A 57671-nucleotide genomic window follows, 5' to 3' on the forward strand; every position below is an offset into this window, starting at 1 on the left:
TCGTCCGCGGTCGCGAGTTCGACGAGATCTACGACCTGGTCGGCATCCGCGTCCTCGTGAATTCGGTGCGCGACTGCTACGCCGTGCTCGGCTCGATCCACGCCCGCTGGACGCCGATGCCGGGCCGGTTCAAGGACTACATCGCCACTCCGAAGTTCAACCTCTACCAGTCGCTGCACACGACGGTCGTCGGGCCGAAGGGGCGTGCGGTCGAGATCCAGATCCGCACCAACGAGATGCACCAGCACGCGGAGTTCGGCATCGCGGCGCACTGGAAGTACAAGGAGCAGATGGCCACCGGCAAGGTGCCCACCTCCGGATCGAACGACACCGACCTCGCCTGGCTCGCGCACCTCTCGGACTGGCAGTCGGAGACCACCGACCCGAACGAGTTCCTCGACTCCCTCCGCTTCGAGATCGGCGCCAAGGAGGTCTACGTCTTCACCCCGAAGGGACGCGTGATCGGCCTGCCGACTGGTGCGACCCCGGTCGACTTCGCCTACGCGGTGCACACCGAGGTCGGGCATCGGACGATGGGCGCCAAGGTCAACGGGCGCCTCGTGCCGCTCGAGTCGGCTCTGACGACGGGCGACGTGGTCGAGGTCTTCACCTCGAAGAACCCCGACTCGGGACCGAGCCAGGACTGGCTCCACTTCGTGCAGAGCCCCCGGGCACGCAACAAGATCCGGCAGTGGTTCACCAAGGAGCGGCGCGACGAGGCGATCGAGCAGGGCAAGGACTCCATCGCCCGGGCGATGCGGAAGCAGAACCTGCCGCTGCAGAAGCTGATGAGCCAGGACACCTTCACCGAGGTGGCCAGCCAGCTGCGCTACAACGACGTCGAGGCGCTCTACGCGGCCGTCGGCGAGGGCCACGTCTCGACCCAGTCGGTGCTCGAGAAGGTCGTCTCCTCCATCCAGGGCGATCCGGAGTCGGACGAGAACGAGGTCACCCTCCCGCGCTCGCCTCGGCCGCGGAGCCGGAGCAGCGAGTCGGGCGTCCTCGTGAAGGGTGCGCCGGACATCCTCGTGAAGCTCGCGAAGTGCTGCACCCCGGTTCCGGGCGACCAGATCGTCGGATTCGTGACGCGGGGAGCCGGCGTCTCCGTGCACCAGGCGAACTGCCACAACGTGCAGGAGCTGCTGAAGGAGCCGGAGCGGATCGTCGACGTCGAGTGGGCGCCGTCCTCCAAGAGCATCTTCCTCGTGCAGATCCAGGTCGAGGCGCTGGACCGCTCGGGCCTGCTGAGCGACGTGACGCGCGTCCTCTCGGAGCACCACGTCAACATCCTCTCGGCGACGGTCTCGACCTCGAGCGACCGGCTGGCGATCAGCCGGTTCGTCTTCGAGATGGGCGACACCACCCACCTGGACCGCGTGCTGAACGCCGTGCGCCGGATCGACGCCGTCTACGACGTCTACCGGGTGAACGCGGGCTGATCCCCGGGCGGCGCCTCGCCGAGCGCCGCCCGCAGCCGTCGTCCGACGATCCTCCGTCCGGCGACGGCGCTGCCCTCCTCCAGCCTCGCGAGGACGGCGTCGAGGCCGGTCCGGGTGCTCCGAGAGAGCGCCCGGAGGATCGCGCCCGCGTCCTCCGTCCGGGCGAGGTCGATCAGGGTGCGGGCAGGCGACGTGACCGGCGCGCCGCCGAGAAGGACGACGTCGTCCTCGTCGAGCAGGACCTCGTGGCAGCGCAGGCGGGGGTTCGACGGCGCCTGCCGGCGCTTCCGCCGGTCGATCGAGGCGCTGTGCACCGGCGGTGGGCCGTGCGTCGCTCCGTGCACCCACGCGGCGGAGAGACGATCGGCGACGGCGCCGCGGGGGAGCAGCGAGCGCAGGGAGGCGGCCCGCTCTGGCGCCCCCAGGGGCAGGTCCGCGACGAGGAAGCCCTCGCCGAGCGCGACCAGCTCGCCATCGAGGCGGGCGGCGCACAGCTCCGCGAGAGGGAGGTGCCCGGGGAGGAGCACGGAGGGGAGGCGCATCCGGCCATGCTGGCCGATGCACCTCCCCTCTGGAGCGTCGCGAGCGGATCTGTGGAGGGATCCGCCGGAGCGGGTCTAGCCGATCGCGTCGAGCCAGACCTTGCGGGCGTCGAGCGCCTCCTGCGCCTGGGCGATCGCGTCGCGGTCGCCGCGCGCCTTCGCCTCGTCGAGCTCGTCCTGGAGCTTCTGGATCGCGGCGGTCAGCTGCGAGGCGAGACCCTCGGAGCGGGCCTTGCGCTCCGGGTTGCTGCGGTTCCAGTGCTCCTCGTCGAGCTTGCGGACGTGCGCCTCGACCTTGCGGAGGCGGTCCTCGACGGTGCGCACCTGCTCGCGCGGCACGCGGCCGACGGCGTCCCAGCGCTCCTGGATCGAGAGCAGCACCCGCTTGGCCTTCTCGCGGTCCTGCTCCTGCAGGAGCGACTCCGCCTCCTCGAGGAGGGCGAGCTTGAGGTCGAGGTTCTCGGTGTACTCGACGCTCTCCTGAGCGACGATCTCGGCCTTGGCGCCGTAGATCGCGTCGCCGGCGGCCTTGAAGCGCGCCCAGAGCGCGTCGTCGAACCGCTTGCCGGCACGGCCTGCGACCCGCCAGCGCTCGAGGAGCGCGCGGTAGTCCGGGATGGCGTCGGCGCCCTGGGGCACCAGCGCCTCGGCCTGGTCGATGAGCGCCTGCTTGGCCTGCTTGGCCTCGCGGTGCGCGGAGTCGAGGTCGGCGAAGAACGCCTTGCGGTTCTGCTCGATCGTGGTGCGCGCACCGCGGAACCGGCGCCACAGCTCGTTCGCGTCGTTCTTGGGCAGGCGCGGACCCTGCTGCTGGTGGTTCTGCCAGCGGGCGAAGAGGTCGTCGATCGCGGCGCTGGCCTGCTTCCACTGCGTCTTCGCCGGGTCGACCGCCGCCAGGGCCTCGGCCTCGGCGACGATGGCCTCGCGGTAGGCGAGGGCCTCGGAGAGCGCGGCCTTCGACTCGGCCGCCTGCTGCTCGGTCAGATCCTCGACGGAGCCGCTCAGCGCGTCGACCCGGGTCTGCAGCGACTCGAGGTCGCCGACCGCGTTCGCCTGCGCGATGGCCGCGGACAGCGACTGCACCGTGCGGGCGACGTCTCCGGCGGGTGCGCCCCGCTTGGCGCGCTGCTCGAGCAGGGAGACCTGCCCGGCGAGCTCCGTGTACTTGCGCTCGTAGTAGGCAAGCGCCTCCTCGGGAGTCGCATCGGGGTACTGGCCGACCTCTCGCTCCCCGTCGCCGACGCGGACGTAGACCGTCCCGTCGTCGCCGACCCGTCCCCACGGCTGCTGGTCACTCATCGCTCGGAGCCTCACCTTGCTGTTCGATGTCGTGCTTCTCGGTGCCCGTCGCGTCGTCGGCCGGTGGGGCTCGACGGCCGGAGGGCCGAAGACCGCGCTCGGCCGCGAACGGGCAGTGACGACAAGCCTATTGCACTCCCCGCGCGGGCGGACCGTGACGACGCCGCGGGTGCGGCTACTGGACGGAGACGGAGGTGATGGACACGGGCTCGGCGGGGGCGCCGTCACCCGATCCGTCGGCCGTGCCCTTCGACACGACGTCGCTGACGAGGGCGTCGAGTCCCGAGGTGACCTGCCCGAGCACGGTGTACCCGCCGGCCGCGTCGGCGGGCAGGGTCGTGTCCTGGTAGACGACGAAGAACTGGCTGCCCTGGCTGTAGCCGTTGCCGCCCTGGCGGGCCATCGCGATGGTCCCGGCCGGGTAGACGCCGTCCTCGGGCGCGTTCTCGACGGGACCGTAGCTGTAGCCCGGTCCGCCGGTGCCGTCGCCGTCCGGGTCGCCGCACTGGAGGACGTAGAGGCCCTCCGTGGTGAGGCGGTGGCAGGAGACGCCGTCGTAGAAGCCGGACTGCGTCAGCGAGATGAAGGAGGACACCGCCTGCGGGGCGGCCGCGCCGGCGAGCGTGATGCCCAGCGGGTCCTCGCCGATCGTGAGCGTGCCCGTCCAGTCGCGGCCCTCGGCGATGTCGGAGGAGGGGACGTCGCCGGTGTTCGACCCCGTCGCCTCGGGCGTCGGGGTCGCGGAGGAGGAGGAGGTCGGCTCGGCGACCGGGGTGCCGGGGCCGCCGGAGAAGTAGAGGATCTGGGCGACGACGGCGAGCCCGATCACGACGACGGCGGCGATCGCCGCGATCACGTTGTCGCGCACGCGCCGCTTCTGCCTCGAGCGGTGGAGGCTCTGACGGGCCTGATAGGCCCGGAGCCGGGTGCGCGCCTCGCGGTCGTTCGACTTGCCCTGGGCCACGTGTTCCTCCGACGTCCTCGTCCGCGCGGCTTCGGCGCGGCGGCCCGCGCACGCAGGCCGCGTCGAGCCTACGAGAACCGCCGGAGGCGCGACAAACGCCGCTCCGTCGCGCCGGGCAGTCGGGCCGGGGCTCTGTCGGAGGCCGTCGTTACGCTGGGGGCATGACCATGCAGCAGGCCGGACTCCGCTCCGGGGCGACTCCGCTCGCCGTGCGGATGCGGCCGCGCAGCCTCGAGGAGGTCGCCGGCCAGCGCCACCTCCTGACGCCCGGCTCGCCCCTGGTCGCCCTCGCCGCCGACACCACGGGGGAGCGGGGAGCGGTGTCCGTGATCCTCTGGGGCCCTCCCGGCACGGGCAAGACCACGCTCGCGCAGGCGGTGGCCCACTCCAGCGGCCGCCGCTTCGTCGAGCTCTCCGCCGTCACGGCGGGCGTGAAGGACGTGCGGCAGGTGATGGAGGAGGCGCTCTCCACCCGCGACCTCTACGGCACGTCCACCGTGCTCTTCCTCGACGAGATCCACCGCTTCACCAAGGCCCAGCAGGACGCGCTGCTGCCCGGGGTCGAGAACGGGTGGGTCATCCTCATCGCGGCCACGACCGAGAACCCCTCGTTCTCGGTGATCGCGCCGCTGCTCTCGCGCTCGCTCCTGCTGACCCTCGAGCCGCTCAGCGACGACGACCTGGGCGTCCTGGTCGACCGCGCCCTGCACGACGAGCGGGGTCTGCGCGACTCCGTGACGCTGGAGGAGGAGGCCCGGGCGAGCATCGTGCGGCTCGCCTCCGGAGACGCCCGGCGGGCGCTGACCGCGCTCGAGGCCGCCGCCACCTCCGCCCGCTCGGAGGCCCGCGAGGCCGACCGGGTCGCCCGCGCCGCCGCCGCGGAGGACCCGGACGAGGAGGACGAGGACGATGAGGGCGCTCCCGTCGAGGCCGCCGCCGCGGAGCCCGCGCTCCCCGTGATCACGACCGAGGTCGTCGCGCGCGCCGTCGACCGCGCCCTGCTGCGCTACGACCGCAACGGCGACGAGCACTACGACGTCATCAGCGCCTTCATCAAGTCCATCCGGGGCTCGGACGTCGACGCGGCGCTGCACTACCTGGCCCGGATGATCGAGGCGGGGGAGGATCCGCGGTTCATCGCCCGCCGCATCATCGTCTCCGCGTCCGAGGACATCGGCATGGCCGACCCGCAGGCGCTCGTCGTCGCGATCGCCGCGGCGGACGCCGTGCAGTTCATCGGCATGCCGGAGGGGCGCATCCCGCTCGCCCAGGCGGTCGTGCACCTGGCGACCGCCCCGAAGTCGAACGCGTCCTACTCCGCCATCGACGCGGCCATCGCGGACGTGCGCGCGGGCCGCGCGGGCCGCGTGCCGGCGCACCTGCGCGACGCGCACTACCCCGGCGCCAAGAAGCTCGGCCACGGGAAGGGCTACCGGTACCCGCACGACGCCGACCTCGGCGTCCTCGAGCAGCAGTACCTCCCGGATCCGCTCCAGGGCGCGCGGTATTACCGGCCCACCGAGCACGGCAACGAGCGCGACGTCTCCGCACGCCTGGCGAAGCTCCTGCGCATCATCCGCGGCGACCGGGGCTGACCGCGCCGACCGCGAGCTCGCGCGACCCGCACGGGAGGCCGTGGCCTGATAGTCTTGCGAGGTTGCCCACCGCTCTGTAGCCGAGCGGAGCAGCGCATCCCTCTGAATCGCGCAGCCCGCCACTGCGGTCACCCTTCCCCCGCACCCGCGGAGGACACGACCGCGGCGACCGCCCTCCTCCCGGAGCCGGCGGTCGAGAGCTGCGACCGAACCTCTCAGACCTTGGAAGGACCACTGTGTCGACCACGTCCCGTACCCGCTCGAAGACGCGCCTCTCGCGCGCCCTCGGCATCCCCCTGACCCCGAAGGCCGCCCGCTACCTCGAGAAGCGTCCCTACGCTCCCGGTGAGCACGGCCGCTCGAAGCGCAAGGCCGACTCCGACTACGCGGTCCGCCTGCGTGAGAAGCAGCGTCTGCGCGCCCAGTACGGCATCCGCGAGAAGCAGCTCCGCATCGCCTTCCAGGAGGCGCGCCGCACCCAGGGCCTGACCGGTGAGAACCTGGTCGAGCTCCTCGAGATGCGCCTCGACGCCCTCGTCCTGCGCTCGGGCTTCGCCCGCACCACCGCGCAGGCCCGCCAGTTCGTCACCCACCGCCACATCATGGTGGACGGCAAGACGGTCGACCGCCCCTCCTTCCGCGTGAAGCCGGGCCAGGTCATCCACGTCAAGACCCGCTCCGAGGGCACCGAGCCCTTCCAGGTCGCCGCCGCCGGTGGACACGTCGACGTCCTCCCCAAGACCCCGGGCTACCTCGAGGTCGAGATCGACAAGCTGCAGGCGACGCTCCTGCGCCGCCCGAAGCGCGCCGAGGTCCCCGTGACCTGCGAAGTGCAGCTCGTCGTCGAGTACTACGCGGCCCGCTGAGTCCAGCCCCGCAGAGAAAGGCCCCGGTGTCCGCACCGGGGCCTTTCCCGTTCCCGGGGTCCCGATCCGGAGTGCCCGCCGCGCTCCGAGAGTGCCGCGCTGCGCCCGATCCGGCCGTCGCACCCGAGCCGAGCGCCGGTCCCCGGGTCCGCCCGCGTCGCGGCCCGTCGGTAGGCTGGAGTGCCGCGCTGGGCGGCATCGAACGGAGGTCACCGTGACCGGTGGAGACATCGCAGGGCTCATCGCCGCGGGGGTGTTCGCGATCCTGGTGGCGATCACCGCCGTCCCGCTCTGGAAGCTCGGGCGCGTCTTCGACAGCACGAGCGAGGCCATCAAGCAGGCCGGCGACGGCCTGACGCCGATCCTCGACGAGTCGGCTTCCACCCTCCGCGAGGCCAACCACCAGCTCGCGCGGGTGGACACGATCACCAAGGACGTCGCCGAGGTCACCGGCAACGTCAACGCGCTCGTCGCCCTCACGGCCGCGACCGTCGGCGGTCCGCTCATCAAGCTCGCCGGCTTCACCGCCGGAGTCCGCGCCGTGCTCGTCGCCGGACGCACGGCCGACAAGGCCGGAGCCGCGGTCGGCCGCTCCGCTGCGAAGCGCACGAAGCGGCCGCGCTCGAAGTAGCGCCGCGCCCGCGCCCTAGAATCGAACGGGCCGTCGCGCCCGCTCCGCCGCTGTGGAAGGACACCCCGTGAAGAACATCCTCCTGATCGTCATCGGGATCGGCCTCGGATTCGCGGTCGCCCACCAGGTCTCGCGCACCGAGGCGGGCGCTCGGCTCTTCGCCGACATCAACCGCACCGCGAAGGAGCTCGGCGAGGCCGTCTCCGAGGGCTACCACCAGCGCGAGGCCGAACTGAAGGCCGCCATCGGCGAGGGCTGACGCCCCGCCGCCCGACATCCGCGTCGTCACCGACCGAACCGTAACGGAACCCATGCAGACCGCAGACATCCGCAACCGCTGGCTCGACTTCTTCGGGAGCCGCGGCCACACCGTGGTCCCCTCCGCCTCCCTCGTGAGCGAGGACCCGAGCCTCCTCTTCACCGTCGCCGGCATGGTGCCGTTCGTGCCCTACCTCACCGGAGTGGTCCCCGCGCCGTACCCGCGTGCCACCAGCGTGCAGAAGTGCATCCGCACCAACGACATCGAGGAGGTCGGCAAGACGCCTCGTCACGGCACCTTCTTCCAGATGAACGGCAACTTCTCCTTCGGCGACTACTTCAAGGAGGGGGCGATCGGCTACGCCTGGGAGCTGCTCACCGGCGCCGAGAGCGACGGGGGACTGGGCTTCGACGAGAAGGACCTCTGGGTCACCGTCTACAAGGACGACGACGAGGCGATCGCGCTCTGGAAGACGATCGCGGGACTGCCGGACGAGCGCATCCAGCGCCTGGACAAGGACACCAACTACTGGTCGACCGGCCAGCCCGGCCCTGCCGGCCCCTGCTCCGAGATCTTCTTCGACCGCGGCCCCGCCTACGGGATCGACGGCGGCCCGGCGACGGACGACGACCGCTACGTGGAGATCTGGAACCTCGTCTTCATGCAGTACCTCCGCGGCGAGGGCACGAGCAAGGTCGACTTCGACATCCTCGGCGAGCTGCCGCGCAAGAACATCGACACCGGCATGGGCCTCGAGCGCGTCGCCTTCCTCAAGCAGGGCGTCGAGAACATGTACGAGATCGACCAGGTCCGTCCGGTCCTCGACCGCGCCGCCGAGCTCTCGGGCCGCCGCTACGGAGCCGTCCACGAGGACGACGTCCGCATGCGCGTCATCGCCGACCACGTGCGCTCCTCGCTGATGCTGCTGTCGGACGGCGTGACGCCGTCCAACGAGGGGCGCGGCTACATCCTCCGCCGCCTGATGCGCCGCACGGTGCGCGCCATGCGCCTGCTCGGAGTGGACACCGCGACGTTCCCCGAGCTCTTCGCCGCCTCGCGCGACGCGATGGCGTCGGCCTACCCCGAGGTGTCCACGGAGTTCGAGCGCCTCTCGACCAGCGCCTACGGCGAGGAGGAGGCGTTCCTCCGCACCCTCGCGGCCGGCACCGAGATCCTCGACCTCGCGGTCCTGAAGACGAAGAAGGCCGAGTCGCCGACGCTGCCGGGCGACACCGCGTTCCTCCTGCACGACACCTTCGGGTTCCCGATCGACCTCACCCTCGAGATCGCCGAGGAGTCGGGTCTGACGGTCGACCGCGAGGCGTTCGATTCCCTCATGACCGCGCAGCGCACGCGTGCGAAGGCCGACGCGAAGTCGAAGAAGTCGGCGCTGGCCGATCTCTCGGTCTACGCCGACTTCCGCGCCCACGGCGAGACGCTGTTCACCGGCTACGACGTGCTCGACACCGAGACGCGCATCCTCGGCCTCATCGTCGGCGGGCACTCCGTCACGAAGGCGGTCGCGGGCGACATCGCCGAGGTGATCCTCGAGGCGACCAGCCTCTACGCGGAGTCGGGCGGCCAGGAGGCCGACGCCGGCCGCATCGTCGGCTCCGGCTTCGATCTCGAGGTCCTCGACGTGCAGAAGCCCGTCAAGGGTCTCATCAGCCACAAGGTCCAGGTCGCCAGCGGCGAGGTCGGAGTGGGCGACGCCGCCACCTCCGTCGTCGACCGCGACTGGCGCCGGGGCGCCACGCAGGCGCACTCGGGCACCCATCTCATCCACGCCGCGCTGCGCCAGGTGCTCGGCCCGCAGGCGCACCAGTCCGGCTCCTACAACAAGGCGGGCTACCTGCGCCTGGACTTCTCGTGGAACCAGGCCCTCTCGCTCGAGACCCGCAGCGAGATCGAGGAGATCGCCAACACGGCGATCCGGGACAACCTCGAGGTCGTCACGCGCGAGCTCCCGATCGACGAGGCGAAGGCGCTCGGCGCGATGGCCCTCTTCGGCGAGAAGTACGGCGACGTCGTCCGCGTGGTCGACATCGGCGGGCCCTGGTCGCGCGAGCTCTGCGCGGGCACCCACGTCGGGCGCTCGTCCGAGGTCGGCGTGATCAGCCTGGTCAGCGAGTCCTCGGTCGGATCGACCAACCGCCGCGTCGAGTCGCTCGTGGGCCGCGAGGCCTTCCAGGAGCTCGCCGCCGAGCGCGCCCTCGTCAGCACGATCTCGTCCTCGCTGAAGACCCCGCGCGAGCAGCTCCCCGAGCGGATCGGCGAGCTCGTCGCGAGCCTCAAGGCCGCTGAGAAGCGGATCGCCGCGTTCGAGGCCAAGGCCCTCGCCGACCGGGTGCCCGCCCTCGCCGCGACCCGCCGCACCGTGGGCGGCACGACCGTCGTCGCCGAGAGCATCGGCTCCGCCGGATCGACCGACGAGCTGCGCTCCCTCGTGACCTCCGTCCGCGAGCGGCTCGGCCAGGAGCCGGCCGTCGTCGCGCTCGCCGCCGACGTCTCGGGCAAGCCCGCGGTGATCGTCGCCACCAACCAGGCCGCCCGCGACCAGGGCCGCCGCGCGGGTGCGCTCGCCAAGCGCGCCGCCGGGATCCTCGGTGGCGGCGGAGGCGGCAAGGACGACCTCGCCCAGGGCGGCGGCTCCGACGTCTCCGCCATCGGCGCGGCGCTCGAGGCCGTGGTGCAGGAAGCGACCAGCTGAATGGGCCGGTTCGGCGTTCGGCTCGGCATCGATGTGGGCCGTGCCCGCATCGGGGTCGCCCGCTGCGACGCCGACGGTCTGCTCGCGGTGCCCGTCGAGACGGTCGCGCGGGCGGGCACTGACGGCGGATCCTCGGACGTCTCCCGGATCGCGCACCTCGCCGCCGAGTACGATGCCCAGGCGATCATCGTCGGACTGCCGTTGTCGCTGTCGGGGGCCGAGACGGCCTCGACGGAGGACGCGCGCGGATTCGCTCGACTGCTCGCCGAGGCGGTGCCCACCGCTCCGGTGCGGCTCGTCGACGAGCGGCTGTCGACCGTCACCGCTCAGAGCGCCCTGCACCGCTCCGGACGCACCACCCGCGGCTCCCGAGCCGTGATCGACCAGGTCGCCGCCGTGGTGATCCTGCAGCACGCCATCGATTCCGAGCGCTCGGCCGGCACCCCGGCCGGGGTCCTGCTCGAACCGAACGAAGGACCTCCTCGTGACCGACGTCCCCCCGAGCCGCCGCGACGCCCGCGCCGCCGAGCAGGCGCAGCCGACTCCGCCCGACCCGACTCCGGAGCAGCAGCCCGCGCCGACTGAGGCGCACGATCCGCTGGGCCGCCTCTTCACCGGGCCCGACGTGCCCGAGCCCCGTGGCCGCGACGACGCGGCCGCGTTCGACCCGGACGCGCGCCCGAAGCGTCGCCGCGCGGCTCGCGCGACGGGCGGCGCGAAGAAGCGCCGCAGCCGCCGCGGGCTCATCGGCGGGCTTCTGGCCTTCGGCGTCTTCGCCGCGCTCGTCGCCATCGCCGTCACGATCTTCCTCGAGCCCGTGCGCGGCCTGTTCGCCGAGCCTGAGCCGACCGACTTCACCGGCACCGGCTCGAGCGAGGTGCTGTTCACGATCCACCAGGGCGACGGCGGCAGCGACATCGCCAACAACCTCGTCTCGGACGGGGTCATCAAGTCGTACGACCCCTTCTACGACCTGCTCCTCGCCCAGAGCCCGGAGCCCGTCTTCCAGCCCGGCGCGTACTCGCTCAAGGCCGAGATGAGCGCCAAGGCCGCACTGTCGGCGCTGCTCGACTCCGAGTCGACGCGCCTCGCGAACACCTTCGTCATCCCCGAGGGGACGGCGCTCAAGGAGGCGCTGCCGCTCATCGCGGACGGTACCGGGGTCGCGCTGACGGACCTCGAGGCGGCCGCCGCCGACTGGGGCTCGTTCGGGCTCCCGGCCGGGGCGACGAGCCTCGAGGGGTTCCTGTTCCCCGCGACCTACGACATCGACCCGTCGACGCCGGCGCACGACATCCTGAAGACGCTGGTCGACCGGATGTACCAGTCGCTCGACCAGGCCGGTGTGCCGGTGGACGACCGCTACCGCGTCGTGGTGTTCGCGTCCCTCGTGCAGCGCGAGGCCCGCGTCGCCGAGGACTTCCCGAAGGTCGCGCGCGTGTTCCAGAACCGCCTCGACCAGGGGTGGCGCCTGCAGTCGGACGCGACCGTGGCGTACGGCACCGGCGCGACCGACCGCGTCTCGACCACGGACGCCGAGCGGAACGACGCCGGCAACGTCTACAACACCTACCAGCGCGACGGTCTGCCGCCCGCGCCGATCTCGAACCCGGGGGACGTGGCGATCGACGCGGTCATGCACCCCGCGGACGGCACCTGGATGTACTTCGTCACGGTGAACCTCGAGACGGGCGAGACGGTCTACTCCACCACCGACGCCGAGCACAACGCGGCCGTCGACCAGTGGCAGGCCTGGATGCGGGACCACCCGGAGTACCAGTGACGGCCGCCGGGTCCCGCCTCGCGGTCCTCGGCGCGCCGATCGCGCACTCGAAGTCGCCCGCGCTGCACGCGGCCGCCTACCGGGTGCTCGGACTCGACTGGAGCTACCGCGCCGTCGAGACGACGGAGGCGACCCTCTCCGAGGTCGTGTCCGGTGAGCCCTGGCACGGCCTGTCGCTGACCATGCCGCTCAAGCACGCGGTGCGCCCGCTGCTGGCGGAGGAGGACGCGGTCGCCCGGGTCACCGGCGCGGTCAACACCGTGCTGGTCGACCGCTCCGGTCCGGCACCCCGCCTCCGCGGGTTCAACACCGACGTCGCGGGCATCGTGCGCGCCCTCGCCGAGGCGGGCGTCGTCTCGGCGGAGCGCGTCCAGGTGCTCGGCGGGGGAGCGACCGCCGCCTCCGCCCTGGCCGCCGCCGCCGAGCTGGGCGCGGCGCGGGTCGACCTCGTCCTGCGGACGGCGTCGAGGGCCGTCGAGCTCGCTCCGCTCGCGGAGTCGCTCGGCGTCCCGCTCTCGGTCCGCTCCTTCGCCGACTGGTCCACCGGAGCGCCGCTGGTGATCTCGACGCTCCCCGGCGGGGCGGCTGACGGCCTCGACGTGCCCGACGCGGCGGTCGCGGGCTCGACCCTGTTCGACGTGGCGTACTCCCCGTGGCCGAGCGCGCTCGCCCGGCGCTGGGAGCAGGGCGGCTCCCCGGTCGTCTCCGGGCTCGGGATGCTGCTCCACCAGGCACTCGTGCAGGTGCGGATCTTCGTCGGCGGCGACCCGGCCCTGCCTCTCGATCGTGAGGACGAGGTGCTCGCGGCGATGCGCCGAGCCGTCTCGGCGGGTCCGGCGCACTGACCTCGTGTGCCAGAATCGGAGGATGCTCCGTTGGCTCACGGCCGGGGAATCCCACGGTCCCGAACTCGTCGCCGTCCTCGAAGGACTGCCGGCGGGCGTCCCCGTCTCCCTCGACGACATCCGCGCCGATCTGGCGCGCCGGAAGCTCGGCTACGGCCGCGGAGCCCGGATGAACTTCGAGCAGGACGAGCTGACGATCTCCTCCGGCGTCCGGCACGGAGCGACGATGGGCAGCCCCATCGCCCTGCGCATCGGCAACACGGAGTGGCCGCGCTGGGTCGACGTCATGTCGGCGGAGCCCCGCGACCCCGAGAGCCTGCCCAAGGGCCGCGGCGCCGCGCTCACCCGGCCCCGCCCGGGCCACGCCGACCTCGTCGGGATGCAGAAGTACGGCTTCCCCGAGTCCCGCAACGTGCTCGAGCGCGCCTCCGCCCGCGAGACCGCGGCCCGCGTCGCCCTCGGTGCCGTCGCCCGCCGCTTCCTCGGCGAGCTCGGCGTCTCGCTCGTCAGCCACACCCTCGCCATCGGGCCGGTCCGCGTGCCCGAGGGCTCGCCGCTGCCCGGCCCGGCCGACGTGGCCGCCCTGGACGCGGATCCGCTGCGCTGCCACGACGCCGCGACCAGCGCCCTCATGGTCGCCGAGGTGGACCGCGCCCACGACGATGGCGACACCCTCGGCGGCGTGGTCGAGGTCCTCGCGTACGATCTCCCGCCCGGACTCGGCTCCTACGTGCACTGGGACCGCCGTCTCGACTCCCAGCTCGCGGCGGCCCTGATGGGGATCCAGGCGATCAAGGGCGTCGAGGTCGGCGACGGCTTCCTCACCACCACCCGCCGCGGCTCGGAGGCGCACGACGAGCTGTTCCAGTCAGCCGCCGGGATCTCCCGGTCCAGCGACCGGGCCGGCGGCACCGAGGGCGGGATGAGCACGGGGACCGTGCTGCGGGTCCGCGCCGGCATGAAGCCGATCGCGACCGTGCCGCACGCGCTGCGCACCGTCGACGTCGCCACCGGCGAGGCGGCCGGCGCCCACCACCAGCGCTCCGACGTCTGCGCGGTGCCGGCGTCCGGTGTCGTCGCGGAGGCGATGGTCGCCCTGGTGCTCGCGAACGCCGTGCTCGAGAAGTTCGGCGGCGACAGCGTCATCGAGACCCGCCGCAACCTGCAGGGCTACCTCGCTGCCATCCCCGACGAGCTCCGCACGGCCGCCGCGAGCGACCCGGCGCTCGGGCTCGCCTGATGGCCGCGTCCTCGGCGGCCCGCTGATGGCGGGTCACGATACCGGCGCGGCCCGCGCCCGCCTCGTCCTGATCGGCCCGATGGGCGCCGGCAAGACGACGATCGGCAAGCGGGTCGCGAAGGCGCTGAGCGCCGGGTTCGTCGACTCCGACGCGGAGTTCGTGCGCACCCACGGCCCGATCGCCCCCTACTTCGACGCCCACGGCGAGCCGGCATTCCGCCGCGAGGAGCGCCGCGTCGTCGAACGCGCCGTCCGCCGCGACGTGGTGCTGAGCCTCGGCGGGGGAGCGGTGCTCGATCCCGCGACGCGCGCCGACCTCGCGGACGTCCCCGTCGTGCTCCTCACCACCACGGCCGAGGCCGTCCGCGACCGGCTCGGCTCCGGCTCCCGCCCGCTGGTGCGCGGCGGGGTCGGCGACTGGGTCCGCATCTTCGACGAGCGGCGCCCGGTCTACGAGTCCCTCGCGGACACCGTGGTCGACACCTCCCGGCGGCCGATCACCCTGATCGCCGCCGAGATCGCGGAGTGGGTGCGCGCGCAGCGCCCCTCCGCCACCCCTGCACCATCGGACCCGGCGGCCACGAGCCGCCCGAGCGGAAGACAGTCATGAACGACGGCACCACCGCCATCCCCGTCGCCGGAGAGAACGGCTACGACATCCACGTCGGGCGCGGACTCCTCGACGGCCTCGCCGACGCGATCGGCCCCCGGGCCGCGAAGGTGCTCATCGTGCACCCGCCGACCCTCGCGGTCCTCGCCGCCGAGATCCGCGAGAGCCTGCTCGAGCGCTACGAGGTGCTGCTCGCCGAGGTCCCGGACGCCGAGGCCGCGAAGCGCGTGGAGGTGGCGGCCTTCTGCTGGCAGGTGATGGGGCAGTCGGACTTCACCCGCACGGACGTGGTCGTCGGCTTCGGCGGCGGCGCGATCACCGACCTGGCAGGCTTCGTCGCCGCCACCTGGCTCCGCGGGGTCGACCTGGTGCAGGTGCCGACCACCGTTCTCGGGATGGTCGACGCGGCCGTCGGCGGGAAGACCGGCATCAACACGGCCGAGGGCAAGAACCTCGTCGGCGCCTTCCACGCGCCGCGGGCGGTCGTCGCCGACCTCGACGTGCTGACCAGCCTCCCGCGCAACGAGATCCTCGCCGGCTTCGGCGAGATCGTGAAGTACGGGATGATCGCCGAGCCGCGCATCCTCGACATCATCGAGTCCGACATCGACCTGGCCACGGACCCGACGTCGGAGGAGTTCCGCAGACTGGTCGAGCTGTCGATCGGGATCAAGGCGCGGGTCGTCGGCGAGGACTTCACCGAGAAGGGCCTGCGCGAGATCCTGAACTACGGGCACACCCTCGGGCACGCGGTCGAGCACGCAGAGCGCTACCAGTGGCGCCACGGCGCGGCCGTCTCCGTCGGGATGATGTTCGCGGCCGAGCTCTCGCGCCTGACCGGATCGCTCAGCGACGCGGTCGTGGACCGCCAGCGCCGGGTCCTCGAGTCGCTGACCCTGCCGACGAGCTACCCGCTCGGACGGTGGGAGACGCTCCTCGCCGCGATGCAGCGCGACAAGAAGACCCGCGCGGGGATGCTCCGCTTCGTGGTCCTCGACGACATCGCCCGCCCGAGCATCCTGCAGGGGCCGGAGACGTCGCTGCTGTTCGCGGCGTACCAGGAGATCGGATCGTAGGTCCGACTCGGCTGAGCCCGGGCGGCGCCGTCAGCCTCCACCCAGGGCGGCCCTCCGCGCCTGTGCGTACTCGGCCTCGGTGATCAAGCCCGCCGCTCGCAGCGCCTCCAGCTCGGCGAGCCGGTCCGCCAGCGGGCGGGCTGAGCCGGGACCCTCGCGCGCGAAGCGGGCCGCGACGTCGGTCCGCAGGGTCAGCGGATCCACTCCGAGCGAGCGCGCCCGGCGCGCGTTCACGATGATCAGCACCACGACGAGCACGATCACGACGGCGATGATGATCGGCACCGCGGTGAACGCGATCGAGTACCAGGGCGGCACGACGGTGTCGGCGGGAACGGCGTCCCTGTGCTCCTCCTCGGGGTCGGTCCGCCACCGTCTCGCGCTCCGGCGGACCGGTGGGGCGATTCGCACGCGGCGTCCAGACTCCTCTGCCGACGGGGCCGCGTCGACTACACTCGACGGGTCAGCCGGACCGGCCGATATCGCCGCGCCCGCGTACCGGGCTCGCCGGCGCAGACTTCCACCGAAACGGATCCCCCTTCGCATGGCCTCTACCACCGACATCAAGAACGGCACCGTCCTCAGCATCGACGGCCAGCTCTGGAACGTCATCGACTTCCAGCACGTCAAGCCGGGCAAGGGCGGCGCCTTCGTCCGCACCAAGATGAAGAACGTCCTCACGGGCAAGGTCGTCGACAAGACCTTCAACGCGGGCGCCAAGATCGACACGGCCAACGTCGACCGCCGCGACTTCCAGTACCTCTACCGCGACGGCGCGGACTTCGTGTTCATGGACACCAGCGACTACGACCAGATCACCGTCCCCGAGGCGGTCGTCGGCGACGCGGCGAACTTCATGCTCGAGAACCAGAACGTGACCCTCGCCCTGCACGACGGCGACCCGCTCTACATCGACCTCCCCGCCTCGGTCGTCCTCGAGATCACCTACACGGAGCCGGGCCTCCAGGGCGACCGCTCGACCGGCGGCACCAAGCCCGCGACGGTCGAGACCGGCTACCAGATCCAGGTCCCGCTCTTCCTCGAGCAGGGCACGAAGGTCAAGGTCGACACCCGCACGGGCGACTACCTCGGCCGCGTCAGCTGAGCCGGGCCTCCCGTGAGTGCTCGCACGAAGGCGCGCAAGCGCGCCCTCGACATCCTCTACAACGCCGACGTCCGGCAGATCAGCTTCGCCCAGTCGCTGCGCGCCGAGGCCGAGCGGGCGGCGAACGAGCCGGCCCGTGAGGCCTCGTGGCTCTACGCCCGCGAGATCGTCGACGGGGTCATCGACCACGCCGACGAGATCGACGAGCTGATCGCCCGGCTCGCCCAGGGCTGGACACTCTCGCGCATGCCGCTGGTCGACCGCGCGATCCTCCGGATCGGGGTGTGGGAGATCCTGCACAACGACGCGGTGCCCGACGGCGTCGCCATCTCGGAGGCCGTCGAGGCCGCCACGTCGCTGTCGACCGACGACTCGGCGGGCTTCATCAACGGGCTCCTCGCCTCCGTCGCGGAGTCCCGCACGACGGCCTGACCCGCCCCGGAGACCTGCTCGGCCCGCCGGATCCCCGTGATCGGGCGGGCCGAGGTCGTTCCCGGGCTGCCCGTCCGGCGGGCCGCGCGACGGCCCCTATACTCGACACGGCTTTTCCTTTAACAGCCGTCCTGTGAGGCGGGGAAGGAGGTCGGTGTGACGGCACGAATCGTGCTCAACGGCGCTGACATCACGCGAGCGCTCACGCGCATCGCCCACGAGATCCTCGAGTCGAACCGCGGCCCCGAGTCGCTGGTCGTCCTCGGCATCCCGACGCGCGGCGTCGCCCTCGCGAGGCGCATCGCCGAGACGATCGCGCGGATCGAGCCGGACGGTCCCCCCGTCTTCGCCGGCTCCCTCGACGTGACCATGTACCGCGACGACCTCTCCCGGCACCCGGTCCGCACCCCCGCGCGCACCGCCGTCCCCGCGAGCATCGACGGCCGGACAGTGGTCCTCGTCGACGACGTCCTCTTCTCGGGCCGCACCATCCGCGCCGCCCTGGACGCCCTCAGCGACATCGGCCGTCCGCGGGCCGTGCGGCTGGCCGCGCTGGTCGATCGCGGGCACCGCGAGCTCCCGATCCGGGCGGACTTCGTCGGCAAGAACCTGCCGAGCAGCCTGAGCGAGCGGATCAACGTCCGGCTCGTCGAGACGGACGGCGAGGACCTGGTCGCGATCGAGTCGCAGGCCGCCGGCGAGGAGACGGCTCCGTGAAGCACCTGCTCTCGACCCGCGACCTCGACCGCGCGAGCGCGATCGCCCTCCTCGACATCGCCGAGGACATGGCGGACGTGCAGAACCGCGAGGTCAAGAAGCTGCCGACCCTCCGCGGGAAGACCGTGGTCAATCTCTTCTTCGAGGACTCCACCCGCACGCGGATCTCGTTCGAGGCGGCGGCGAAGCGGCTCTCGGCCGACGTCATCAACTTCAGCGCGAAGGGCTCCAGCGTCTCCAAGGGCGAGAGCCTGAAGGACACCGCGCAGACGCTCGCCGCGATGGGCGCCGACGGCGTGGTCATCCGCCACAGCGCCTCCGGAGCCCCTGCGGTTCTGGCGGCGAGCGGCTGGATCGACGCGTCGATCCTCAACGCCGGCGACGGGACCCACGAGCACCCGACCCAGGCGCTCCTGGACGCGTTCACCATCCGCCGGCGCCTGCACGGGGCCTCCGCGTCCCGCGGCAAGAGCCTCGACGGCGTCGCGGTCACCATCGTCGGCGACGTCCTGCACTCGCGGGTGGCGCGCTCGAACGTCTGGCTGCTGACGGCGCTGGGCGCCGAGGTGACCCTGGTCGCACCGCCGACCCTCGTGCCGGTCGACACGCGCGACTGGCCCGCGACCATCCGCTTCGATCTGGACGAGGCGATCGACACCGGGCTCCCCGACGTCGTGATGCTCCTGCGCATCCAGCTCGAGCGGATGTCGAGCGGGTTCTTCCCCAACGGCCGGGAGTACGCGCGGATCTGGGGCCTCGACGACGAGCGGCTCGCCCGGCTGGGTCCCGATACCATCGTCATGCACCCCGGACCCATGAACAGGGGCGTCGAGATCTCCTCGGCGGCCGCCGATTCGAGCCGCTCCACGGTGCTCGAACAGGTCACGAACGGAGTGTCCGTCCGGATGGCCGCGCTCTACCTGCTGCTGTCCGGCGAACGGGAGGTCCACTGATGAGCACTGCCCAGCCGCTTCAGAGCACGGCGCCGGAGCGGATCCTGATCTCGGGGGCGACGCTCGCCGACGAGTCGACCGCCGACCTGCTGATCGACGGGTGCGTGATCGTCGAGATCGGCGCCGACCTCGACTCGCGCGGGGCCCGCGTGATCGACGCCGACGGCCTCCTGGCGCTGCCCGGCCTGGTCGACCTGCACACCCACCTGCGCGAGCCGGGGTTCGAGCAGAGCGAGACGATCCTCACCGGCACGCGAGCTGCGGCCGCCGGAGGCTTCACCGCCGTCTTCGCGATGGCCAACACCTCGCCGGTGCAGGACACCGCGGGCGTGGTCGAGCAGGTGCAGAGCCTGGGCGAGGACGCCGGCTACGCGACGGTCCGCCCGATCGGCGCGGTGACCGTGGGTCTGGCGGGGGAGTCGCTCGCCGAGCTCGGCGCGATGGCCCGCAGCCGCGCGGCCGTGCGGGTCTTCTCGGACGACGGGAAGTGCGTCTCGGACGCGCTGCTGATGCGCCGCGCTCTCGAGTACGTCAAGGCGTTCGACGGAGTCGTCGCCCAGCACGCGCAGGAGCCGCGGCTCACCGTCGGCGCGCAGATGAACGAGGGCGCCGTCTCCAGCGCCCTCGGCCTGCAGGGCTGGCCCGCCGTGGCCGAGGAGGCGATCATCGCCCGCGACGTGCTCCTCGCCGAGCACGTGGGCTCCCGCCTGCACGTCTGCCACGTCTCGACCGCGGGCTCGGTCGACGTCATCCGCTGGGCGAAGGCCCGGGGGATCGACGTGACCGCCGAGGTCACCCCCCACCACCTGCTCCTCACCGAGCAGGCCGTCGCCGGCCAGGACGGGCCGAGCTACGACGCCCGCTTCAAGGTGAACCCGCCGCTGCGCCGCGACGAGGACGTGCTCGCCCTCCGCGAGGCCCTCGCCGACGGCACCATCGACATCGTCGCCACCGACCACGCGCCGCACCCGGTCGAGGCGAAGGACTGCGAGTGGGACGCCGCGGCGTTCGGCATGGTCGGCCTCGAGAGCGCGCTGAGCGTGGTGCACGCCGCCGTCGTCGAGGACGGGCGGATGAGCTGGTCCGACGTCGCGCGCGTGCTCTCCTCCGCCCCCGCCCGCATCGGCCGGCTCGACGGCTACGACCGCGGCCTCGCCGTCGGGGCCGCCGCGAACGTCGTGCTCTACGACCCGGAGGCGCGCCGCCGCTTCTCCGTCGAGGACCTGCGCGGCCGCAGCGGCAACTCCCCGTACCTCGGTCGCGAGCTGCCGGGCCGCGTCGTCGCCACCCTCCACCGGGGCTTCCCGACCGTGCTGGACGGCGAGCTCGTCGACGCGGCGGTCGTCGCCGCCTCCGCGAAGGCCTCCCGTGGATAGGGCCGCGATCACGATCGTCATCGCCGCGGTCGTCGTCCTCGTCTTCGTCGGCATGCTGCTCTCCTGGCGCGCGCGGCGCCGCCGCTCGGCCGCCCTCGCGCCGGAGCCCGTGCCCGCGTCCTCGCTGGGCGCCGAGGTCGAGCGCGTCGACCTCCCGTACGTGGCCACGACCCGCTTCGAGCAGCCGCTCGAGCGCGTCGTGCTGCCGGGGCTCGGCTTCCGCGGCAACGCGGTGCTGCGCCTCCACGAGCGCGGCGTCGTGATCGCCCCCGTCGGCGAGCGCGAGACGGTGATCCCGGCCTCCCTCCTGCGCGGAGCGGGCCAGGGCAGCTACGTGATCGACCGCGTCGTCGAGGAGGGCGGCCTGCTCGTGATCTCCTGGTCGCCCCGCGGCGACGAGACCGTCGACAGCTACCTCCGCGTGGCCGAGCCCGCCCTCCGGGCGCACCTGGTCGCCGAGCTGCAGCGCCTCGCCGGCCCCCGTTCCTCCCCCTCCCACCCCGGAGCCGCCGACGGCGGTCCCGACACGACCCAGAAGGGCTCCTAGTCCGTGCCAACGACACGCCTCAGCACCGAACCCACCGCCGTCCTCGTCCTCGAGGACGGACGACGATTCCGGGGACAGGCCTACGGCGCCCGAGGCCGCACCCTGGGCGAGATCGTCTTCGCCACCGGCATGACCGGCTACCAGGAGACGCTGACCGACCCGAGCTACGCCGGCCAGATCGTCGTGCAGACCGCGCCCCACATCGGCAACACCGGGACCAACGACGAGGACATGGAGTCGCGCCGCATCTGGGTCGCCGGCTACGTCGTCCGCGACCCCTCCCGCGTCGTCTCCAACTTCCGCGCGCAGCGCTCCCTCGGCGACGACCTGGAGACCGACGGCATCGTCGGGATCTCCGGCGTCGACACCCGGGCGATCACCCGCCACATCCGCTCGGCCGGCTCGATGCGCGCCGGCGTGTTCTCCGGCGAGGACCTCGCCCTCCCCGAGGAGGAGCAGCTCGCGCTGGTCCTCGGCGGCCGGCAGATGCAGGGGCTCAACCTCTCCTCCTCGGTCTCGACCGACGAGCAGTACACGGTGCCCGCCCGCGGCGAGCGCGTCGGCTCGGTCGCGGTCATCGACCTCGGGGTGAAGACCTCGACGGTCGACTACCTCGCGGAGCGCGGCTTCGACGTCCACGTGCTGCCCGAGTCGGTGACCGCCGAGCAGGTGCTCGCGCTCGACCCGTCCGCGCTCTTCTTCTCCAACGGCCCCGGCGACCCCGAGGCCTCGGACCGCCACGTCGAGCTGCTGCGCACCACCCTGCGCGCCGACCTGCCGTTCTTCGGCATCTGCTTCGGCAACCAGCTGCTGGGGCGCGCTCTCGGCTTCGGCACCTACAAGCTCCCGTTCGGCCACCGCGGGATCAACCAGCCCGTGCTCGACAAGCTCACCGGCCGCGTGGAGATCACCTCGCAGAACCACGGATTCGCCGTGGACGCGCCGATCGAGGGCGAGCTGGACTCGCCCGAGGGCTTCGGCCGCGTCGAGGTCAGCCACTACTCCCTCAACGACTCGGTCGTGGAGGGCCTGCGCTGCCTCGACATCCCCGCCTTCTCGGTGCAGTACCACCCGGAGGCGGCGGCCGGCCCGCACGACTCCAACCACCTCTTCGACCGCTTCCGCGAGATGGTCGTGCAGCGCACGGCCGGGCGCGGGGCCTCGGAGCCCACCGACATCCCCACGACCAGCAGCATCGGAGAGCAGAAGTAATGCCGCGCAGGGAAGACATCCAGAGCGTCCTGGTCATCGGCTCCGGCCCGATCGTCATCGGACAGGCCGTCGAGTTCGACTACTCCGGCACCCAGGCCTGCCGCGTGCTGCGCGCCGAGGGGGTGCGCGTGATCCTCGTCAACTCCAACCCGGCGACGATCATGACCGACCCCGACTTCGCCGACGCCACCTACGTGGAGCCGATCACGCCCAAGGCGATCGAGGCGATCATCGCCAAGGAGAAGCCGGACGCGATCCTGCCGACCCTCGGCGGGCAGACGGCCCTGAACGCGGCCATCCAGCTGCACGACCTCGGGATCCTCGAGAAGTACGGCGTCGAGCTCATCGGCGCGAGCTTCGAGGCGATCAACCGCGGCGAGGACCGCCAGATCTTCAAGCAGCTGGTGCTGGACGCGGGCGCCGACGTCGCGAAGTCCTACATCGCGCACACCGTCGACGAGGCGATCGAGTACGCCGAGGACCTGGGCTACCCCCTCGTCATCCGCCCGTCGTTCACCATGGGCGGCCTGGGCTCCGGCTTCGCCTACACCCGCGAGGAGCTGGTGCGGATGGTCGGCGACGGCCTGCACCAGAGCCCCACCACCGAGGTTCTCCTGGAGGAGTCGATCCTCGGCTGGAAGGAGTACGAGCTCGAGCTCATGCGCGACACGGCCGACAACACGGTCGTCGTCTGCTCGATCGAGAACGTCGACCCCGTCGGCGTGCACACGGGCGACTCGATCACCGTCGCACCGGCGCTGACCCTCACCGACCGCGAGTACCAGAAGCTGCGCGACATCGGCATCCGGATCATCCGCGACGTGGGCGTGGACACCGGCGGCTGCAACATCCAGTTCGCGATCGACCCGGCGGACGGCCGGATCATCGTGATCGAGATGAACCCGCGCGTCTCCCGCTCCTCCGCCCTCGCCTCCAAGGCGACCGGCTTCCCGATCGCCAAGATCGCCGCGAAGCTCGCCATCGGCTACCGCCTGGACGAGATCCCGAACGACATCACCAAGGTGACGCCGGCGAGCTTCGAGCCGACGCTGGACTACGTGGTCGTGAAGGTCCCGCGGTTCGCGTTCGAGAAGTTCCCGGCCGCCGACAAGACGCTGACCACGACCATGAAGTCGGTGGGCGAGGCGATGGCGATCGGCCGCAACTACGCGCAGGCGCTGCAGAAGGCGCTCCGCTCGCTCGAGAAGCGCGGCTCGTCGTTCCACTGGGGCGCGCAGGAGCGCTCGGTCGAGGAGCTCCTCGAGATCGCGAGGACCCCGACCGACGGCCGCATCGTCACCGTGCAGCAGGCGCTGCGCCTGGGAGCCACGGTCGAGCAGGCGTTCGAGTCCACGAAGATCGACCCCTGGTTCCTCGACCAGATCGTGCTGATCAACGAGATCGCCGACCTGGTGCGCGAGCACGACGGCCTCGACGCCGGACTCCTCCGCCTGGCGAAGGACCACGGCTTCTCGGACGCGCAGATCGCCGAGCTCCGCGGGCTCGACGAGGCGGAGGTCCGCCGCACCCGCTACGCGCTGGACGTGCGCCCGGTCTACAAGACCGTCGACACCTGCGCGGGCGAGTTCCCGGCGCTCACGCCGTACCACTACTCCTCGTACGACGAGGAGACGGAGGTCGTCGCCGCCGACCGCCGCAAGGTCGTCATCCTGGGCTCCGGCCCCAACCGCATCGGCCAGGGGGTCGAGTTCGACTACTCCTGCGTGCACGCCTCGTTCGCGCTCTCGGACGCGGGCTTCGAGACGATCATGATCAACTGCAACCCTGAGACGGTCTCGACCGACTACGACACCTCGGACCGCCTCTACTTCGAGCCGCTGACGCTCGAGGACGTGCTCGAGGTCATCCACGCGGAGTCGCAGTCCGGCGAGCTCGTCGGCGTCGTCGTGCAGCTGGGCGGCCAGACGGCGCTCGGCCTCGCCGCGGGTCTCGAGGCGGCCGGCGTGCCCATCCTCGGCACCACCCCCGCGAACATCGACCTCGCGGAGGAGCGCGGCGCGTTCTCGCGGATCCTCGACGAGGCGGGACTTCTCGCTCCGCGCAACGGCACCGCGACCGACCTCGACGGCGCCCGCGAGGTCGCGGTGGAGATCGGCTACCCGGTCCTCGTCCGTCCGTCGTTCGTCCTCGGCGGGCGCGGCATGGAGATCGTCTACGGCACGCCCCAGCTCGAGGACTACTTCGAGCGGATGGCCGGCGAGGGGATCATCGACGAGGCGCACCCGCTGCTGGTGGACCGCTTCCTCGACGACGCGATCGAGATCGACGTCGACGCGCTCTTCGACGGCGAGCAGCTCTACATCGGCGGCGTGATGGAGCACATCGAGGAGGCCGGCATCCACTCCGGCGACTCGGCGTGCACGCTCCCGCCGGTGACGCTCGGCCGCCGCCAGATCGACCAGGTGCGGGAGGCGACCCTTGCGATCGCGCAGGGCGTCGGCGTCCGGGGACTGCTGAACGTCCAGTTCGCGATCGGCCAGGGCGTGCTCTACGTGCTCGAGGCGAACCCCCGGGCCTCGCGCACCGTGCCGTTCGTGTCGAAGGCGCTGGGCATCCCGCTCGCGAAGGCCGCGTCGCGCCTGATGGTGGGCGAGACCATCGCCGCGCTGAAGGCCGAGGGCCTGCTGCCCGAGCGCGACGGCTCCGACGTCCCGATGGACTCTCCCATCGCGGTGAAGGAGGCGGTCCTGCCGTTCAAGCGCTTCCGCACCAAGGAGGGCCAGATCGTCGACTCGCTGCTCGGGCCCGAGATGCGCTCCACCGGCGAGGTCATGGGGATCGACCGCGACTTCCCGCGCGCCTTCGCGAAGAGCCAGGACGCCGCCTACGGCGGCATGCCGGCGAGCGGGACCGTCTTCATCTCGGTCGCCGACCGCGACAAGCGCTCGATCGTCCTGCCCGCGCTGCGCCTGCGCCAGCTCGGCTTCGACATCCTCGCGACCGAGGGCACGGCCGAGGTGCTGAACCGCAACGGGATCCAGGCCCGCGTGGTCCGCAAGTACAGCGAGACCGCCGAGGGCGACGCGCCCTCCATCGTCGAGCTGATCGCCCGCGACGAGGTCGACGTGGTGATCAACACGCCCAGCGGAGGAGCGACCCGCGCCGACGGCTACGAGATCCGCGCGGCCGCGGTCGCCGCGGACAAGCCGCTGTTCACCACGATCGCCCAGCTCGCGGCGGCGGTCGCCTCGCTCGACGCGGCGAACGAGCCCTTCGAGGTGACGAGCCTGCAGGACTACGCCCTGCGCCGCGCGGAGCGCACCGCGTGAGCGGCGGCGCGGCGGGCACCGCCTCCTTCGGCTCGCGCCTCGAGGCGGCGTTCGCCGCGCACGGCCGGCTCTGCGTCGGGATCGACCCGCACGCGTACCTGCTCGACGCGTGGGGCCTCGCCGACGACGCGGCCGGGCTCGAGAGCTTCGGACGCACGGTCGTCGAGGCGGCGGCCGGCCGTGTGGGCGTGGTGAAGCCGCAGATCGCGTTCTTCGAGCGGCACGGCTCGGCGGGCTACGCCGCGCTCGAGCGCGTGCTCGCCGACGCGCGCGAGGCCGGACTGCTGGTGATCGCCGACGTCAAGCGCGGCGACATCGGCACGAGCGTCACCGCCTACGCCGAGGCGTGGCTCCGGCCGGGCTCACCGCTCGAGGCGGACGCCATGACCGCGGCGGCCTACCAGGGGCTCGGCTCCCTCGAGGGGATGCTGACCCTCGCCGAGGAGGCCGGCAAGGGCGTGTTCGTCCTCGCAGCCACCTCCAACCCCGAGGCCCGCCCCGTGCAGCGCGCCCTCGTGCAGGACGGCGGCCGGGCAGGATCCACCGTGGCACGCGCGGTCGTGGCGGACGTGGCATCCTGGAACCACGCTCACGCTCGCGCGTCGATCGGCTCGGTCGGCGTGGTGCTCGGCGCCACTGTCGCCCTGGGCGACTTCGGCATCGGCATCGACGAGCCGCTGCACCCCGCTCTCCCGGTGCTCGCGCCCGGCTTCGGCCACCAGGGCGCAGCCGTCGCGGACGCGCAGCGGCTGTTCGGCGCGCTGAGCGCCGCCACCATCGTCAGCGAGTCGCGCAGCGTGCTCGGCGCCGGCCCCTCGGGGATCGCGGCCGAGATCACCCGCCGCGCGACCGACATCCAGGAGACCCTTGTCCGCTGAAACCGTCAGCCCCGATCCCGGCGCCTCCTCGCGCCCGGAGGCCGTGCGCCGTCCCTCGCCGCCCGAGGTCGACCGGCGCGCCGCCTCCGAGGCCGCGATCGCGGCGCGCCGTGCCCGCGCCGCCGTCAAGAAGGCCGTCGCCGCCGGACGCCGCCCCGCGACCGCCGTGCTCGCGGCGGCCCAGGCCGAGCCTCTCGGAGTCGAGGGGCGGATGCGCGTCAGCGAGCTGCTCCGCGCCGTGCCCGCGCTCGGCGTGGTCAAGACGCCCCGGGTGATGGACCAGCTGCGGATCGCCGAGTCGAAGCGCCTCGGCGGCCTCGGCCGGCGCCAGGTCGAGGGCCTGGCGTCGTTCCTCGAGGAGCGGGAGTCGCGGCAGCGCCGCCCCGGCCGCAACCGCCTGCTCGTCCTCGCCGGTCCGACCGCGGTCGGCAAGGGCACCGTGTCGACCTACATCCGCGAGAACTACCCGGACGTCCTGCTCTCGGTCTCGGCCACCACCCGGGCCCCGCGTCCGGGCGAGGTGGACGGCGTCAGCTACTACTTCGTCGACGACGCCGAGTTCGACCGGATGGTCGCGGCGGGGGAGTTCCTCGAGTACGCCGTCGTCCACAACGCTCACCGCTACGGCACGCCCCGCGGCCCCATCGACGCCGCGCTGGAGCAGGGCCGGCAGGTGATGCTCGAGATCGACATCCAGGGTGCCCGCCAGGTGCGCGAGCGGATGCCGGATGCGCGGCTGGTCTTCCTCCTGCCGCCGAGCTGGGACGAGCTGGTCCGCCGCCTGGTCGGCCGCGGCACCGAGAGCGCGGAGGAGCAGGAGCGCCGTCTGGCCACCGCGAAGGTGGAGTTGGCCGCGCAGGACGAGTTCGATTTCGCCGTCGTCAACAGCACCGTGCCCGAAGCGGCCCGCGAGGTCGTAGAATTGATGTCGCCTCGTGCCGACGGTGCGCCCGCTGACCCGGGCCGCTGACACCGGGCCACCGACCACCTCCGGGCCGACGCCCCGGGTCCCACCGGGCACACGCCCCTCGGAGCCCGCGCGCCGTGTTGCTCCGGAGCCGCAGATCGGCGCTGATGCGCCTGCAAGGAGACACCCATGGCCAACAACCTCGGCATCATCGACCCGCCCATCGACGAGCTCCTCTCGAAGGTCGACTCCAAGTACGCGCTGGTGATCTTCGCCTCCAAGCGCGCCCGCCAGATCAACGACTACTACGCCGACCTCCACGAGGGCAGCCTGTTCGACAACGTCGGCCCGCTGGTCGACTCCACGATCGACGACAAGCCCCTCTCGGTCGCACTGCACGAGATCAACGAGGACAAGCTCGTCGCCAAGCCCCTCGCCGAGTAGTCCCCTCCGGGTGGGCTCCTCTCTCGAGGCCGGTCGACGGCTCAACGTCGTCGTCGGCATCACCGGCGGCATCGCCGCGTACAAGGCCGTCGGAGTCGTCCGCGCGCTGGTCCTCGCGGAGCACGACGTGCACGTCGTCGCGACCGAGGCCGCGCTGCGCTTCGTCGGGAAGCCCACCCTCGAGGCCATCTCGCGGAACCCGGTGCACACCGAGCTCTACGAGGGCGTCGCCGAGGTCCGGCACGTGGCCATCGGCCAGGCCGCCGACCTCATCGTGATCGCGCCCGCGACGGCGCACACGCTCGCCAAGCTCGCTGCCGGCCTCGCCGACGACCTGCTCGGCAACACGGTGCTCGCGAGCACCGCCCCGCTCGTGGTCGCCCCCGCGATGCACACCGAGATGTGGGCGAACGCCGCCACCGTCGCGAACACGGCGGTGCTCCGCTCCCGCGGCGTGCACGTCGTCGGCCCCGCGGTCGGCCGCCTCACCGGCGCCGACTCGGGCCCCGGCCGCATGGAGGAGCCCGAGACGATCGTCGCGGAGGCCCTCGCCGTCCACGCCCGCTCCGCCTCCGCCCGCCGCGACCTCGCGGGCGTGCGCGTCCTCGTGACCGCCGGCGGCACCCGCGAGCCCCTCGACCCGGTGCGCTTCGTCGGCAACCGCTCCAGCGGCAGGCAGGGCGTCGCGCTCGCGCTGGCCGCTGCGGCCCGGGGCGCGGAGGTCACCCTCCTCGCCGCGAACCTCGACGTGCCGGCGCCGGAGGGCGTCACGGTCCTCCCGGTGGGCACCGCCCTCGAGCTGCGCGAGGCCGCCCTCGCCGCGGCCCCCGGCGCGGACGTCGTGATCATGGCCGCGGCCGTCGCCGACTACCGGCCCGCCGCGGTCGCCGACGCGAAGATCAAGAAGGAGCAGCAGGGCGACCGTCTCGTCCTCGAGCTCGTCAAGAACCCGGACGTCCTCGCCGAGATCTCCGCCTCCCGGCGGGAGGGGCAGATCGTCGTCGGCTTCGCCGCGGAGACCGAGCCGGACCGGGACGCGATGCTCGCGCTCGGCCGCGCCAAGATCGCCCGCAAGGGCTGCGACCTGCTCGTCCTCAACAGGGTGGGCTGGGCCGAGGGCTTCCAGAGCGACAGCAACGCCGTCGTGGTCCTCGATCGGGCCGGCGATATAGTTGGCGAGGCCTCGGGCAGCAAGGCGGAGGTGGCCGATCGCGTCCTCGACGCGGTCGTGCGCTAGCCCCGCCGGTCCGCCCGCCCAGGCGCCGATCGCCTGCCGCCCGGCATCGCGCCCGCCAGGCCACTCCCGGTACGAACGACCCCGGTCCGCACGAGCCGGGACGAGAAGAGAAGCATGACCTCCGGTCCCCTCCGCCTGTTCACCTCCGAGTCCGTCACCGAGGGCCACCCGGACAAGATCTGCGACCAGATCTCGGACCGCATCCTCGACGCCCTGCTCCGCGAGGACCCGCACAGCCGGGTCGCCGTCGAGACGCTGGTCACGACGGGACTCGTGCACGTCGCGGGCGAGGTCTCCACGAGCGGCTACGTCGAGATCCCCAAGATCGTGCGCGACACGATCGTCGAGATCGGCTACGACTCCTCGGAGAAGGGCTTCGACGGCCGCTCCTGCGGCGTCTCGGTCTCGATCGGCCAGCAGTCGCCCGAGATCGCAGCGGGCGTCGACACGGCGCTCGAGGTCCGCTCCTCCGAGGCGGGCGAGGACGCCTTCGACCGCCAGGGCGCGGGCGACCAGGGCCTGATGTTCGGTTTCGCGACCGACGAGACCCCCGAGTACATGCCGCTGCCGAGCTGGCTCTCGCACCGCCTCGCCGAGCGCCTGGCCGCCGTCCGCAAGTCGGGCGAGCTCGACTACCTCCGGCCCGACGGCAAGACCCAGGTCACCATCGGCTACGACGGCACCACGCCGTCCACCATCGACACCGTCGTCCTGTCCACCCAGCACGCCGAGCACGTCAGCACCGAGAGGATCCACGCGGACATCGCGGCGCACGTCATCCGCCCCGTGCTCGAGACGGTCGACCTCGACTCCTCCGCCGTGCGCCTGCTGATCAACCCGACCGGCCGCTTCGAGATCGGCGGCCCTCAGGGCGACGCCGGGCTCACCGGCCGCAAGATCATCGTCGACACCTACGGCGGAGCGTCCCGCCACGGCGGCGGCGCGTTCTCGGGCAAGGACCCGTCGAAGGTGGACCGCTCGGCCGCCTACGCCATGCGGTGGGTCGCCAAGAACGCGGTCGCCGCGGGGCTCGCCTCGCGGCTGGAGGTGCAGGTCGCCTACGCCATCGGCAAGGCGGCCCCGGTCGGCCTCTACGTCGAGACCTTCGGCACCGGCACCGTCTCCGACGAGACGATCACCGAGGCGATCCGCTCGGTCTTCGACCTGCGCCCGGCCGCGATCATCCACGCACTCGACCTGCTCCGCCCGATCTACGCGCAGACCGCGGCCTACGGCCACTTCGGCCGGGAGCTCCCCGACTTCACCTGGGAGCGCCTCGACCGGGTCGACGACCTGCGCTCCGCCGCGGGCCTCTCGTAGCGGGCGCGGCGGCGATGGCGACGAGCGGAGCCGTCGCGCGCGTGCTCCTGGACTCGCCCCTCCCGCAGCTCGACCGGCTCCTGGACTACGCGGTGCCGGAGGCGCTGCGCGGCGAGGTGGTCCCCGGCGTGCGCGTGCGGGTGCCGTTGCGGACCGGAGGCCGGATCGCCGACGCGTTCGTCGTCGAGACGGGGGAGGGGACCGAGCACGCCGGAGCGCTCAGCGGCATCGAGGAGCTGGTCTCGCCGCTCGTCGTGCTGACCCCGGAGGTCTGGGCCCTCGCCCGCCGAGTGGCCGACCGCGCCTCCGGAGGCGCGAGTGACGTGCTGCGCCTGGCCGTGCCGCGCCGCCACGTCCGCGTCGAGAAGGCGCGACTCGCCGCGGGTCCCGCTCCTGCGGCGCCCGCGGTCGAGGCGCGCGGCGTGACGGGCTACTCCGGTGCCTCCTTCGCGGGACTCTTCGAGGGGGCCCGGCTGGCGGTCGGCGCCGTGCCGGCTCCGGTGAGGCTCGACTCGGGCGCGTGGGTCGGCGGCTGGGCCGTCACGCTCGCCGAGCTCGCCCGGGACACGCTCGCCGCGGGCCGCGACGCGATCCTGGCCGTCCCCGACTACCGCGACCAGGAGCAGTTGGAGCTCGCTCTCGCCGACCTCGTCCCCGCGGAGGCGGTGGTGCGCCTCGATGCGCGGCAGAAGGGGGCCGAGCGCTACTCCGCCTTCGTCCGCTGCCTCGATCCCGGGCCGCGGGTCGTCGTCGGCAACCGCTCCGTCCTCTACGCGCCCTCCTCCGCCCTCGGCCTGATCGCGCTCTGGGACGACGGCGATCCGCTCTTCGCCGAGCCGCTCGCGCCCTACGCGCACGCCCGCGACGTCGCCCTGGTGCGGCAGGAGCAGAGCGGCGCCGGCCTCGTCCTGCTCGGCAACACGCGCACGGTCGAGGTCGAGCGGCTCGTCGAGATCGGCTTCGCGACCGAGGTGGAGCCGCGGCCGAGCCGCCGCCCGCACGTCGTGCCGACCGCCCAGCAGTGGGCGGCCGACGAGCACGACGCGGCAGCGCGCATCCCCTCCTCCGCCTGGCGGGAGGCGCGGAAGGCCCTCGACTCCGGTCCCGTGCTGGTCCAGGTCGCGCGCCCCGGCTACGCGCCGGTGGTCGCCTGCGCCCGCTGCCGGACCGTCGCACGCTGCAACCGCTGCCAGGGTCCGCTCGGCGTGCACTCCGAGGGCGGGCGGCCGAGCTGCGGCTGGTGCGGCCTGATCGCGGCCGACTGGACCTGCTCCGTCTGCGAGGCGACGGCTCTGCGCCTCGTCTCCCTCGGCGCGGGCCGCACCGCGGAGGAGCTCGGACGCGCCTTCCCGGGTGCCAAGGTGATCGTCGCCGACGGGCAGCGCCCCGTGCTCACCCTCCCCGACGAGCCCGCGCTCGTCGTGGCCACGCGCGGGGCGGAGCCGCGGGCCGACGGCGGCTACCACGCCGTCCTGCTGCTGGACGGCGAGCGGATGCTGGCCCGCGAGAGCCTGCGGGTCGCCGACGACGCGCTCCGCACCTGGTCGAACGCCGCGGCGCTGGCCCGCCCGGGCGCGCCGGTCCTCCTGGTCGGGGTCGGCGGCCGGCTCGCGACCGCCCTGGCGACCTGGCGGCAGGCCGAGTACCTCCGGGCCGAGCTCCAGGAGCGGCGCGCTCTGCGCTTCCCGCCCGCGGTGCGCCTGGCCACGGTGAGCGGCGACGCGCACGCGGTGGAGGAGGCGCTCGACGCGCTCGACGAGGACGACCGGCACGAGGTCCTCGGTCCTGTCGGGCTCGAGGACGGCTCCGTCCGGGCGATCGTCCGGTTCGACTACGCTCGCGGTGCGGATGTGGCCGCGCGCCTCCGCTCCGCCGTGATCCGCAACGCCACGCGCCGTCGTCGCCCGCCGACCACGCCCGGCCGCTTCCGGCCGGCCCCCCGGCTCCGGGTCCGTCTCGACGACCCCGACATCCTCTGACTCCCCAGGAGACCCCCGTGCGCCTCGTCTTCGCCGGCACGCCCGCCGCCGCCGTTCCGACCCTCCGCGACCTCGCCGCCTCCGCGCACGAGGTCGTCGCCGTGGTCACCCGGGAGGACGCCCCGGTGGGCCGCAAGCGCGTGCTCACCCCCTCGCCGGTCGCCGTCGTGGCCGAGGAGCTGGGGATCCCGGTGATCCGGGCGAATCGCCTCGACGAGGACGTGACCGACCGGATCGCGGGCCTCGCCCCCGACCTCGGCGTGATCGTGGCCTACGGCGGCCTCGTCCGGCAGCGCCTGCTGGCGGTGCCGCGCCTGGGCTGGATCAACCTGCACTTCTCCCTGCTGCCGCGCTGGCGCGGGGCGGCTCCCGTCCAGCGGGCGCTGATGGCGGGCGACACGCGGATCGGCGCGAGCGTCTTCCAGCTGGTCGCCGAGCTCGACGCCGGTGACGTGTACGCCGAGCTCGCCGTCGACGCGGGGGAGCGCACCGCGGGCGAGCTGCTGACGGAGCTGGCCGGGAGTGGCGCCGGCCTCACCCTCGGCGTGGTCGACGCGCTGGAGGAGGGCACGGCCGTCGCGACTCCGCAGGCCGGAGAGGCGACCCCCGCTCCCAAGCTCGACGCCGCCGACGGCCGGATCGACTGGAGCCTCCCGACCGCGCGGGTCCTCGCGCTCGTGCGCGGAACGACTCCCGAGCCCGGAGCCTCGACCGCGGTGGGGGACGCGCGCCTCAAGGTGCTCGCGGTCCGCGCGGCCGAGGGGGACCTCGCTCCCGGCGTCGTCCGCCTCGACGCGGGGCGCGCCCTCGTCGGCACCGCGGACGGAGCGGTGGAGCTGGTCACCGTCCAGCCCGCCGGCAGGACCCCGATGGCCGGCGCCGACTGGGCCCGCGGCCTGCGCGAGAGCACGGTGCTCGCGTGAGCGCCCGTCGCGAGGCCGCTCCCGCCCGCCGGGTCGCCTACGACGTCCTGCTCGCGGTGAGCGGGTCGGACGCCTACGCCAACCTGGTCCTGCCCGCGCGGATCAGCGCCGCCGGCCTCTCGCCCGCCGACGCGGGACTGGCCACCGAGCTCTGCTACGGCACCCTGCGGATGTCCGGCTACTACGACCGCGTGATCGCCCTCGCGGCCGGCCGGTCCGTCGAGAGCATCGATGCGCCGGTGCTCGACGCGTTGCGCCTGGGCGTGCACCAGCTGCTCGCGACCCGCGTGGCCCCGCACGCCGCGGTGAACGAGAGCGTCGCGCTCGTCGCGGCCGGCTCCTCGCGGGGAGCGGTGGCCTTCGCCAACGCCGTGCTGCGCGCGGTCTCGCGCTCGAGCGCCGGCGAGTGGCGCGAGCGGGTCTCCGCGGCCGCGGTCTCCGGCGACGACCGGATCGCCGCGCTGAGCTCCCACCCCGTGTGGATCGTGCGCGCCCTGCGACGGGCGCTGGCGGCGGAGGGGGCGGCCGACGAGCTCGACGCGCTGCTCGCCGCCGACAACGCGGCTCCGCGGGTGAACCTGGTGGCTCTGCCGGGCCTGGCGTCTCCCGGCGAGATCGCCGACGCCGAATCCGACCGGTTCTCGCCGGTCGGCATGACCAGCACCGGCGGCGACCCGGAGGCGTTCCCCGCGGTGCACGAGGGCCGCGTGCGCGTGCAGGACGAGGGCTCCCAGCTCGCCGCTCTGGCGCTCTCCCGGGCACGGCCGGTGCACCCGGGCGAGCGCTGGCTCGACCTGTGCGCGGGACCCGGCGGCAAGGCGGCGCTGCTCGCGGCGGAGGCGCGCGCAGGCGGGGCGGCGCTGCTCGCCAACGAGGTGGTCGCGGGCCGCGCGGGCCTGGTGCGGCAGGCGCTGGCCGCCGTCGATCCGTCGGTCGAGGTGCGCACCGGCGACGGGCGCGAACTGGGCGACGAGCAGCCGGGATCGTTCGACCGCATCCTCCTCGACGCGCCGTGCACCGGTCTCGGTGCGCTGCGGCGTCGGCCCGAGGCGCGCTGGCGCAAGTCCGCGGCCGACGTGGAGCCGTTGGCCGCACTCCAGGGCGAGCTGCTCGACTCCGCGGTCCGGGCTCTCGCTCCCGACGGGCTGCTGGCCTATGTGACCTGCTCGCCGCACCTCGGCGAGACCCGGCGCGTGCTCGCCCTCGCGCAGGAGCGGCACGAGCTCGAGCTCGTCGACACGCCGGCCGTGCTGCGCGCGGTGACGGCGGACCCGCTCCCGCTGCCGGACGGCCCCCTCCACGTGCAGCTCTGGCCGCACCGGCACGGCACCGACGCCATGTTCGTGCAGCTCCTCCGCCGCCGGCCCCTCGAGGCGGCGTCCGGGAACGCCTGACCCCTCCGGAGCGGGAGCGTGCTCGGCCGGGCGGACGCGGAGGACGCTCCGATCTAGGCTGGAGGCATGCCCGCACGGATCAACCCCAGCATCCTCTCCGCCGACTTCGTGAACTTCGAGGCCGAGCTGCAGCGCATCGCCGGAGCCGACCTCGTGCACGTCGACGTGATGGACAACCACTTCGTGCCGAACCTCACCTTCGGGCTGACCATGGTTCAGCGCCTCCAGGACGTCTCGCCCCGGCCGCTCGACCTGCACCTGATGATCGAGGACCCGGACCGCTGGGCCCCGGACTACGCCGAGACCGGCGCCTACTCCGTGACCTTCCACGCCGAGGCCGCGCGCGACGCCGTGGCCCTCGCGCGGCGCCTGCGCGAGATCGGCTCGCGGGCGGGGATCGCGCTCAAGCCGGGCACGATGGTGGACGACTACCTCGACCTCCTGCCCGAGTTCGACCAGGTCCTCGTGATGACGGTCGAGCCCGGCTTCGGGGGCCAGTCCTTCATGGAGGAGACGATGCCCAAGCTGCGCACCCTCCGGAACGTGGTGGACCGCACCGGGCTCGACGTCTGGCTCCAGGTCGACGGCGGGATCGCTCCCGGCACGATCGAGATCGCAGCGGAGGCGGGAGCCGACACCTTCGTCGCGGGCTCCGCGGTCTTCGGCGCGGACGACCCGGAGGCCGCGATCGCGTCGCTGCGCGAGACGGCGACCGCTCACCTGCACCGGCACTGAGGCGGCCCGCGCCCGGCCGCCGTATAGACTTCCCCGGTGAAAACTTTCGACGACCTCTTCGCTGAGCTGGGCGAGAAGGCCGCCGCCCGTCCCGAGGGTTCGGGCACCGTCCGCGAGCTCGACGCCGGCGTGCACTTCATCGGCAAGAAGATCGTCGAGGAGGCCGCCGAGGTGTGGATGGCCGCCGAGTACGAGGGCGACGAGCGCACCGCCGAGGAGATCTCGCAGCTGCTCTACCACCTGCAGGTGCTCATGCTCGCCAAGGGACTGACGACGGCCGACGTCTACCGGCATCTGTGAGCCCCGCCCCGCTCGCCGGGGTGCGCCTCCGCTCCGCGCCGTCGCGCCCGCACGCTCCCCGAGGAGCCGTGCCGCCCCCTGAACAGCCGTCGAGTCATGAAGGACGTCCCGTGACCACCACCCCCGCCCCGGCGCTCCTGCGCGTCGCCGTCCCCAACAAGGGCTCCCTCTCGGAGACCGCCGGTCAGATGCTCGCGGAGGCCGGCTACACCGGCCGCCGCGACCCGAAAGAGCTGCACGTCGTCGACGAGCGCAACGGGGTCGAGTTCTTCTACCTGCGCCCGCGCGACATCGCCACCTACGTCGGCTCCGGCGCTCTCGACGTCGGGGTCACCGGCCGCGACCTCCTGATCGACTCCGGCTCCGAGGCGCGGGAGATCGCGAGCCTCGGCTTCGCGAACTCCACCTTCCGCTTCGCCGGGCCCGCCGGCCGCTACGACGAGCTCGCGCAGATCGACGGCCTCCGCGTGGCGACCAGCTACCCGGGCCTCGTGGGCCGCTTCCTCCGGGAGCACGGAGTCGAGGTGACGCTGATCCGCCTCGACGGCGCGGTCGAGTCCGCGATCCAGCTCGGCGTCGCCGACGTCATCGCCGATGTCGTCGAGACCGGCACCACGCTCCGCAAGGCCGGCCTCGAGATCTTCGGCCCGGTCATCCTGGACTCGACCGCCGTCCTGGTCTCCGCCGCGGGGGAGCCCGAGGGCATCCCGGTGCTGCTGCGCCGCCTGCAGGGCGTGCTGGTCGCCCGCGAGTACGTGCTGCTCGACTACGACTGCCCCGTCGCGCTCCTGGAGAGCGCCACGGCGATCGCCCCGGGCTTCGAGTCCCCGACGGTCTCGCCGCTGCACGACGCCGAGTGGGTGGCCGTCCGCGTGATGGTGCCGCGCTCGGACATGAACCAGGTGATGGACCGCCTGTACGACCTGGGCGCCCGCGCGATCCTGGTCACCTCCATCCACGCCGCGCGCCTGTAGAGGGGGAGCCGATGAGTCTCGCCGTCCGCGTCATCCCCTGCCTCGACGTCGCCGCCGGCCGCGTCGTGAAGGGCGTCAACTTCCAGAACCTGCGCGATGCGGGCGACCCCGTCGAGCTCGCCCGCCTCTACTTCGAGCAGGGCGCCGACGAGCTGACCTTCCTCGACGTCACCGCCACGGTCGACGACCGCTCGACCACCTACGACGTGGTGCGGGCGACCGCCGAGCAGGTCTTCATCCCGCTCACGGTCGGCGGAGGGGTGCGCAGCGCCGAGGACGTCTCGCGACTGCTCGCGCACGGCGCCGACAAGGTGGGCGTCAACTCCGCCGCGATCGCCCGGCCCGAGCTCCTCGGCGAGATCGCCGACGTCTTCGGCGCGCAGGTGCTCGTGCTCTCGCTCGACGTCAAGCGGAGCGACGCCACGGCGTCCGGCTTCGTCGTCACCACTCACGGCGGACGCCGCGAGACCGAGCTCGACGCCCTGGCCTGGGCGGCCGAGGCCGTCGAGCGCGGCGCCGGGGAGCTGCTGGTCAACTCCATCGACGCCGACGGCACCAAGCAGGGCTTCGACCTCGAGCTGATCGCCGCGATGCGCGAGCTGAGCTCCGTGCCGGTCATCGCTTCCGGAGGCGCCGGCGCCGTCGAGCACTTCGCTCCGGCCGTCGACGCGGGGGCCGACGCCGTGCTCGCCGCCTCCGTCTTCCACAACCGCGAGCTGACGATCGGCGACGTCAAGCGCGCGCTCGCCGCCTCCGGGATCGAGATCCGATGACCCCCGCCGAGCTCGACGCCGTCCTGGACCGCGCCGCCTTCGATCCGACCGGGCTCCTGCCCGCGATCATCCAGCAGCACGACACCCGCGAGGTGCTCATGATGGGCTGGATGGATCGCGAGGCTCTCCGGCGCACCCTCACCGAGGGCCGTGTCACTTTCTGGTCGCGCTCGCGTCAGGAGTACTGGCGCAAGGGCGACACGTCCGGTCACGCGCAGTACGTGCGGGGTGCCGCCCTCGACTGCGACGCCGACACCCTGCTGGTCCAGGTCGAGCAGATCGGCGCCGCCTGCCACACGGGCGAGCACGCCTGCTTCGACGTCGACCCCCTCGTGCCGTTCACCGGCCTCGGCCCGGTGGAGTGAGCATGAGCGGACGGCGGCTGAAGTACACGGCGATCCTCGGGGTCGTGCTCCTCGCCGCGCTCGAGCTGACCTCCTCCACCCAGACCTGGTCCACGCTGACCCTGGCCGCGATCGAGGGGGAGGGCCAGCGGATCGACGTGGCCGGGACCGTCGCCGCGCCCGCGCTCTCCGCCCTGGCGCTCGCGGGCCTCGCCCTCGCCGCGGCCCTCGCCATCGCCGGCCCCGTCTTCCGGATCGTGCTCGGTCTGCTCCAGGCCGTCCTCGGCGCCTCGGTGGTGCTCGCGGCCGCGACGGCACTGGGCGACCCCGTGCGCGCCGGCGCCTCGCTGGTCACCGAGGCGACCGCCATCGCGGGGGAGCAGTCCGTCGCGGCGCTCGTGGCCTCGTCCTCCGCGACGGCCTGGCCCGTCGTCGCCCTGGTCTGCGGCGTTCTCACGGCGCTGCTCGGGATCGGCGTCCTCGCGACCTCGCGCCGCTGGCCGGGAGCGGCGCGGAAGCGCGCGTCCCGCTTCGAGCCCGCCGACGGCTACGGCCACGGCGCGTCGACCGTGCAGACGGACGACGGCGACATCGACCCGGTCGTCTCGTGGGACGAGCTCTCGCGCGGCGACGACCCCACCTCGGGCCGCTGACACCGGCCGCGGTCGTGTCCGGCGGTCCGGCATCCCCGCCTCCTGCAGGCGGCTGCGCAGGCGAGTCCGGGGCCGGGCGCTCAGGCGCCTCACGCTAGACTGCTCTGGTCCCGATGCACCCCCAGGAGGAGACCCATGAGCACCGAGCACGACGACGACAACCACGGCCACTCGCCCGCAGCGTGGACGGCCGTCGTCATCATGCTGGTCGGATTCACGATCGGCACGATCGCGTTCTGGTTCGACGTGCCCCTGGTGGTCTGGCTCTCGGCCGGCCTGGTCGTGGTGGGTCTGCTCGTGGGCATGGGCATGGCCAAGGCGGGCTACGGCGTCAACGGCGCGAAGGCGAACCCGAAGGCGCGCGCCTAGGTGCTCGCCGACCTCACCGCCGGCGCCCTGGCCGACGCGGCCCGGCGCCGCGAGAGCGCCCCGCTCGAAGCCGTCGAGCGCCGCGCGCTCGCCCAGGCGCCCGCCCTCGACGCGCTGGCCGCACTGGCCCCCGCCGAGCGCGTCAGGATCATCGCCGAGGTGAAGCGCGCCAGTCCGTCGCGCGGAGCCCTCGCCGACATCCCCGTCCCCGCCGAGCTGGCCGGGCAGTACGAGCTCGGGGGAGCGAGCGCGATCAGCGTCCTCACCGAGGAGCGCCGCTTCAAGGGGTCCCTGGCGGACCTCGAGGCGGTGCGCGAGCGCGTGTCGATCCCCGTCCTGCGCAAGGACTTCGTCGCCGAGCCGTACCAGGTCCTCGAGGCCCGTGCGGCCGGAGCCGACCTGGTCCTCCTCATCGTCGCCGCGCTCGAGCAGCCCCTGCTCGCCGAGCTGCACGCCCTCGTCCTCGAGCTGGGGATGACCCCGCTCGTCGAGACGCACTCGGCCGACGAGCTCGAGCGGGCCGCCGACCTCGGCGCGCGGCTCATCGGCGTGAACGCCCGCGACCTCTCCACCTTCCAGCTCGACCGCGACCTCTTCGGCCGCCTCTCCGAGCGCTTCCCCGACGATGCGGTGAAGGTGGCCGAATCGGCCGTCCTCACCGCCGACGACGTCGCGCACTACCGCGGCTCCGGAGCCGACGTCGTCCTCGTGGGCGAGGCTCTCGTCACCGGCGGCGACCCCGTCTCCACCCTCGCCGGCTTCCTGGCGCACTGACCACACCGATAGGCGGTACCCCCATGGCACTCCGGGATGAACTCGGCCCCTACTTCGGCGAGTTCGGCGGACGCTACGTCCCCGAGTCCCTCGTCGAGGCCCTCGACGAGCTGAGCGCCGAGTACGAGCGCACGAAGGTCGACCCCGCGTTCGCGGCCGAGCTGATGGAGCTGCACCGCAGCTACACCGGCCGTCCGTCGATCATCACCGAGGTGCCGCGGTTCGCCGAGCACGCCGGCGGTGCGCGGATCATCCTCAAGCGCGAGGACCTCAACCACACCGGCTCGCACAAGATCAACAACGTGCTGGGCCAGGCGCTGCTCACCAAGCGGATCGGCAAGACCCGCGTCATCGCCGAGACGGGAGCGGGCCAGCACGGCGTCGCGACCGCCACGGCCGCCGCCCTGTTCGGCCTCGACTGCGTGGTCTACATGGGCGAGGTCGACACCGAGCGCCAGGCCCTCAACGTCGCCCGCATGCGCCTGCTCGGCGCCGAGGTGATCCCCGTGACGACCGGCTCGCGCACCCTCAAGGACGCGATCAACGACGCGATGCGCGACTGGGTGACGAACGTCGGCACCACGAACTACATCTTCGGCACCGTCGCGGGCCCGCACCCGTTCCCGGCCCTCGTCCGCGACTTCCAGAAGATCATCGGCGAGGAGGCGCGCGAGCAGGTCCTCGAGCTGACCGGCTCGCTGCCTACCGCGGTCACCGCCTGCGTCGGCGGCGGCTCCAACGCGATGGGGATCTTCCACGCCTTCCTCGACGACCCCGAGGTCCGCCTCGTCGGCTTCGAGGCCGGCGGCGACGGGATCGAGACCCCCCGCCACGCGGCGACCATCAGCAAGGGCCGCCCCGGCGTCCTGCACGGTGCCCGCAGCTTCCTCCTCCAGGACGAGGACGGCCAGACCGTCGAGTCGCACTCGATCTCGGCCGGCCTCGACTACCCGGGCATCGGCCCGGAGCACGCGTGGCTCTCGAGCATCGGCCGCGCCGACTACCGCGCGGTCACCGACTCGGCCGCGATGGACGCGCTCATGCTGCTCAGTCGCACCGAGGGGATCATCCCCGCGATCGAGTCCGCGCACGCGCTGGCCGGCACGCTGGAGCTCGGGCGCGAGCTCGGCCCCGAGGCCACCATCCTGGTCAACCTCTCGGGCCGCGGCGACAAGGACATGACGACCGCTGCGCACTACTTCGGCCTCATGGACCAGGGCGCGGTGCAGTCGTGAGCGGCCGCGGACCGAGCGTCGCCGAGACCGTCCGGCGCCGGAACGAGGAGGCGGCGGGCGCCCTGATCGGCTACCTCCCCGTCGGCTTCCCCGACCTGCCGACCAGCATCGACGCCGCCGTGGCCATGGCCGAGAACGGCGTCGACGCGATCGAGCTGGGCCTGCCCTACTCCGATCCGGTGATGGACGGACCCGTCATCCAGGAGGCGACCCAGGCCGCCATCGCGGGCGGCTTCCGCCTCCGCCACGGCTTCGAGGCCGTCCGCGAGATCCGGGCGCGCGTCGACGTGCCGGTCCTGGTGATGACCTACTACAACCCCGTCCTGCAGTACGGGGTCGAGCGCTTCGCCACCGATCTGGCCGAGGCCGGCGGGTCCGGCCTCATCACGCCCGACCTGATCCCGGACGAGGGCGCCGAGTGGCTCGCCGTCTCCGAGCGGCTCGGACTCGACCGCGTGTTCCTCGCGGCGCCGTCCTCGACGGACACGCGCCTGCGCCAGGCCGTCGACTCGAGCCGTGGATTCGTCTACGCGGTCTCGACGATGGGCATCACCGGCGCGCGCACCGACGTCGACTCCGCGGCCCGCACCCTGGTCGACCGCCTCCGCGCCGCCGGCTCCGAGAGCGCGTGCGTCGGCCTGGGCATCTCGACCGGCGAGCAGGTCGCCGAGATCCTCGCCTACGCGGACGGCGCCATCGTCGGATCCGCCCTGGTGCGGGCACTGGCGTCCGGCGGGGTCGACGCGGTCGCCGAGACCTCCCGCGGCCTCGCCGAGGGCACCCGCCTGCGCTCCGCGCGCTGACACCCTCCCGCTACAATCGGGATGCCCACCGGGGCGCGGCCGAGCCGTGCCCGGGGGACCCCCTCCTTCGAAAGGTCGAGTACCGGTGTCCGTACCGCTGAGCATTCCGAGCCCCCCCGACGCGTGGAGTCAGTACGACCTCACGATCGGCACCTTCACGCTCGCGATCCACACCTACGCGCTCTGCATCCTCGCGGGGATCATCGTGGCGACGATCATGACGAACCAGCGCCTCAAGCGCCGCGGGGCGGAGCCGTGGGTCGTGCTCGACATCATCATCTGGGCCGTGCCGCTCGGCATCGTCGGCGCCCGCGCCTACCACGTGCTCACCCACCCCGGCGACTACTTCTACGACGGCGCCGACCCGTGGGAGGTCGTCCGCATCTGGAACGGCGGCAACGCCATCTTCGGCGGGCTGATCGGAGGCGCGGTCGGCGCGTTCATCGGCTGCCGCTGGACAGGAGTGCGGTTCTGGACCTTCGCCGACGCCCTCGCCCCCGGCATGCTCGCCGCGCAGGCGCTCGGGCGTCTGGGCAACTGGTTCAACCACGAGCTCTTCGGCCTGCCCACGACCCTGCCCTGGGGCCTCGAGATCGAGACCACCAACCCTGCCTTCCCCGTCGGCCTCCCGGCGGGCACGCTCTTCCACCCGACCTTCCTCTACGAGATCCTCTGGAACGTCGTCGGCATCGCGGTCATCCTCCTGCTCGAGCGCCGTCTCAAGCTGCAGTGGGGCACCGTCTTCGCCGCCTACCTGATCTGGTACGGGATCGGCCGCGTCTGGTTCGAGTCCATCCGGATCGACCCGAGCGAGTTCTTCTGGGGCATCCGCACCAACGTCTGGGCCGCGCTCATCGCCGTGGTCATCGGCCTGGTCCTCGTGGTGATCCAGAAGCGCGAGCACCCGGGTGCCGAGCCCTCGGCCTACCGGCCGGGTCGCGAGTGGACGCCCGCCCCGGCTGCGGTAGAATTCGAGGACGTCGAGTCCGACTCCGACGACACCACCACCCCTGCTTCCGGCACCGACGCCGAGAAGCCGACGGTCTCCCGCACCTGACGGAGGTCGCGGAGCCTCCGCGACCGCCTCCCGGGTGCCCGACACCTCCACGACCGCCCCATCGCGGCGCAGCCACGAGCGCTGCCGCGGGCGGGTCGTCGTGCAGGCACCGCCGACGGCGCGCGACGCTCGCGCCACGGCAGAACCCTGCGGCCCTCCCGATCGGGGAGCCGCTCCTCCTCCACCACCGCGGGCCAGCGACGTCCCGATCAGCCATCACCCCCGTGAGGACGGTTCCCATGGCCTCCGCCCAGCCCTCGACCCCGGCCCGCGCCGTGCCCTTCCTGGGCATGCCGCCGGCGCAGGGGATGTACGACCCGGCCGCCGAGAAGGACGCGTGCGGTCTCGCGATGGTCGCCACCATGCGCGGCACCGCCGGCCACGACATCATCGACGCCGCGCTGAACGCGCTGCGCAACCTCGAGCACCGCGGCGCCGTCGGCTCCGACGCGGGAACGGGCGACGGCGCGGGGATCATCACGCAGATCCCGGACGAGTTCCTCCGCGCGGTCGCTCCCTTCGAGCTCCCGCCGCTGGGCCAGTACGCGGTGGGCAACGCCTTCCTCCCGGTGGACGTGTTCGAGCGCGAGCGGGTCAAGTCGACGATCTCCGACATCGCCCGCGAGGAGAACCTCGCCGTGGTCGGCTGGCGCTCCGTGCCCGTGCAGCCCGACGAGATCGGCACGCTCGCCCGGGCCGCCATGCCGGCGATCGAGCAGCTGTTCATCCGGAGCGAGCTGACCGACGAGAGCGGCACGCCCCTCTCCTCCGTGCGCCTCGACCGCCTGACCTTCCGCCTGCGCAAGCGCGTCGAGCGCGAGCTCGAGGTCTACTTCATGTCGCTCTCGAGCCGCACGCTCGTCTACAAGGGCATGGTGACGACGCTCCAGCTGGAGCCGTTCTACCCGGACCTGTCCGACGAGCGCTTCGCGTCGAAGCTCGCGCTGGTGCACTCCCGGTACTCCACCAACACCTTCCCGTCGTGGCCGCTCGCTCAGCCGTTCCGGATGATCGCGCACAACGGCGAGATCAACACGGTGCAGGGCAACCGCAACTGGATGCGCGCGCGCCAGTCCCAGCTGAAGAGCCGCGAGCTGGGCGACCTGGCTCCGCTGTTCCCGATCGTCTCGCCCGGCCGCAGCGACTCCGCCTCGTTCGACGAGACCGTCGAGCTGCTCAACCTGGCCGGCCGGTCGCTCCCGCACGCGGTCATGATGATGGTGCCGGAGGCCTGGGAGAACCAGGACGGCGCGCTCGACCCGAAGCGCCGCGCGTTCTACGAGTACCACTCGATGCTCATGGAGCCGTGGGACGGCCCGGCCGCGATCGTCTTCACCGACGGCGAGCTCGTCGGCGCCACCCTCGACCGCAACGGGCTCCGTCCCGGCCGCTACGTCGTCACCGACGACGGGCTCGTGGTGCTCGCCAGCGAGATCGGCGTGCTCGACATCGACCCCGCGAAGGTCGTCCGCAAGGGACGCCTGCAGCCCGGCCGCATGTTCCTGGTCGACACCGAGCAGGGCCGCATCGTCGAGGACGAGGAGATCAAGGGGCAGCTCGCCGCCTCCGGTCCGTTCGAGGAGTGGCTCGAGAAGGGCCGCATCAACCTCAAGGACCTCCCCGAGCGCGAGCACATCGTGCACACGCCGGCCTCGGTCAACCGCCGCCAGCGCACCTTCGGCTACACCGAGGAGGAGGTCCGCCTCCTCCTGCTGCCGATGGCGCGCGCCGGTGCGGAGCCGCTCGGAGCGATGGGCTCGGACACTCCCGTGGCCGTCCTGTCCAAGCGCCCCCGCCTGCTCTTCGACTACTTCACGCAGGCCTTCGCGCAGGTGACGAACCCGCCGCTGGACTCGATCCGCGAGGAGGTCGTGACCTCGCTCCGCCTGGGCCTCGGCCCCGAACGCAACCTGCTGACCGCCGGTGCCGAGCACGCGCGCCAGGTCGTCCTCGACTTCCCGGTCATCGACAACGACGAGCTCGCGAAGATCCAGCACATCGCGCCGCGCCCGCTGAGCCACATCACCACGACGATCCGCGGCCTGTACCGCGTCGACGCTGGACCCCGCGCGATGCAGGACCGCATCGACGAGATGTGCGACGAGGCCGATGAGGCCATCGCCGCGGGAGCGCAGTTCCTGGTGCTCTCGGACCGCGACTCCACCAAGGACCTCGCGCCGATCCCGTCGCTGCTGATGCTCGCCGCCGTGCACCACCACCTCATCCGCACCGAGAACCGGATGCGAGTGGGGCTCGTGGTCGAGGCGGGCGACGTCCGCGAGGTGCACCACGTGGCGACGCTCATCGGCTACGGCGCCTCCGCGGTCAACCCGTACCTGGCGATGGAGACCTGTGAGGACCTCGTCCGCAGCGGCATGCTGTCGGACGTCTCGCCGGAGAAGGCCGTGAAGAACGTGATCAAGGCGCTCGGCAAGGGCGTGCTGAAGATCATGTCCAAGATGGGCATCTCCACCGTGTCGAGCTACGCCGGGGCGCAGACCTTCGAGGCCGTCGGCCTCAGCCAGGCGTTCGTCGACCAGTACTTCACCGGCACCGTCTCGAAGCTCGGCGGCATCGGCATCGACGTCGTCGCCGAGGAGAACGCCGCGCGTCACCGCGCCGCCTATCCCGAGGACGGCGCGATCGTCGCCCATGAGCGCCTGGCGGTCGGCGGCGAGTACCAGTGGCGCCGCGACGGCGCCCCGCACCTGTTCAACCCGGACACGGTGTTCCGCCTGCAGCACTCGACGCGCAACCGCCGCTACGACGTCTTCCGCGAGTACACGAAGATGGTCGACGACCAGGCGAGCTCGCTGATGACCCTCCGCGGCATGTTCAAGCTCGACACCGCGGGGCGCACGCCGATCCCGATCGACGAGGTCGAGCCGGTCGAGGCGATCGTCAAGCGCTTCTCGACGGGCGCGATGAGCTACGGCTCCATCTCGCCGGAGGCGCACGAGACGCTCGCCATCGCGATGAACCGCCTCGGCGCCAAGTCGAACACGGGCGAGGGCGGCGAGGACACCGAGCGGCTGCTCGACCCGGAGCGCCGCTCCGCGATCAAGCAGGTCGCCTCGGGCCGCTTCGGCGTCACGAGCATGTACCTCACCCACGCCGACGACATCCAGATCAAGCTCGCCCAGGGCGCCAAGCCCGGCGAGGGCGGTCAGCTTCCGCCCACGAAGGTGTACCCGTGGATCGCGCGCACCCGGCACGCGACCGCCGGTGTCGGCCTGATCTCGCCGCCGCCGCACCACGACATCTACTCGATCGAGGACCTCAAGCAGCTGATCTTCGACCTCAAGCGGGCGAACCCGTCGGCGCGCATCCACGCGAAGCTGGTCAGCCAGTCGGGCATCGGAGCGGTCGCCGCCGGCACCGCGAAGGCCCTCGCCGACGTGATCCTCGTCTCGGGTCACGACGGCGGCACCGGCGCGAGCCCGGTTAACTCGCTCAAGCACGCGGGCACGCCCTGGGAGCTCGGCCTGGCCGAGACCCAGCAGACGCTGATGCTCAACGGCATGCGCGACCGCGTGGTCGTGCAGGTCGACGGCCAGATGAAGACCGGTCGCGACGTCGTCATCGGCGCGCTGCTCGGAGCCGAGGAGTTCGGCTTCGCGACGGCCCCGCTGATCGTCGAGGGCTGCATCATGATGCGCGTCTGCCACCTCGACACCTGCCCGGTGGGCGTCGCGACGCAGAACCCGGAGCTGCGCCAGCGGTTCTCCGGCAAGCCCGAGTTCGTCGTCAACTTCTTCGAGTTCATCGCCCAGGAGGTGCGCGAATACCTCGCGCAACTCGGCTTCCGGAGCGTCGACGAGATCGTCGGCCACCGCGAGCTGCTCGACGTCGACCAGGCGATCGAGCACTGGAAGGCGAGCGGGCTCGACCTGACGCCGATCCTCGTCGGACCGGTCTTCACGGCGGAGGAGCCGCGCCGCCACGGCCGCGCGCAGGAGCACGAGCTCGAGCACCACTTCGACAACGAGCTGATCCGCATCGCGGCGAACGTGCTCGACCACCGCGGCACCGTGCGGATCGAGCGCGAGATCAAGAACACCGAGCGCGCCGTCGGCACCATGCTGGGCCACGAGGTCACCGTCCGATTCGGCGAGAACGGCCTGCCGGCCGACTCCATCGTCGTGTCGCTCCGCGGCTCGGCCGGGCAGTCGCTCGGAGCGTTCCTCCCCGCCGGCATCACGCTGCGGCTCGAGGGAGACTCCAACGACTACGTCGGCAAGGGCCTCTCGGGCGGCCAGATCGTGGTGCGGCCGGACCGCCGCAGCACCTTCGACGCCTCGACGAACGTGATCGCGGGCAACGTGATCGGCTACGGGGCGACCCAGGGCACGATGTTCATCCGCGGGATGGTCGGCGAGCGCTTCCTGGTCCGCAACTCCGGCGCCACCGCGGTGGTCGAGGGAGTGGGCGACCACGCGCTCGAGTACATGACCGGCGGCCTGGCGGTGATCCTCGGCGAGACCGGGCGGAACCTCGGCGCCGGCATGTCGGGCGGCACGGCCTACATCCACGGCCTGCGCCGCGAGCTCGTGAACCGCGACGCGATCGCCTCCGGCGAGCTGACCCTCTCCGAGCTCGGCAGCGCCGACGTGGAGATCCTTCGCGACCTGCTCGAGCGGCACGTCGCGGAGACCGAGTCGACCCTGGCCCAGGGGATGCTCGACGATTTCGACGGAACGGTCTCGCGTTTCGTCAAGGTACTGCCCCGCGACTTCGCCGCGGTGCTCGCGACGCGCGCATCCGCTGTGGAGGAGGGGCTCGACCCCGACGGCGACGTCGTCTGGGGACGGATTCTGGAGGTGACCGGTGGCTGATCCCAAGGGGTTCCTGAAGGTGCAGGACCGGGAGCTGCCCAAGCGGCGTCCCGTGTCCGTCCGCCTGATGGACTGGAAAGAGGTCTACGAGCAGGGCGACTCCGCCGTGCTGCGCCGGCAGGCGGGCCGCTGCATGGACTGCGGCATCCCGTTCTGCCACAAGGGCTGCCCGCTGGGGAACCTGATCCCCGAGTGGAACGACCTGATGTGGCGCGGCGAGGGCCGCCAGGCGATCGAGCGCCTGCACGCGACGAACAACTTCCCGGAGTTCACGGGCCGGCTCTGCCCGGCGCCGTGCGAGTCGTCCTGCGTGCTCGGCATCAATCAGCCCGCCGTCACGATCAAGCAGATCGAGGTCTCGATCATCGATCAGGCCTTCGGCAACGACTGGGTGCAGCCGCACCCGCCGGAGCGCCTGACCGGCAAGACCGTCGCGGTCGTCGGCTCCGGCCCGGCGGGGCTCGCCGCCGCTCAGCAGCTCACCCGCGCCGGGCACACCGTCGCGGTCTACGAGCGCGACGACCGCATCGGCGGTCTCCTGCGCTACGGGATCCCGGACTTCAAGATGGAGAAGAAGCACCTCGAGCTGCGCCTGAACCAGATGAAGGCCGAGGGCACGCGGTTCCGCGCGGGCGTCGACATCGGCTCCGACATCACCTGGGACGACCTGCGGGCGCGCTACGACGCGGTCGTGGTCGCCACCGGTGCTCTCGTGCCGCGCGACCTGCCGATCCCGGGTCGCGACCTCGACGGCGTGCACTTCGCGATGGAGTACCTCGTGCAGTCGAACCGCGCGATCGCGGGCGACCGCGTCTTCGAGCAGATCTCGGCCGAGGGCAAGCACGTCGTCGTCCTGGGCGGAGGCGACACCGGAGCGGACTGCATCGGCACCGCCCACCGCCAGAAGGCCGCGTCGGTCACGAACCTGGCGATCGGGCAGCAGCCGCCGTCGCAGCGCCCGGACAGCCAGCCCTGGCCGATGGACCCGACCGTGTTCGAGGTCTCGAGCGCCCACGAGGAGGGCGGGGAGCGGATGTTCCTCGCGTCGACCGTGGAGTTCCTCGCGAACGAGGGTGGCGAGGTCCGCGCGGTGCGCGTGGCCGAGACCGAGTACCTCGACGGGCGCCGCGTCCCCAAGGCGGGCACCGAGCGCGAGATCCCGGCCGACCTGGTCCTGCTCGCCCTCGGCTTCACCGGCCCGGAGGCGGACCACCTCGGCCGCCAGCTCGACGTCCCCTTCACCGAGCGCGGCAACGTCGCGCGCGGTGACGCCTTCGAGACGACCGTCCCCGGCGTCTTCGTGGCCGGCGACGCCGGGCGCGGCCAGTCCCTGATCGTCTGGGCGATCGCCGAGGGCCGCTCCGTCGCGGCCGAGGTCGACCGCTACCTCGAGGGCACGACCCAGCTGCCGGCGCCGGTCGGCCCCGACGACCGGGGCTTCACGCTCTAGTCCCCGGGACGCGATAGTCTCGGCCCGCCAGCAATCAGCTCACCCTCCCCGCTAACGACGCGCCTCCGGGCGCAGAACAACGGAGCACCCCCTCAATGAGACGAGCGAAAATCGTCGCCACCCTCGGCCCGGCAACGTCGTCGTACGAGACCATTCGTGCGATCATCGACGCCGGCGTGGACGTGGCCCGCATGAACCTCAGTCACGGAAGCTACGACGTCCACGAAGGCATCTACCGCATCGTGCGGAAGGCCGCGGACGACGCCGGGCGCGCGGTCGCGATCCTCGTCGACCTGCAGGGTCCGAAGATCCGCCTCGGCAAGTTCGAGGGCGGCCCGTACGCCCTCGCCGAGGGCGACGTCTTCACCATCACCACCGAGGACGTCCTCGGCACGCGCGAGCTCTCGGGCACCACGTTCAAGGGCCTCCCGGACGACGTGAACCCGGGCGACATGCTCCTCATCGACGACGGCAAGGTCGCTGTCCGCGTCACCGCCGTCGAGGGCCCCCGGGTCGTCACCGAGGTCGTCGTCCCCGGCAACGTCTCGAACAACAAGGGCATCAACCTGCCCGGTGTCGCGGTCAACGTCCCCGCCCTCTCCCAGAAGGACGAGGACGACCTCCGCTGGGCGATCCGTCTCGGCGCCGACATCATCGCCCTCTCCTTCGTGCGCAACGCCAGCGACATCGAGCGCGTGCACGAGATCATGGCGGAGGAGGGCCGCAAGGCTCCCGTCATCGCCAAGATCGAGAAGCCGCAGGCGGTCGACAACCTGCAGGAGATCATCGACGTCTTCGACGGCATCATGGTCGCCCGCGGCGACCTCGGCGTCGAGCTGCCCCTCGAGGCGGTGCCGATCGTGCAGAAGCACGCCGTCGAGCTCGCCCGCCGCTGGGCGAAGCCGGTCATCGTCGCGACCCAGATGCTCGAGTCGATGATCGAGAGCCCCCGCCCCACGCGGGCCGAGGCCTCGGACGTCGCGAACGCCATCCTCGACGGCGCGGACGCGGTCATGCTCTCGGGCGAGACCAGCGTCGGAGCCTGGCCCGTCGTCACCGTGCAGACCATGGCCCGCATCGTCGAGTCCACCGAGGAGCACGGTCTGGAGCGCATCCCCCCGCTGGGCAGCAAGCCCCGCACCCAGGGCGGATCGGTCACGCTGGCCGCCGCCGAGGTCGCGGAGTTCGTCGAGGCGAAGTTCCTCTGCGTGTTCACGGAGTCGGGCGACTCGGTCCGCCGCATGACGCGCCTGCGACACGGCATCCCGATCATCGGCTTCACCCCCGAGCCGGCCGTCCGCCGCCGCATGGCGCTGAACTGGGGCGTCCAGTCCTTCGTCACGCCGCGCGTCAACCACACCGACGCGATGTTCGCGCAGGTGGACGCGGTGCTGCTCCGCGAGGGCCTCGCCCAGGCGGGTGAGACCGTGGTCGTCGTCTCCGGATCGCCCCCCGGGCGCGCCGGCACGACGAACGACATGCGGGTGCACATCGTCGGCTCGTCCAGCTCGGCCGACAGGGCCGAGAACTGGGACCACTGAGTCCAGCACCCTCCGAAGGGCCCGGTCGCGCGAGCGGCCGGGCCCTCCGGCGTTCCCCGGCGGCCCGCGTGGCGGGACGCGCCTCCGCGGGCGGATACCGTGGACCCATGCGACTCGGCGTGCTCGACATCGGCTCCAACACGGTCCACCTGCTCCTCGTCGACGCGCACCCCGGCGCCCGCCCGGTGCCCTACCGCTCGCACAAGCGGAGCCTCGCTCTCGTGGCGCACCTCGATGAGGCGGGGGAGATCACCGAGCGTGGCCAGCGCGAGCTGATCGCGTTCGTGACCGAGGCCGCCGAGGTCGCCCGCGAGCACCGCGCGGAGGACCTGCTGGCGTTCGCGACCTCGGCGATCCGCGAGGCCGGCAACGGCGCGGCGGTCCTCGACCGGGTCCGCGCCGAGGCGGGCGTGCACCTCCAGGAGCTCGGCGGCGAGGCCGAGGCCTCGGCCACCTTCCTCGCCGTGCGCCGCTGGTTCGGCTGGGGCGCGGGCTCGATCCTGGACCTCGACATCGGCGGTGGCTCGTTCGAGCTCTCGATGGGCGTGGACGAGGTGCCCGAGCTCGCCGTGTCGGTCCCGCTCGGAGCGGGGCGGGTGACGCGGGACCTGCTGGTCGGCGATCCCGCCTCGGCCACGAGCGTGAAGGCCGCCCGGCGTCACGCCCGCGAGGTGCTCGCGGAGCCCGTCCGCGGCTTCCTCGCCCTGGGGCGCCCGGACCTGGTCGCAGGCACGTCGAAGACCTTCCGGTCTCTGGCGCGGATCACCGGCGCCGCTCCGAGCGCCGCCGGTCCGCTGGTGCGCCGCGAGCTGCACCTGGTCGACCTCCGGCTGTGGTCCGCCCGCCTCGCCGCGATCAGCGCGGCCGACCGCTCAGCGCTGCCCGGCGTCTCCGCTCTGCGGGCTCCGCAGCTGCTCGCGGGCGCTCTCGTCGCGGAGGCGGCCATGGACGCCCTCGGCATCGAGACCCTGGTGATCTGCCCCTGGGCCACCCGCGAGGGGCTGATCATCCGCCGCTTCGAGCTGCTCGACGCGCAGATCCAGCGCGAGGACGTTCAGCTCAGCGCGATGCTGTAGGACAGCGACCGCCGGCCGCCCGGCTCGAGGACGATCTGGCGCGGCTTGTCGACGATGTCTCCGTCCCAGCCCTCGGGGGTCGGGACGCTCCGCCACGGCTCGAGGCAGACGAACGGGGCCCCGACCGGCTTCCACACGCCGACCACGTCGAAGTCCCCGGTGTCGACGACGATCGCGCGGGCAGCGCCGTCGGCCTCGAGCCGGAGGGTCCGCCGGCGCGGCTCGTCGAAGATCATCACGCCCTCCTCGAAGTGCGCGTCGTCCACCGTCAGGACCCCGTCCTCGAGCGGCGCAGGGTGGCGCGCCCCGAGCAGCAGGTTCTCCGGAGCGCGGCGGTACCCCTCCGGCTCGGGCTGCGCGAAGCGGATGCGGTGCTCGCCGCGGCCCTCGGGCAGCGGCAGCGCGAAGGCCGGGTGGTTGCCGAGCGAGAAGCCCAGCGGAGAGGGACCCCTGTTCTCGACGGTCTGGGTGATCCGGAGCGAGGCGCCGGTCACGGCGTAGGCGATGAGGAGCGTCCAGTCGAAGGGGAACACCGCGCGCGTGGCGTCGTCGCTCCGGAGCCGGAACACCGCCTCGTCCGCCGAGACGCCCGCGAGCTCGAAGACGCGGTCCCGCGCGAAGCCGTGCTGCCCCATCCGGTGGTCCGCGCCGTCGTGGTGCAGCGTGTCGCCGGGGAGGCGCCCGATGATCGGGAACAGGACGGGAGCGTGCCGGCGCCACTCCGGGCCGGCCTGCCACAGGTACTCGCGGCCCTCGTCGTCGCGGAGGGACGTCATCTCGGCCCCGGCGGTCGTCAGGGCGAGGCGCAGGCTCTCGCTGCCGAGGGTGAGGACGGTGGGCGCGGGGGAGTCGCTGCTGGTCATCCTCCGATTCTGCCCGTCACGCGGTGCGGGCGGGGGCTGTCGGCGGTGCGTGGCAGCATGGGGCGGTGCCTCCCGAGTCGACCCCCTCCTCCTGGCGCGCCCGCGTCGGCGAGCTCAGCGGATCCGCCGAGGCCGAGTCGCCGCCCGTCCTCACGCCGATCGGGCTGCAGTTCGAGCTGCGCCGGCTGGTGCGCCGGGCCGACGATCCGTGGCGGGCGCCGGCGAGCGAGCGCGTCACGGCGAAGACCTACGACGCCGACGAGCGCCGCGACCACCGTCTGGCCACCCGCCCCGTCGTCCGCGGGCGCGGGGGCGCCTGGAACCGCAGCACCCTGACCTGGAAGTCGCTGAACTTCCAGACCCACCGGCTCTCGCTCGACCCCGCTCATCAGCGCTGGTTCGCCGAGTTCGCGGCCCTGCACCGCGCGACGCGCACCGTCCACCTCGGGCAGGACCCCGACTGGATCCACCTCGACGACTACGAGAGCCCGCTGCTCTGGCGGCTGCTCGAGCAGGCGCAGGCCGTCGGGATCCCGCTGCTCGCCCCGGAGAAGGGCGCGGTCCGCCTCGCCGGTCCCGCCCATGTGGCGGTGACGGTCTCGGCGGAGGAGGGAGGCCTGCGGCTGCGGCCCGTCCTGCGGATCGACGGCGCGGAGCACGCACTCGAGTCGGCGCGTCCGGTCGCCCGGCACGGCGTGTACGCGGTCGAGGACGGCGATCCGTCCTCGCTCCTGCTCGCGCCCGCGTCCCTGCCCTTCGACGACGAGGAGCTGCGTCTCCTCGACCACCCCGAGGAGACGGAGGTCCCGGCGGAGGACGTGCCCGAGTTCGTCGGCGAGCACCTCCCCGCCCTCCGCGGCCGCGTCGCGGTCCGCGAGGAGGGCGTCGACCTCGTCCTGGACGATCCGGAGCCCCCGCGCCTGGTCTGCACGGTCTCGTTCGAGCCGCGGCGAGCCGTCGGAGTGGGCTGGCACTGGCGCCGCTCGCCCGATCGCGCAGGCGAGCTCGACGGCACGGCCGACGCGGCTCTCGAGCGCGCGGTGCTCCGCCGGGTGCGCTCGGTGCTCGGCGAGGCCGGGTCCGCTCTCGTGCCGGAGCCGGGGACGAGCGCGGTCCTGCGCGGGGCCGAGGCGGCGGTGTTCGTGGTGGAGCAGCTCCCGCAGCTGGAGGGGATCGGCGGGGTCCGGATCGAGCGCGAGGGCGTGGCCCCGGACTACCGCCTGCTGACCGGACCGCTCACGCTCACCATCACCGCGGTCGACACCGAGAGCGCCGACTGGTTCGACCTCGGCGTCGTCGTGACGATCGGCGACGCGACCGTGCCGTTCCTGCCCCTCTTCCGCGCTCTGGCCGCGGGCGGTGACCGCATCCGCCTGGTCGACCACTCCTACCTCTCGCTCGCGCACCCCGGCCTCGACCGGCTCCGGGAGCTGCTGACCCGGGCGGACGAGCTCGACGAGTGGGAGACGGGACCGCGGCTCGGCCGGCACCAGACCGGGTTGTGGAACGAGCTGGAGGAGCTCGCCGACGAGAGCGTCCCCTCCGACGCGTGGCGCGCCGTGCTCGACTCCGCGCTGGCCGCCGGGTCGCCGGAGGACGTGGAGCCGCCGGAGGGCCTGACCGCCCGGCTGCGCCCGTACCAGCGGGCGGGCTACGCCTGGCTCGTGCACCGCCTCCGTCACGGGCTCGGCGGGATCCTGGCTGACGACATGGGCCTCGGCAAGACCCTGCAGGCGCTGGCCATGATGCTCGATGCGGTCGAGGAGGCGGGCCGCGCCGGGATCCGCCCCGCGCCGTTCCTCGTGGTCGCCCCCACCTCGGTCGTGCCGGGCTGGCGCTCGGAGGCCGAGCGCTTCGCGCCCGCCCTGCGCGTCCACCTCGTCACGAGCTCTCGGGAGGGCGCGCTCGACGCGGTCCCGGCCGACGCGGACGTGGTCCTCACCAGCTACGCGGTCCTGCGCCTCGGCGGCGAGCGCTGGGCGGCGAGGACGTGGTCGGCGCTGATCCTCGACGAGGCCCAGTTCGTCAAGAACCCCGCCTCGCAGACGCACCGGGCCGCCCGCGGGGTCGGCGCGCCCGTCACGCTCGCGCTCACCGGCACACCGCTGGAGAACTCGCTCGACGAGCTCTGGGCGGTCCTCGCCCTGGTGGCGCCCGGGCTCCTGCCGCCGCTGCGCCGCTTCCGCGAGGAGTACACCCGGCCGATCCTGCACGCGGAGGCGCCCGTCGGCATCGCCTCGCCCGATCTGTCCGAGGGACGGACCGTCAGCCACACCGAGGGCGCGCGCCGCCGCCTCGAGAGACTGCGCCGGCGACTGCGTCCGTTCCTGCTCCGCCGCACCAAGGAGGCGGTGGCGCCGGAGCTCCCCGAGAAGCAGGAGCAGACGATCGAGGTCGCGCTGACGCCCGCCCACAGGGTGCTCTACGACGGCTACCTCCAGCGCGAGCGGCGGAAGCTCCTGGGTCTGGTCGACGACCTCGACCGGCAGCGCTTCACGGTGTTCCGATCGCTCACCCTCCTGCGCCTGCTCGCGCTCGACGCGTCCCTGGTCGACCCGGCCTACCGGCACGTCCCGTCCGCGAAGCTCGACGTGCTCGTCGAGCAGCTCGACGACGTGATCGCGGAAGGCCGTCGGGCCCTCGTCTTCAGCACCTTCACCTCGTACCTGGAGCGGGCGGGAGAGCGGCTGCGCCGGCGCGGCATCCCGTTCGTGCAGCTCGACGGCTCCACGCGGGACCGCGCGGGAGTGATCGAGGAGTTCCGCTCCGGAGCCGCGCCCGTCTTCCTGATCAGCCTGAAGGCGGGCGGCACCGGGCTCACCCTCACCGAGGCCGACCACGTCTTCATCCTCGACCCGTGGTGGAACCCGGCGGCCGAGGCGCAGGCCGTCGACCGCGCGCACCGCATCGGCCAGGAGCGGCGGGTGAACGTGTACCGGCTGGTGGCGACGGACACGATCGAGGAGAAGATCGTGCGCCTCCAGGAGCGCAAGGGCCGCCTCAGCACGGCGGTGCTCGACGAGGGCGAGCTCTTCGCCCGGGCGCTGTCGGCCGACGACGTCCGCGAACTGCTGGCCGAGTGACCACGGCCCCACGAAGGGTGACAGAACGGCCAGGCGCGGCCCAGGATCCGAGCGCACACTGAGCGGATGAGACGCCGCCGCCCCCGCCCCCGCGCCGACTGGATCGTGGCCCTCGAGAAGGGCGACGACGCCGGGCTCTTCGGACCGGGCAGCGCGGTCTGGGCGGTCAACGGCGGCCTGCCCACGATGATCGCCGGAGTGCGGGCTCTGCTCATGCAGACCCTCCACGCCGGAGCGATGGCCGGTGTGCACGACCACTCCCGCTACCGCGAGGACCCGATGGGCCGCCTCGACAACACGGTCCGCTGGGTCCTGACCACCAGCTTCGGCGACACCGCCGCGGCGAGCGGAGCGGCGCGCTGGGTGACCGGCGTGCACGAGCGGATCGTCGGCTCCTACGAGGACGCCGGCGGGCGTGAGCGCTCCTACTCGGCGCAGGACCCCCGCCTGCTGCTCTGGGTGCACGACGCCTTCACCGACGCGTTCCTCGGCGCCCACGAGATCTGGGGCGGACGGATCCCCGGCGGCCCCGACGCCTACGTGCGCGAGTGGGCCGCCTCCGGCCGGCTGCTCGGAGTGGAGGATCCGCCCGAGAGCGTCGCGGAGCTCCGCGCGCAGCTCGCCGGATTCGCGGGCGAGCTCAAGCCCGACGCACGCGTGCACGAGGCGGTCGGCTTCCTCCGCGACATCCGGCTGCCGGGCGAGGCGGGCGTGGTCTACCCGCTGCTGTTCGCCGGCGCGGTCGCCTCGCTCAGCCCCGAGGTGCGGAGGCTCCTGGGCCTCCGGCGCCCGTGGTGGCCCGCGATCACGGCGAACCGCCTGCTGTTCGTGTTCCTGGGCCGGTATCTCGGCCGGGTCTCGCCGAGCGAGCAGGCCGCGATCGACCGCATCGCCGGCCTCGACCAGGTGCGCACCGGCGCCTGACGCTCTTCCCGTACACCTGTCCGGGAAGTGGTAGACTGACGTCGATGACTCCCGCCCGCCTCGCCTCCGTGCCCGCGGCGGAGTCCCCCTCGGCGCCCGGCTCCGCCGATCCGCGAGCCCGGCGCACCCGCCGCCGCGTGTTCGACGCGGTGGAGCGCCTCGTCATGCAGAGCGACGGCGAGAGGGCCGAGGGCATCGCCGTGAGCGACATCGTGCGCGAGGCAGGGATCAGCCGCAGCTCGTTCTACGCCCACTTCGACGACGCGGCGGGAGTCGCCTCCGCGCTGCTCCGCCAGGACCTCGTGGTCGCGGACGTCGCCGAGGGCGATCCCGCCGATCGCTCCGGAGCCGACGCCCTGCAGCGCGGCTACTCGCGGCTCGTCGAGCGGCTGGTCGACCGCCACGCCTTCCATGCCCGGCTCCGCGCGCGGGCCTCCGCCCGGGTCGCCTCCGACGACGCCGTGCTCGACACGGCGCTCGCCCTGCACCGCGAGGTGCTCGCGCGGGTCGACGTCCCCGCAGCGGTCGACCCCGAGCTCACCGCGGTCTTCGCGGCCGGCGGCGTCCTCTCCGTGGTCGGCGCCTGGCTCGCCGGCTCCCTCGACGGCACCGACGAGGAGCTGGTCGAGCACCTCGTCGCGCTGCTCCCGGCCTGGCTCGCCGCGGCGCCGCTGCGCCCCCTGGACTCCTCACTCCCACCACGCCCCACGACGAAAGGCACGACATGATGACATTCGAGGTCGGCGAGACCCTGGTCTACCCGCACCACGGAGCGGTGACGATCACCGGGCTCGAGAAGCGCTCGGTCAAGGGCGTCGAGAAGACGTTCATGACGATGAACGTGCACACCAGCGAGCTCACCATCACCCTCCCCGTCGAGAACGCCGAGCTCGTCGGCGTCCGCGAGATCATCGACGACGCCGGAGTCCAGGCGGTCTACGACGTCCTGCGCAGCGACGTCGCGGAGGAGGCCAGCAACTGGTCCCGCCGCTTCAAGGCCAACCAGGAGAAGATGGCCAGCGGCAGCGTGTACCGCGTCAGCGAGGTCGTCCGCGACCTGTGGCGCCGCGAGCAGGCGGGCGGCGTCTCGGCCGGCGAGAAGCGGATGCTCCTGAAGGCGCGTCAGATCCTCGTGTCGGAGCTCTCGCTCGCCCTGAAGGGCACCGACGAGGAGGCCTCGGCCAAGCTCGACGAGGTCCTCGCCTCGGCGATCTGACCCCGCGTCGCGGCGGGTCGGCTCACTCGGGCCGGCACGCCGCGATGATCCTCGCGGCGACCTCGTCCTGCGAGGCGGAGCCGTCGATCCGCA

Annotated in this window: 52 protein-coding genes and 1 pseudogene (1 of these 53 running past the window's edge); 47 read left to right on the forward strand and 6 right to left on the reverse strand. The window is 72.9% G+C overall.

Translation table 11 applies throughout. From position 1 onward, the window contains the following. Window positions 1-1439: bifunctional (p)ppGpp synthetase/guanosine-3',5'-bis(diphosphate) 3'-pyrophosphohydrolase (locus C5C27_RS00490; RefSeq protein WP_146079580.1), on the forward strand; the 1439-nt coding region annotated here is incomplete at its 5' end. On the opposite strand, the gene C5C27_RS00495 is transcribed toward C5C27_RS00490, so the two are convergent. The 3 genes from C5C27_RS00495 to C5C27_RS00505 form a co-directional block, all read right to left on the reverse strand. Next, on the reverse strand, window positions 1418-1981 hold the full coding sequence (locus tag C5C27_RS00495; RefSeq protein ID WP_104313167.1) for a type IV toxin-antitoxin system AbiEi family antitoxin: 564 nt from the start codon (window positions 1979-1981) through the stop codon (window positions 1418-1420). The genes C5C27_RS00490 and C5C27_RS00495 overlap by 22 nt on opposite strands. Before the next feature lie 75 nt (window positions 1982-2056). Next, complete coding sequence (locus C5C27_RS00500) at window positions 2057-3280, reverse strand: DUF349 domain-containing protein (RefSeq protein ID WP_104313169.1); 1224 nt, start codon at window positions 3278-3280, stop codon at window positions 2057-2059. 175 nt (window positions 3281-3455) lie between these two features. Further along, window positions 3456-4244: a peptidylprolyl isomerase gene (locus C5C27_RS00505; protein WP_104273293.1), complete on the reverse strand. Its 789-nt coding sequence runs from the start codon at window positions 4242-4244 to the stop codon at window positions 3456-3458. A 161-nt stretch (window positions 4245-4405) separates the two neighbouring features. Here C5C27_RS00505 and C5C27_RS00510 point away from each other — a divergent pair, with 161 nt between their 5' ends. The 11 genes and pseudogenes from C5C27_RS00510 (at window position 4406) to aroB (ending at window position 15859) form a co-directional block, all read left to right on the forward strand. Continuing rightward, window positions 4406-5839: a replication-associated recombination protein A gene (locus C5C27_RS00510; RefSeq protein WP_104239056.1), complete on the forward strand. Its 1434-nt coding sequence runs from the start codon at window positions 4406-4408 to the stop codon at window positions 5837-5839. A gap of 236 nt (window positions 5840-6075) precedes the next feature. Continuing rightward, window positions 6076-6705 (forward strand): 30S ribosomal protein S4, encoded by a 630-nt coding sequence (gene rpsD / locus C5C27_RS00515; protein ID WP_068210518.1) that lies wholly within the window; start codon window positions 6076-6078, stop codon window positions 6703-6705. 214 nt (window positions 6706-6919) lie between these two features. Then, on the forward strand, window positions 6920-7336 hold the full coding sequence (locus C5C27_RS00520; protein WP_104277674.1) for a DUF948 domain-containing protein: 417 nt from the start codon (window positions 6920-6922) through the stop codon (window positions 7334-7336). A 67-nt stretch (window positions 7337-7403) separates the two neighbouring features. Beyond that, window positions 7404-7595 carry a hypothetical protein gene (locus C5C27_RS00525; protein ID WP_104225329.1) on the forward strand — a complete coding sequence of 64 codons (192 nt, stop codon included), beginning with the start codon at window positions 7404-7406 and terminating at the stop codon, window positions 7593-7595. 52 nt (window positions 7596-7647) lie between these two features. Next, a complete protein-coding gene (gene alaS / locus C5C27_RS00530; protein ID WP_104255387.1) occupies window positions 7648-10305 on the forward strand; it encodes an alanine--tRNA ligase in 2658 nt (885 codons plus the stop codon). Beyond that, window positions 10306-10779 (forward strand): annotated as a pseudogene (gene ruvX / locus C5C27_RS00535) (Holliday junction resolvase RuvX); the annotation flags it as partial. 10 nt (window positions 10780-10789) lie between these two features. Next, window positions 10790-12088: an endolytic transglycosylase MltG gene (gene mltG / locus C5C27_RS00540; RefSeq protein WP_104313171.1), complete on the forward strand. Its 1299-nt coding sequence runs from the start codon at window positions 10790-10792 to the stop codon at window positions 12086-12088. Continuing rightward, entirely contained in the window at window positions 12085-12933 is an 849-nt protein-coding gene (locus C5C27_RS00545) for a shikimate dehydrogenase (RefSeq protein WP_258066457.1), read from the forward strand. Before mltG ends, C5C27_RS00545 begins: the two co-directional genes overlap by 4 nt. Window positions 12934-12955: 22 nt before the next feature. Beyond that, window positions 12956-14173, forward strand: coding sequence for a chorismate synthase (gene aroC / locus C5C27_RS00550; protein WP_104313173.1), 1218 nt, complete (start codon window positions 12956-12958; stop codon window positions 14171-14173). Between the two features lie 25 nt (window positions 14174-14198). Next, the gene (locus C5C27_RS00555; RefSeq protein ID WP_104225325.1) at window positions 14199-14783 is read left to right on the forward strand and encodes a shikimate kinase; all 585 of its coding nucleotides are present in this window, start codon (window positions 14199-14201) and stop codon (window positions 14781-14783) included. Then, entirely contained in the window at window positions 14780-15859 is a 1080-nt protein-coding gene (gene aroB, locus C5C27_RS00560) for a 3-dehydroquinate synthase (protein ID WP_104239062.1), read from the forward strand. Before C5C27_RS00555 ends, aroB begins: the two co-directional genes overlap by 4 nt. A gap of 30 nt (window positions 15860-15889) precedes the next feature. Here the strand turns inward: aroB and C5C27_RS17655 are convergent, their stop codons facing one another. Next, window positions 15890-16270, reverse strand: a complete 381-nt coding sequence (locus tag C5C27_RS17655; RefSeq protein ID WP_181133402.1) for an SHOCT domain-containing protein — start codon at window positions 16268-16270, stop codon at window positions 15890-15892. Window positions 16271-16403: 133 nt separating this feature from the next. Here C5C27_RS17655 and efp point away from each other — a divergent pair, with 133 nt between their 5' ends. The 31 genes from efp to C5C27_RS00720 all read left to right on the forward strand — a co-directional run bounded on the left by efp (window position 16404) and on the right by C5C27_RS00720 (window position 51492). Then, window positions 16404-16964, forward strand: coding sequence for an elongation factor P (gene efp, locus C5C27_RS00570; RefSeq protein ID WP_068210208.1), 561 nt, complete (start codon window positions 16404-16406; stop codon window positions 16962-16964). A gap of 12 nt (window positions 16965-16976) precedes the next feature. Beyond that, window positions 16977-17396 carry a transcription antitermination factor NusB gene (gene nusB / locus C5C27_RS00575; RefSeq protein WP_104224751.1) on the forward strand — a complete coding sequence of 140 codons (420 nt, stop codon included), beginning with the start codon at window positions 16977-16979 and terminating at the stop codon, window positions 17394-17396. A gap of 156 nt (window positions 17397-17552) precedes the next feature. Next, window positions 17553-18113: a bifunctional pyr operon transcriptional regulator/uracil phosphoribosyltransferase PyrR gene (gene pyrR / locus C5C27_RS00580; RefSeq protein WP_104313178.1), complete on the forward strand. Its 561-nt coding sequence runs from the start codon at window positions 17553-17555 to the stop codon at window positions 18111-18113. Continuing rightward, the gene (locus C5C27_RS00585) at window positions 18110-19066 is read left to right on the forward strand and encodes an aspartate carbamoyltransferase catalytic subunit (protein ID WP_104224749.1); all 957 of its coding nucleotides are present in this window, start codon (window positions 18110-18112) and stop codon (window positions 19064-19066) included. Before pyrR ends, C5C27_RS00585 begins: the two co-directional genes overlap by 4 nt. Beyond that, complete coding sequence (locus C5C27_RS00590; protein WP_104313180.1) at window positions 19066-20442, forward strand: dihydroorotase; 1377 nt, start codon at window positions 19066-19068, stop codon at window positions 20440-20442. Before C5C27_RS00585 ends, C5C27_RS00590 begins: the two co-directional genes overlap by 1 nt. Continuing rightward, on the forward strand, window positions 20435-20989 hold the full coding sequence (locus tag C5C27_RS00595) for a hypothetical protein (RefSeq protein ID WP_104255383.1): 555 nt from the start codon (window positions 20435-20437) through the stop codon (window positions 20987-20989). The genes C5C27_RS00590 and C5C27_RS00595 overlap by 8 nt, the downstream gene beginning before the upstream one ends. A gap of 3 nt (window positions 20990-20992) precedes the next feature. Further along, window positions 20993-22201: a glutamine-hydrolyzing carbamoyl-phosphate synthase small subunit gene (carA, locus tag C5C27_RS00600; RefSeq protein ID WP_104250389.1), complete on the forward strand. Its 1209-nt coding sequence runs from the start codon at window positions 20993-20995 to the stop codon at window positions 22199-22201. Further along, entirely contained in the window at window positions 22201-25491 is a 3291-nt protein-coding gene (gene carB / locus C5C27_RS00605; RefSeq protein ID WP_104221829.1) for a carbamoyl-phosphate synthase large subunit, read from the forward strand. Before carA ends, carB begins: the two co-directional genes overlap by 1 nt. Further along, window positions 25488-26369, forward strand: a complete 882-nt coding sequence (gene pyrF, locus C5C27_RS00610; protein WP_104313182.1) for an orotidine-5'-phosphate decarboxylase — start codon at window positions 25488-25490, stop codon at window positions 26367-26369. Before carB ends, pyrF begins: the two co-directional genes overlap by 4 nt. A 43-nt stretch (window positions 26370-26412) precedes the next feature. Further along, entirely contained in the window at window positions 26413-27339 is a 927-nt protein-coding gene (gene gmk, locus C5C27_RS00615) for a guanylate kinase (RefSeq protein ID WP_104354723.1), read from the forward strand. 126 nt (window positions 27340-27465) lie between these two features. Continuing rightward, entirely contained in the window at window positions 27466-27720 is a 255-nt protein-coding gene (gene rpoZ / locus C5C27_RS00620) for a DNA-directed RNA polymerase subunit omega (protein ID WP_104221835.1), read from the forward strand. 10 nt (window positions 27721-27730) lie between these two features. Next, window positions 27731-28957: a bifunctional phosphopantothenoylcysteine decarboxylase/phosphopantothenate--cysteine ligase CoaBC gene (gene coaBC, locus C5C27_RS00625; RefSeq protein WP_104237507.1), complete on the forward strand. Its 1227-nt coding sequence runs from the start codon at window positions 27731-27733 to the stop codon at window positions 28955-28957. Window positions 28958-29071: 114 nt separating this feature from the next. Further along, window positions 29072-30277 (forward strand): methionine adenosyltransferase, encoded by a 1206-nt coding sequence (metK, locus tag C5C27_RS00630; protein ID WP_104237506.1) that lies wholly within the window; start codon window positions 29072-29074, stop codon window positions 30275-30277. Between the two features lie 14 nt (window positions 30278-30291). After that, a complete protein-coding gene (locus tag C5C27_RS00635; protein WP_104313184.1) occupies window positions 30292-32256 on the forward strand; it encodes a hypothetical protein in 1965 nt (654 codons plus the stop codon). A 17-nt stretch (window positions 32257-32273) separates the two neighbouring features. Continuing rightward, window positions 32274-33179 carry a methionyl-tRNA formyltransferase gene (locus C5C27_RS18460; protein WP_258066458.1) on the forward strand — a complete coding sequence of 302 codons (906 nt, stop codon included), beginning with the start codon at window positions 32274-32276 and terminating at the stop codon, window positions 33177-33179. Continuing rightward, the gene (locus C5C27_RS00645) at window positions 33176-34573 is read left to right on the forward strand and encodes an RsmB/NOP family class I SAM-dependent RNA methyltransferase (protein WP_258066460.1); all 1398 of its coding nucleotides are present in this window, start codon (window positions 33176-33178) and stop codon (window positions 34571-34573) included. The genes C5C27_RS18460 and C5C27_RS00645 overlap by 4 nt, the downstream gene beginning before the upstream one ends. A gap of 66 nt (window positions 34574-34639) precedes the next feature. After that, window positions 34640-35308 carry a ribulose-phosphate 3-epimerase gene (gene rpe, locus C5C27_RS00650; protein ID WP_104313188.1) on the forward strand — a complete coding sequence of 223 codons (669 nt, stop codon included), beginning with the start codon at window positions 34640-34642 and terminating at the stop codon, window positions 35306-35308. Between the two features lie 36 nt (window positions 35309-35344). Next, window positions 35345-35608: a phosphoribosyl-ATP diphosphatase gene (locus C5C27_RS00655; protein WP_055791842.1), complete on the forward strand. Its 264-nt coding sequence runs from the start codon at window positions 35345-35347 to the stop codon at window positions 35606-35608. Window positions 35609-35718: 110 nt separating this feature from the next. Beyond that, entirely contained in the window at window positions 35719-36582 is an 864-nt protein-coding gene (hisG, locus tag C5C27_RS00660; RefSeq protein ID WP_104221851.1) for an ATP phosphoribosyltransferase, read from the forward strand. 11 nt (window positions 36583-36593) lie between these two features. Beyond that, complete coding sequence (gene hisF, locus C5C27_RS00665; RefSeq protein ID WP_104221853.1) at window positions 36594-37355, forward strand: imidazole glycerol phosphate synthase subunit HisF; 762 nt, start codon at window positions 36594-36596, stop codon at window positions 37353-37355. Further along, a complete protein-coding gene (gene hisI / locus C5C27_RS00670; RefSeq protein WP_104237502.1) occupies window positions 37352-37720 on the forward strand; it encodes a phosphoribosyl-AMP cyclohydrolase in 369 nt (122 codons plus the stop codon). Before hisF ends, hisI begins: the two co-directional genes overlap by 4 nt. Before the next feature lie 2 nt (window positions 37721-37722). Beyond that, window positions 37723-38352 (forward strand): Trp biosynthesis-associated membrane protein, encoded by a 630-nt coding sequence (locus C5C27_RS00675; protein ID WP_104313190.1) that lies wholly within the window; start codon window positions 37723-37725, stop codon window positions 38350-38352. Between the two features lie 135 nt (window positions 38353-38487). Continuing rightward, window positions 38488-38721, forward strand: a complete 234-nt coding sequence (locus C5C27_RS00680) for a DUF6704 family protein (RefSeq protein ID WP_104221860.1) — start codon at window positions 38488-38490, stop codon at window positions 38719-38721. Beyond that, a complete protein-coding gene (gene trpC, locus C5C27_RS00685; RefSeq protein WP_104221862.1) occupies window positions 38722-39495 on the forward strand; it encodes an indole-3-glycerol phosphate synthase TrpC in 774 nt (257 codons plus the stop codon). Between the two features lie 23 nt (window positions 39496-39518). Further along, window positions 39519-40730, forward strand: coding sequence for a tryptophan synthase subunit beta (trpB, locus tag C5C27_RS00690; protein WP_104225310.1), 1212 nt, complete (start codon window positions 39519-39521; stop codon window positions 40728-40730). Continuing rightward, on the forward strand, window positions 40727-41533 hold the full coding sequence (gene trpA / locus C5C27_RS00695; protein ID WP_104232657.1) for a tryptophan synthase subunit alpha: 807 nt from the start codon (window positions 40727-40729) through the stop codon (window positions 41531-41533). The genes trpB and trpA overlap by 4 nt, the downstream gene beginning before the upstream one ends. A gap of 85 nt (window positions 41534-41618) precedes the next feature. Further along, entirely contained in the window at window positions 41619-42590 is a 972-nt protein-coding gene (gene lgt / locus C5C27_RS00700) for a prolipoprotein diacylglyceryl transferase (RefSeq protein WP_258059820.1), read from the forward strand. 239 nt (window positions 42591-42829) lie between these two features. After that, window positions 42830-47425, forward strand: coding sequence for a glutamate synthase large subunit (gltB, locus tag C5C27_RS00705; protein WP_104313192.1), 4596 nt, complete (start codon window positions 42830-42832; stop codon window positions 47423-47425). Continuing rightward, window positions 47418-48875, forward strand: a complete 1458-nt coding sequence (locus tag C5C27_RS00710) for a glutamate synthase subunit beta (RefSeq protein ID WP_104232655.1) — start codon at window positions 47418-47420, stop codon at window positions 48873-48875. The genes gltB and C5C27_RS00710 overlap by 8 nt, the downstream gene beginning before the upstream one ends. 95 nt (window positions 48876-48970) lie before the next feature. Further along, window positions 48971-50416, forward strand: a complete 1446-nt coding sequence (pyk, locus tag C5C27_RS00715) for a pyruvate kinase (protein ID WP_104221869.1) — start codon at window positions 48971-48973, stop codon at window positions 50414-50416. A 107-nt stretch (window positions 50417-50523) separates the two neighbouring features. Continuing rightward, a complete protein-coding gene (locus C5C27_RS00720) occupies window positions 50524-51492 on the forward strand; it encodes an exopolyphosphatase (protein ID WP_104313194.1) in 969 nt (322 codons plus the stop codon). Here the strand turns inward: C5C27_RS00720 and C5C27_RS00725 are convergent. After that, window positions 51471-52355 carry an aldose 1-epimerase family protein gene (locus C5C27_RS00725; RefSeq protein ID WP_104313196.1) on the reverse strand — a complete coding sequence of 295 codons (885 nt, stop codon included), beginning with the start codon at window positions 52353-52355 and terminating at the stop codon, window positions 51471-51473. The genes C5C27_RS00720 and C5C27_RS00725 overlap by 22 nt on opposite strands. A gap of 65 nt (window positions 52356-52420) precedes the next feature. Here C5C27_RS00725 and C5C27_RS00730 point away from each other — a divergent pair, with 65 nt between their 5' ends. The 4 genes from C5C27_RS00730 (at window position 52421) to C5C27_RS00745 (ending at window position 57578) form a co-directional block, all read left to right on the forward strand. Then, window positions 52421-55438 carry a DEAD/DEAH box helicase gene (locus C5C27_RS00730; protein ID WP_104313198.1) on the forward strand — a complete coding sequence of 1006 codons (3018 nt, stop codon included), beginning with the start codon at window positions 52421-52423 and terminating at the stop codon, window positions 55436-55438. Window positions 55439-55504: 66 nt separating this feature from the next. Beyond that, window positions 55505-56362 carry an oxygenase MpaB family protein gene (locus C5C27_RS00735; RefSeq protein WP_104263169.1) on the forward strand — a complete coding sequence of 286 codons (858 nt, stop codon included), beginning with the start codon at window positions 55505-55507 and terminating at the stop codon, window positions 56360-56362. A 44-nt stretch (window positions 56363-56406) separates the two neighbouring features. Continuing rightward, window positions 56407-57090 carry a TetR/AcrR family transcriptional regulator gene (locus C5C27_RS00740; protein WP_104237497.1) on the forward strand — a complete coding sequence of 228 codons (684 nt, stop codon included), beginning with the start codon at window positions 56407-56409 and terminating at the stop codon, window positions 57088-57090. Continuing rightward, complete coding sequence (locus C5C27_RS00745) at window positions 57090-57578, forward strand: CarD family transcriptional regulator (protein ID WP_068257183.1); 489 nt, start codon at window positions 57090-57092, stop codon at window positions 57576-57578. Before C5C27_RS00740 ends, C5C27_RS00745 begins: the two co-directional genes overlap by 1 nt. Before the next feature lie 22 nt (window positions 57579-57600). Here the strand turns inward: C5C27_RS00745 and C5C27_RS00750 are convergent, their stop codons facing one another. Then, window positions 57601-57671: the 3' end of an adenylate kinase gene (locus C5C27_RS00750; RefSeq protein ID WP_104313200.1), read on the reverse strand. It continues 496 nt past the right edge of the window; only the last 71 of its 567 coding nucleotides appear in the window; its start codon lies off the right edge, out of view; it ends in the stop codon at window positions 57601-57603.

Origin of the sequence: Rathayibacter sp. AY2B7 (genome assembly GCF_002931635.1) — a bacterium.
In the GTDB taxonomy this organism is placed as follows: Bacteria; Actinomycetota; Actinomycetes; order Actinomycetales; family Microbacteriaceae; genus Rathayibacter.

Bases quoted from the DNA above. Each gene is read 5' to 3' on its own strand.
- C5C27_RS00495 (WP_104313167.1), bottom strand. From the start codon at position 1,981: ATGCGCCTCCCCTCCGTGCTCCTCCCCGGGCACCTCCCTCTCGCGGAG.
- C5C27_RS00500 (WP_104313169.1), bottom strand. From the start codon at position 3,280: ATGAGTGACCAGCAGCCGTGGGGACGGGTCGGCGACGACGGGACGGTC.
- C5C27_RS00510 (WP_104239056.1), top strand. From the start codon at position 4,406: ATGACCATGCAGCAGGCCGGACTCCGCTCCGGGGCGACTCCGCTCGCC.
- alaS (WP_104255387.1), top strand. From the start codon at position 7,648: ATGCAGACCGCAGACATCCGCAACCGCTGGCTCGACTTCTTCGGGAGC.
- aroC (WP_104313173.1), top strand. From the start codon at position 12,956: ATGCTCCGTTGGCTCACGGCCGGGGAATCCCACGGTCCCGAACTCGTC.
- C5C27_RS00555 (WP_104225325.1), top strand. From the start codon at position 14,199: ATGGCGGGTCACGATACCGGCGCGGCCCGCGCCCGCCTCGTCCTGATC.
- aroB (WP_104239062.1), top strand. From the start codon at position 14,780: ATGAACGACGGCACCACCGCCATCCCCGTCGCCGGAGAGAACGGCTAC.
- efp (WP_068210208.1), top strand. From the start codon at position 16,404: ATGGCCTCTACCACCGACATCAAGAACGGCACCGTCCTCAGCATCGAC.
- C5C27_RS00590 (WP_104313180.1), top strand. From the start codon at position 19,066: ATGAGCACTGCCCAGCCGCTTCAGAGCACGGCGCCGGAGCGGATCCTG.
- carB (WP_104221829.1), top strand. From the start codon at position 22,201: ATGCCGCGCAGGGAAGACATCCAGAGCGTCCTGGTCATCGGCTCCGGC.
- rpoZ (WP_104221835.1), top strand. From the start codon at position 27,466: ATGGCCAACAACCTCGGCATCATCGACCCGCCCATCGACGAGCTCCTC.
- metK (WP_104237506.1), top strand. From the start codon at position 29,072: ATGACCTCCGGTCCCCTCCGCCTGTTCACCTCCGAGTCCGTCACCGAG.
- C5C27_RS00635 (WP_104313184.1), top strand. From the start codon at position 30,292: ATGGCGACGAGCGGAGCCGTCGCGCGCGTGCTCCTGGACTCGCCCCTC.
- rpe (WP_104313188.1), top strand. From the start codon at position 34,640: ATGCCCGCACGGATCAACCCCAGCATCCTCTCCGCCGACTTCGTGAAC.
- hisF (WP_104221853.1), top strand. From the start codon at position 36,594: ATGAGTCTCGCCGTCCGCGTCATCCCCTGCCTCGACGTCGCCGCCGGC.
- hisI (WP_104237502.1), top strand. From the start codon at position 37,352: ATGACCCCCGCCGAGCTCGACGCCGTCCTGGACCGCGCCGCCTTCGAT.
- C5C27_RS00675 (WP_104313190.1), top strand. From the start codon at position 37,723: ATGAGCGGACGGCGGCTGAAGTACACGGCGATCCTCGGGGTCGTGCTC.
- C5C27_RS00680 (WP_104221860.1), top strand. From the start codon at position 38,488: ATGAGCACCGAGCACGACGACGACAACCACGGCCACTCGCCCGCAGCG.
- trpB (WP_104225310.1), top strand. From the start codon at position 39,519: ATGGCACTCCGGGATGAACTCGGCCCCTACTTCGGCGAGTTCGGCGGA.
- gltB (WP_104313192.1), top strand. From the start codon at position 42,830: ATGGCCTCCGCCCAGCCCTCGACCCCGGCCCGCGCCGTGCCCTTCCTG.
- pyk (WP_104221869.1), top strand. From the start codon at position 48,971: ATGAGACGAGCGAAAATCGTCGCCACCCTCGGCCCGGCAACGTCGTCG.
- C5C27_RS00720 (WP_104313194.1), top strand. From the start codon at position 50,524: ATGCGACTCGGCGTGCTCGACATCGGCTCCAACACGGTCCACCTGCTC.
- C5C27_RS00725 (WP_104313196.1), bottom strand. From the start codon at position 52,355: ATGACCAGCAGCGACTCCCCCGCGCCCACCGTCCTCACCCTCGGCAGC.
- C5C27_RS00735 (WP_104263169.1), top strand. From the start codon at position 55,505: ATGAGACGCCGCCGCCCCCGCCCCCGCGCCGACTGGATCGTGGCCCTC.
- C5C27_RS00740 (WP_104237497.1), top strand. From the start codon at position 56,407: ATGACTCCCGCCCGCCTCGCCTCCGTGCCCGCGGCGGAGTCCCCCTCG.
- C5C27_RS00745 (WP_068257183.1), top strand. From the start codon at position 57,090: ATGACATTCGAGGTCGGCGAGACCCTGGTCTACCCGCACCACGGAGCG.